Source organism: Achromobacter sp. 46006 (assembly GCF_059761975.1).
The window spans coordinates 219,787-270,921 of the sequence record NZ_JCBANN010000001.1 but is presented as its reverse complement, the minus strand read 5'-3'; the positions used below and the strand labels follow the sequence as shown (position 1 = coordinate 270,921).

At 68.0% G+C, this 51,135-nt stretch carries 43 protein-coding genes, 1 pseudogene and 1 riboswitch (1 of these 45 only partly in view); of the genes and pseudogenes, 19 read left to right on the top strand and 25 right to left on the bottom strand.

Annotated elements, in window-relative coordinates; translation table 11 throughout:
• Nucleotides 1-39: 39 nt before the first annotated feature.
• The 3 genes from greB to AC6LKG_RS01350 all read right to left on the bottom strand — a co-directional run bounded on the left by greB (nt 40) and on the right by AC6LKG_RS01350 (nt 2,565).
• On the bottom strand, nt 40-591 hold the full coding sequence (greB, locus tag AC6LKG_RS01360) for a transcription elongation factor GreB (protein ID WP_498162123.1): 552 nt from the start codon (nt 589-591) through the stop codon (nt 40-42).
• Nucleotides 592-680: 89 nt separating this feature from the next.
• Nucleotides 681-1,526: a 3',5'-nucleoside bisphosphate phosphatase gene (locus AC6LKG_RS01355; RefSeq protein WP_498162121.1), complete on the bottom strand. Its 846-nt coding sequence runs from the start codon at nt 1,524-1,526 to the stop codon at nt 681-683.
• A 103-nt stretch (nt 1,527-1,629) separates the two neighbouring features.
• The gene (locus AC6LKG_RS01350) at nt 1,630-2,565 is read right to left on the bottom strand and encodes an alpha/beta fold hydrolase (RefSeq protein WP_498162119.1); all 936 of its coding nucleotides are present in this window, start codon (nt 2,563-2,565) and stop codon (nt 1,630-1,632) included.
• 298 nt (nt 2,566-2,863) lie between these two features.
• Here AC6LKG_RS01350 and cfa point away from each other — a divergent pair, with 298 nt between their 5' ends.
• A complete protein-coding gene (gene cfa, locus AC6LKG_RS01345) occupies nt 2,864-4,042 on the top strand; it encodes a cyclopropane fatty acyl phospholipid synthase (RefSeq protein WP_498162117.1) in 1,179 nt (392 codons plus the stop codon).
• Between the two features lie 142 nt (nt 4,043-4,184).
• On the opposite strand, the gene AC6LKG_RS01340 is transcribed toward cfa, so the two are convergent.
• Nucleotides 4,185-5,828: a GMC family oxidoreductase gene (locus tag AC6LKG_RS01340; protein WP_498162116.1), complete on the bottom strand. Its 1,644-nt coding sequence runs from the start codon at nt 5,826-5,828 to the stop codon at nt 4,185-4,187.
• A 130-nt stretch (nt 5,829-5,958) separates the two neighbouring features.
• Between AC6LKG_RS01340 and AC6LKG_RS01335 the strand changes: the two genes are divergently transcribed.
• Both AC6LKG_RS01335 and AC6LKG_RS01330 read left to right on the top strand, forming a co-directional pair.
• Nucleotides 5,959-6,846, top strand: coding sequence for a LysR family transcriptional regulator (locus tag AC6LKG_RS01335; protein ID WP_498162114.1), 888 nt, complete (start codon nt 5,959-5,961; stop codon nt 6,844-6,846).
• 107 nt (nt 6,847-6,953) lie between these two features.
• Nucleotides 6,954-7,883: a TonB family protein gene (locus AC6LKG_RS01330; RefSeq protein ID WP_498162113.1), complete on the top strand. Its 930-nt coding sequence runs from the start codon at nt 6,954-6,956 to the stop codon at nt 7,881-7,883.
• A 27-nt stretch (nt 7,884-7,910) separates the two neighbouring features.
• Here the strand turns inward: AC6LKG_RS01330 and AC6LKG_RS01325 are convergent, their stop codons facing one another.
• On the bottom strand, nt 7,911-8,888 hold the full coding sequence (locus AC6LKG_RS01325) for a LysR family transcriptional regulator (RefSeq protein ID WP_498162112.1): 978 nt from the start codon (nt 8,886-8,888) through the stop codon (nt 7,911-7,913).
• A 133-nt stretch (nt 8,889-9,021) separates the two neighbouring features.
• Here AC6LKG_RS01325 and AC6LKG_RS01320 point away from each other — a divergent pair, with 133 nt between their 5' ends.
• Nucleotides 9,022-10,347: an MFS transporter gene (locus AC6LKG_RS01320; RefSeq protein ID WP_498162111.1), complete on the top strand. Its 1,326-nt coding sequence runs from the start codon at nt 9,022-9,024 to the stop codon at nt 10,345-10,347.
• 29 nt (nt 10,348-10,376) lie between these two features.
• Nucleotides 10,377-11,687 (top strand): ArgE/DapE family deacylase, encoded by a 1,311-nt coding sequence (locus AC6LKG_RS01315; RefSeq protein WP_498162142.1) that lies wholly within the window; start codon nt 10,377-10,379, stop codon nt 11,685-11,687.
• Between the two features lie 5 nt (nt 11,688-11,692).
• Here the strand turns inward: AC6LKG_RS01315 and AC6LKG_RS01310 are convergent, their stop codons facing one another.
• The 3 genes from AC6LKG_RS01310 to trpB form a co-directional block, all read right to left on the bottom strand.
• Nucleotides 11,693-14,104: a DNA internalization-related competence protein ComEC/Rec2 gene (locus AC6LKG_RS01310; RefSeq protein ID WP_498162141.1), complete on the bottom strand. Its 2,412-nt coding sequence runs from the start codon at nt 14,102-14,104 to the stop codon at nt 11,693-11,695.
• 196 nt (nt 14,105-14,300) lie between these two features.
• Nucleotides 14,301-15,092 carry a tryptophan synthase subunit alpha gene (gene trpA, locus AC6LKG_RS01305; RefSeq protein WP_498162109.1) on the bottom strand — a complete coding sequence of 264 codons (792 nt, stop codon included), beginning with the start codon at nt 15,090-15,092 and terminating at the stop codon, nt 14,301-14,303.
• Nucleotides 15,089-16,297 carry a tryptophan synthase subunit beta gene (gene trpB, locus AC6LKG_RS01300; protein ID WP_498162108.1) on the bottom strand — a complete coding sequence of 403 codons (1,209 nt, stop codon included), beginning with the start codon at nt 16,295-16,297 and terminating at the stop codon, nt 15,089-15,091. Before trpB ends, trpA begins: the two co-directional genes overlap by 4 nt.
• A 105-nt stretch (nt 16,298-16,402) precedes the next feature.
• Here trpB and AC6LKG_RS01295 point away from each other — a divergent pair, with 105 nt between their 5' ends.
• A complete protein-coding gene (locus AC6LKG_RS01295; protein ID WP_498162106.1) occupies nt 16,403-17,278 on the top strand; it encodes a LysR substrate-binding domain-containing protein in 876 nt (291 codons plus the stop codon).
• Nucleotides 17,279-17,586: 308 nt separating this feature from the next.
• On the top strand, nt 17,587-19,110 hold the full coding sequence (locus AC6LKG_RS01290) for a flagellin N-terminal helical domain-containing protein (protein ID WP_498162105.1): 1,524 nt from the start codon (nt 17,587-17,589) through the stop codon (nt 19,108-19,110).
• Between the two features lie 104 nt (nt 19,111-19,214).
• Here the strand turns inward: AC6LKG_RS01290 and AC6LKG_RS01285 are convergent, their stop codons facing one another.
• The 5 genes from AC6LKG_RS01285 to AC6LKG_RS01265 form a co-directional block, all read right to left on the bottom strand.
• Nucleotides 19,215-20,285: a hypothetical protein gene (locus tag AC6LKG_RS01285; protein WP_498162103.1), complete on the bottom strand. Its 1,071-nt coding sequence runs from the start codon at nt 20,283-20,285 to the stop codon at nt 19,215-19,217.
• Nucleotides 20,286-20,708: 423 nt separating this feature from the next.
• Entirely contained in the window at nt 20,709-21,965 is a 1,257-nt protein-coding gene (locus AC6LKG_RS01280; protein WP_498162101.1) for a hypothetical protein, read from the bottom strand.
• A gap of 138 nt (nt 21,966-22,103) precedes the next feature.
• A complete protein-coding gene (locus AC6LKG_RS01275) occupies nt 22,104-22,496 on the bottom strand; it encodes a hypothetical protein (protein ID WP_498162100.1) in 393 nt (130 codons plus the stop codon).
• A 78-nt stretch (nt 22,497-22,574) separates the two neighbouring features.
• Nucleotides 22,575-23,174 carry a TetR/AcrR family transcriptional regulator gene (locus AC6LKG_RS01270; protein WP_498162098.1) on the bottom strand — a complete coding sequence of 200 codons (600 nt, stop codon included), beginning with the start codon at nt 23,172-23,174 and terminating at the stop codon, nt 22,575-22,577.
• 19 nt (nt 23,175-23,193) lie between these two features.
• Complete coding sequence (locus AC6LKG_RS01265) at nt 23,194-23,790, bottom strand: NAD(P)H-dependent oxidoreductase (protein WP_498162097.1); 597 nt, start codon at nt 23,788-23,790, stop codon at nt 23,194-23,196.
• 216 nt (nt 23,791-24,006) lie between these two features.
• Here AC6LKG_RS01265 and AC6LKG_RS01260 point away from each other — a divergent pair, with 216 nt between their 5' ends.
• The 7 genes from AC6LKG_RS01260 (at nt 24,007) to AC6LKG_RS01230 (ending at nt 30,989) form a co-directional block, all read left to right on the top strand.
• Nucleotides 24,007-24,627: a diguanylate cyclase gene (locus AC6LKG_RS01260; protein ID WP_498162095.1), complete on the top strand. Its 621-nt coding sequence runs from the start codon at nt 24,007-24,009 to the stop codon at nt 24,625-24,627.
• A 158-nt stretch (nt 24,628-24,785) separates the two neighbouring features.
• On the top strand, nt 24,786-25,103 hold the full coding sequence (locus tag AC6LKG_RS01255; RefSeq protein WP_498162094.1) for a co-chaperone GroES: 318 nt from the start codon (nt 24,786-24,788) through the stop codon (nt 25,101-25,103).
• A gap of 31 nt (nt 25,104-25,134) precedes the next feature.
• On the top strand, nt 25,135-26,757 hold the full coding sequence (groL, locus tag AC6LKG_RS01250) for a chaperonin GroEL (protein ID WP_498162093.1): 1,623 nt from the start codon (nt 25,135-25,137) through the stop codon (nt 26,755-26,757).
• 274 nt (nt 26,758-27,031) lie between these two features.
• On the top strand, nt 27,032-27,475 hold the full coding sequence (locus tag AC6LKG_RS01245) for an Hsp20/alpha crystallin family protein (protein ID WP_498162091.1): 444 nt from the start codon (nt 27,032-27,034) through the stop codon (nt 27,473-27,475).
• Between the two features lie 34 nt (nt 27,476-27,509).
• Nucleotides 27,510-27,896 (top strand): Hsp20/alpha crystallin family protein, encoded by a 387-nt coding sequence (locus AC6LKG_RS01240; RefSeq protein ID WP_498162090.1) that lies wholly within the window; start codon nt 27,510-27,512, stop codon nt 27,894-27,896.
• 224 nt (nt 27,897-28,120) lie between these two features.
• Nucleotides 28,121-30,052: a tetratricopeptide repeat protein gene (locus tag AC6LKG_RS01235; RefSeq protein WP_498162089.1), complete on the top strand. Its 1,932-nt coding sequence runs from the start codon at nt 28,121-28,123 to the stop codon at nt 30,050-30,052.
• Between the two features lie 175 nt (nt 30,053-30,227).
• Nucleotides 30,228-30,989, top strand: a complete 762-nt coding sequence (locus AC6LKG_RS01230; protein WP_498162088.1) for an SDR family oxidoreductase — start codon at nt 30,228-30,230, stop codon at nt 30,987-30,989.
• 51 nt (nt 30,990-31,040) lie between these two features.
• Here AC6LKG_RS01230 and AC6LKG_RS01225 read toward each other — a convergent pair whose 3' ends face one another.
• Complete coding sequence (locus AC6LKG_RS01225) at nt 31,041-31,655, bottom strand: ABC transporter ATP-binding protein (protein ID WP_498162139.1); 615 nt, start codon at nt 31,653-31,655, stop codon at nt 31,041-31,043.
• Between the two features lie 72 nt (nt 31,656-31,727).
• A pseudogene (locus tag AC6LKG_RS01220) lies at nt 31,728-31,946 on the bottom strand (TonB-dependent receptor plug domain-containing protein); the annotation flags it as partial.
• Nucleotides 31,947-31,949: 3 nt separating this feature from the next.
• Nucleotides 31,950-32,085, top strand: a riboswitch (TPP riboswitch).
• Nucleotides 32,086-32,147: 62 nt separating this feature from the next.
• Between AC6LKG_RS01220 and thiM the strand changes: the two are divergent.
• Nucleotides 32,148-32,969, top strand: a complete 822-nt coding sequence (thiM, locus tag AC6LKG_RS01215) for a hydroxyethylthiazole kinase (protein ID WP_498162086.1) — start codon at nt 32,148-32,150, stop codon at nt 32,967-32,969.
• Nucleotides 32,970-33,014: 45 nt separating this feature from the next.
• Here the strand turns inward: thiM and AC6LKG_RS01210 are convergent, their stop codons facing one another.
• The 6 genes from AC6LKG_RS01210 to AC6LKG_RS01185 form a co-directional block, all read right to left on the bottom strand.
• Nucleotides 33,015-35,111, bottom strand: a complete 2,097-nt coding sequence (locus AC6LKG_RS01210; protein ID WP_498162085.1) for a TonB-dependent receptor — start codon at nt 35,109-35,111, stop codon at nt 33,015-33,017.
• 286 nt (nt 35,112-35,397) lie between these two features.
• A complete protein-coding gene (locus tag AC6LKG_RS01205) occupies nt 35,398-36,156 on the bottom strand; it encodes an iron ABC transporter ATP-binding protein (RefSeq protein WP_063581419.1) in 759 nt (252 codons plus the stop codon).
• Entirely contained in the window at nt 36,153-37,130 is a 978-nt protein-coding gene (locus AC6LKG_RS01200) for an iron chelate uptake ABC transporter family permease subunit (protein ID WP_498162084.1), read from the bottom strand. Before AC6LKG_RS01200 ends, AC6LKG_RS01205 begins: the two co-directional genes overlap by 4 nt.
• Nucleotides 37,123-38,094: an ABC transporter permease gene (locus AC6LKG_RS01195; RefSeq protein WP_498162137.1), complete on the bottom strand. Its 972-nt coding sequence runs from the start codon at nt 38,092-38,094 to the stop codon at nt 37,123-37,125. The genes AC6LKG_RS01200 and AC6LKG_RS01195 overlap by 8 nt, the downstream gene beginning before the upstream one ends.
• 54 nt (nt 38,095-38,148) lie before the next feature.
• Nucleotides 38,149-39,123: a siderophore ABC transporter substrate-binding protein gene (locus AC6LKG_RS01190; protein WP_498162083.1), complete on the bottom strand. Its 975-nt coding sequence runs from the start codon at nt 39,121-39,123 to the stop codon at nt 38,149-38,151.
• 65 nt (nt 39,124-39,188) lie between these two features.
• Nucleotides 39,189-41,210, bottom strand: a complete 2,022-nt coding sequence (locus AC6LKG_RS01185) for a ligand-gated channel protein (protein ID WP_498162082.1) — start codon at nt 41,208-41,210, stop codon at nt 39,189-39,191.
• Nucleotides 41,211-41,433: 223 nt separating this feature from the next.
• Between AC6LKG_RS01185 and AC6LKG_RS01180 the strand changes: the two genes are divergently transcribed.
• Together AC6LKG_RS01180 and AC6LKG_RS01175 are read left to right on the top strand one after the other, a co-directional pair.
• Entirely contained in the window at nt 41,434-42,129 is a 696-nt protein-coding gene (locus tag AC6LKG_RS01180; RefSeq protein WP_498162136.1) for a response regulator, read from the top strand.
• The gene (locus AC6LKG_RS01175) at nt 42,129-43,523 is read left to right on the top strand and encodes a sensor histidine kinase (protein WP_498162080.1); all 1,395 of its coding nucleotides are present in this window, start codon (nt 42,129-42,131) and stop codon (nt 43,521-43,523) included. The genes AC6LKG_RS01180 and AC6LKG_RS01175 overlap by 1 nt, the downstream gene beginning before the upstream one ends.
• Before the next feature lie 101 nt (nt 43,524-43,624).
• Here AC6LKG_RS01175 and AC6LKG_RS01170 read toward each other — a convergent pair whose 3' ends face one another.
• The 3 genes from AC6LKG_RS01170 to AC6LKG_RS01160 all read right to left on the bottom strand — a co-directional run bounded on the left by AC6LKG_RS01170 (nt 43,625) and on the right by AC6LKG_RS01160 (nt 46,417).
• Nucleotides 43,625-44,440 carry a TatD family hydrolase gene (locus tag AC6LKG_RS01170; protein ID WP_498162079.1) on the bottom strand — a complete coding sequence of 272 codons (816 nt, stop codon included), beginning with the start codon at nt 44,438-44,440 and terminating at the stop codon, nt 43,625-43,627.
• Between the two features lie 62 nt (nt 44,441-44,502).
• Nucleotides 44,503-45,192, bottom strand: coding sequence for an ABC transporter ATP-binding protein (locus AC6LKG_RS01165; protein WP_498162078.1), 690 nt, complete (start codon nt 45,190-45,192; stop codon nt 44,503-44,505).
• Nucleotides 45,185-46,417 carry a lipoprotein-releasing ABC transporter permease subunit gene (locus AC6LKG_RS01160; RefSeq protein ID WP_498162135.1) on the bottom strand — a complete coding sequence of 411 codons (1,233 nt, stop codon included), beginning with the start codon at nt 46,415-46,417 and terminating at the stop codon, nt 45,185-45,187. The genes AC6LKG_RS01165 and AC6LKG_RS01160 overlap by 8 nt, the downstream gene beginning before the upstream one ends.
• Before the next feature lie 191 nt (nt 46,418-46,608).
• On the opposite strand from AC6LKG_RS01160, the gene AC6LKG_RS01155 reads away from it, so the two are divergent.
• Nucleotides 46,609-47,547: a hypothetical protein gene (locus tag AC6LKG_RS01155; protein ID WP_498162077.1), complete on the top strand. Its 939-nt coding sequence runs from the start codon at nt 46,609-46,611 to the stop codon at nt 47,545-47,547.
• Complete coding sequence (gene recJ, locus AC6LKG_RS01150) at nt 47,529-49,229, top strand: single-stranded-DNA-specific exonuclease RecJ (protein WP_498162075.1); 1,701 nt, start codon at nt 47,529-47,531, stop codon at nt 49,227-49,229. Before AC6LKG_RS01155 ends, recJ begins: the two co-directional genes overlap by 19 nt.
• Nucleotides 49,230-49,319: 90 nt before the next feature.
• On the opposite strand, the gene AC6LKG_RS01145 is transcribed toward recJ, so the two are convergent.
• On the bottom strand, nt 49,320-51,135 hold the 3' portion of the coding sequence (locus AC6LKG_RS01145; RefSeq protein ID WP_498162074.1) for an autotransporter outer membrane beta-barrel domain-containing protein. 4,070 nt of this gene lie beyond the right edge of the window; 1,816 of the gene's 5,886 nt are visible here — the last part of the coding sequence; its start codon lies off the right edge, out of view — the gene reads right to left on this strand; its stop codon occupies nt 49,320-49,322.

The window sequence follows — 51,135 nt, the reverse complement described above, 5'->3', positions numbered from 1 at the left end:
CCACAAGCCGGCGCCCGTCGCCTTTTTGGGCTGGCTGATCTACTCCGGGTAGCGCACTTCCAGGATATCCAGCTCCTCGATCCCGCCCGGGGTGCGCAACACCACCGTATCCCCTTCCCTGGCCTTGATCAGCGCCCGCGCCACCGGCGAGATCCAGCTGATCTTGCCGGCCAGCGGCTCGGCTTCGTCCACGCCGACGATGGTGACGGTGTGCTCATCGCCGGCCTTGTCCGAATACAGCACCGTGGCGCCGAAGAAGACCTGGTCGCGGTTGGGTTGGGTGGCGGGGTCGACCACCTCGGCGATGTCCAGCCGCTTGGTCAGGAAACGCATGCGGCGGTCGATTTCGCGCAGGCGCTTCTTGCCGTAGAGATAGTCGCCGTTCTCGGAACGGTCACCATTGGACGCAGCCCACGACACCACTTGCACCACCGACGGCCGCTCCACGTTCATCAGGTGCGTCAGCTCGCCGCGCAGGCGCTCGTAGCCTTCCGGCGTCATGTAGTTCCTGGTGCCTGCCGGCAGGGCCTGGGCCTGCGGCAGGTCGTCGTCGTCCTCGTTGTCGGATTCTTTGACAAATGCTTTGTTCATGGCGGCGGCGCGGTTGGCCCGCGATCAATCATTTCAAAGGATGGCACGGACACGCCATGCCGATGGCCGGGCGGCACCCGCCGCCCGCGCTAGAACCAGTCGTGCCAGACCGGTTTCAGGTCCGGCGGCAGCGGCGGCAACCGGCCCAGGTCCATGCGGCTTTCCTTGGGGCTGTGGAAGTCGGAGCCGCGTGAGGCCAGGAAGCCGTAGCGGCGCGCCACCTCGGCATACTGGCGCGCCTCTTCCACGGTGTGGCTGCCGGTGGTGACCTCGATGCCCACGCCTCCAAGTTGCAGGAATTCGTCGAACAGCGCGGCGAACTGCAGCGGCGTGTACTTGTAGCGCCCGGGATGCGCGATGACGGCGATGCCGCCGGCGCCGCGGATCCAGCCCACCGCCTCGGCCAGCGTGGCCCATTGCATGGGCACGTGGCCGGGCCGGTCGTCGCCCAGGTGCTTGTTGAAAACGGTCTGTACGTCGGGACAGTAGCCGGCCTCCACCAGGTAGCGGGCGAAGTGCGTGCGGCTGATCAGCTCGGGGTTGCCGGCGAACGGCAGCGCGCCCTCGTAAGCGCCCGGCATGCCCATCTCGGCCAGGCGCTCGCCGATGCGGCGGGCGCGCTCGGCGCGGCCCGAGCGCGTCTTGCGCAGGCCTTCGACCAGCGCGGTGTTGGACGGATCGAAACGCAGGCCAACGATGTGCACCGTCAGGCCGGCCCAGGTCACCGAGATCTCGACCCCGGTGGCAAAGCGCATGCCGAGTTCGCCGGCCATGGCCGCGGCCTCGGCCAGGCCGCCGACTTCATCGTGGTCCGTCAGGGCCCAGACATCGACGCCGTTGGCGTGCGCGCGCTGCGCCACGTCGCGCGGCGCCAGGGCGCCATCGGACACGGTGGAATGGCAATGCAAATCGATGTTGAGGACGGGTGTAGTCATGGAGCCTATTGTAGAGAAGCCCCGTTGCCCTGGGTAGCGGCGCCGGCCAGCGGCGTCCCCAATATGGCCGGCGGACGCCCGGCGCCGCCTTCCCGCGCCGCGCTCAGGCCAGCAGGAAATCCGCCACCGCTGCCACCTGGTCGTCCGCCATCAGGGTAGGCGCATGCCCAACGCCACGCACCTCATGGACCTGCGCGCGCGGATTGCGCTGACGCATTTCCTCGACGGTGGCGCGGGTCAACAAGTCCGAATATTCGCCGCGCACGATCAGGATCGGGCAGTCGACCGCGTCATACGAACGCCACAGGATCTGCTCGCCAGCGGCCAGCTCCTCGCTCGTCTGTGCGGCCATCGGCTGCGCCAGCGCCAGATCATAGTGCTTGACCCACTGCCCGCCCTGTTCCGGATAGACAAAGCGCGCCAGTTGATCCCATTGGGCGTCGCTGTGCGGCCCGAAGGTCTCGGAATTGGCGCGCATGGCCGCCACCGCCTCGGCAAACGAGGCGAACACCCCAGGCTCGCCGACATACTGGCCGATGCGCGCCAGCGCGCCGGTTTCCAGGCGCGGCCCGACGTCATTGAGCACCAGCTTCGACAGCCGGATGCCATCCTGCGGGGGCAGCATGCCGGCGTGCGGGCGCAACGGCAGCATGGCGCGCGCCAGCGCGGCGGCGCCGGCCAGCCCCAGGCCGATCAGCCCGCCCATGGAGGTCCCCACCCACGCCAGCGAGGCCGGCCGCAGCCGCGCGATCAGCGTCACCATGTCGGACACATACTGCGGCACGGTATAGAAGGCCGGATTGGCCAGCCAATCGGACCGACCGCGGCCGACCACGTCCGGACAGACCACGCGGTAGCGGCCGGCCAGGCGCCGCGCCAGGGTGTCGAAATCGCGGCCGCTGCGGGTCAGACCGTGGACGCAGACCAGCACCTGGTCGTTGGCCACATCGCCCCATTCCCAGTACGCCATGCGGTGCAGGCCCGCCGGGCTGGCACAGGTGACGAATTCCAAACGGGGTTCCAGGCTCGCATCCAGCATCGTCGTGCTCCATAAGACCGGGGCGCATCGCCAGGGCGGCGGCGCGCATGGGCGGTATCTTATCGGAAGCGCAAGGCAGTCAACGGCCGGGGGGCCTTGCGCAGCAGCATATCTTGGTTAAGATTGGCGGGTCCCCGGTTCGGCGACCGCGGCGCCAAGGCGCTACACCCCGCCGAAATTGCGATTGCCTATCAAGCCGATTCAATCATTAAATTGGATTCCATCCGCCGGTCCGGGCGAGAGTTATGCGCTTCCAGCATTGCCAGATCAGTCAGTCCAGAATTGATATGGAGCCGCTATGCACCAAAGCAGTCCGACTACTCAGCTAAGTCCCTCCCACCCGGAGGCCGCCCCGCCCCCCGAACCGCCGAAGGTCCTGCAGGATCTGCTGGGCCGGGCGGACGTGCAGATCAACGGTTCCCGCCCCTGGGACATCCAGGTCCATGACAAGCACATGTACGAGCGCGTCTTCGCCAGTTGGTCGCTGGGCCTGGGCGAGTCCTATATGGATGGCGAATGGGATTGCGAGCAGTTGGACGAACTGTTCACCCGCCTGCTGCGCGCCGACATGGGATCGGCGGCCCTGGGCCTGGCGCGCGTCAAGCTGATCGCCGAACACCTGCGCCACAAGTTGTTCAATCTGCAGTCCAAGAGCCGCGCCTTCGAGGTCGGCGAACAGCACTACGACGCCGGCAACGACGTGTTCGAAGCCATGCTCGACAGCCGCATGATCTATTCCTGCGCCTTCTGGGAACAGTCCGACACGCTGGAAGCCGCGCAGGAAGCCAAGCTCGACATGATCTGCCGCAAGCTGCAGCTCAAGCCCGGCGAGACGCTGCTGGACATCGGCTGCGGCTGGGGCGGGCTGGCCAAGTTCGCGGCCGAGCGCTACGGCGTCACGGTCACCGGCGTCACCGTCTCCAGGGAACAGCTCGCCCTGGCCCAGGAACGCGTGCGCGGGCTGCCGGTGCAACTGCTGCTGCAGGACTACCGCGACCTGCAGGGCAGCTTCGACAAGGTGGTGTCGGTCGGCATGTTCGAGCACGTCGGCCCCAAGAACTACGACACCTACTTCACCAATGTGCAACGGCTGATGGCGCCCGACGGCATCTTCCTGCTGCACACCATCGGCATCGCCTCGACCAGCCAGAGCACCGACCCCTGGATCGACCGCTACGTCTTCCCCAATGGCAAGCTGCCATCGGCGCGCGAGATCAGCACCGCGGTCGAAGGCCGCTTCATCATCGAGGACTGGCACAACTTCGGCGCCGACTACGACCGCACCCTGATGGCCTGGTGGGACAACTTCCAGCGCGCCTGGCCGCAGTTGCAGGCACGCTATGGCACGCGCTTCTACCGCATGTGGCAGTACTACCTGATGTGCTGCGCCGGCTTCTTCCGCTCGCGCGAAGGCCAACTGTGGCAGGTGATCCTGACGCATCCGCAGCGCCAGGAAATGTACCGCTCGCTGCGCTGAGGCGGACTCGCAGGGCGCCTGCCGGGGGCCGCCCCTGCCGGCGGGCGCCGCCCGGACGCCAGGCGCGGGATTCCGGGCCTGGCCGCGCCCCAGCCAGCCAACGCGCCGCGCCCGGATCGCCACGGACGCGCCCCGCTCGCCGTCACGCCACCAGCTCGGCCGCCTGCGCCTGGACGCCGACGCGCACCGCGTCCTCCAGAATCATCTGCGCCGCCCGCTCCGCGATCATGATGGTCGGCGAATTGGTGTTGCCCGACGTGATCGTCGGCATGATCGAGGCGTCGGCCACGCGCAGGCCTTGCAGCCCATGCACGCGCAGGCGCGCATCCACCACCGCGCCGTCATCGGCGCGGCGGCCCATGGCGCAGGTGCCAACCGGATGGAAGATGGTGGTGCCGATCTTGCCCGCGGCCTCGCGCAGCTCGGCCTCGCTCTGGTAGGCCGGGCCCGGCAGCCACTCCTCGGGCTGGTAACGCTGCAAGGCCGGCGCCGCGCTGATACGCCGCACCAGGCGGATGGCATCGGCCGCCACCTTCAGGTCCTGCTCTTCCTTCAGGTAGTTCGGCGTGATCGCCGGCGGCAGCGAACCGTCCGCGCCTTGCGCATGCACGCTGCCGCGCGACGCCGGCCGCAGGTTGCAGACGCTGGCCGTGAAGGCATCGAAACCGTGCAGCGGCTCGCCGAAAGCCCCCAGCGACAAAGGCTGCACATGGAATTCCAGGTTGGCGCGCGCCTGGCCCGGGTCGGACTTGGCGAAGGCCCCCAACTGCGAGGGCGCCATGCTCATCGGCCCGCTGCGGTTCAGCAGGTATTCCAGCCCGATGCCGGCCTTGCCCCACCAGGTCGAGGCAATCCGGTTCAGCGTCTTCACGCCGCGCACCTTCAGGATGACGCGCAGTTGCAGGTGGTCCTGCAGGTTCTCGCCCACGCCGGGCAAGGCGTGATGCAGCGCAATGCCGCTTTCGCGCAGCCGCGCCGGCTCGCCTATCCCCGACAGTTCCAGCAGTTGCGGCGTATTGACGGCGCCCGCCGCCAGCACCACCTCGCGCGCCGCGCGGACGCTGACCGACTGCCCATCGCGGCGCACCTGCACGCCGACGCAGCGCGTGCCCTCGAACAGCAGGCGTTCGGCGTGCGCGCCCGTCATCACCCGCAGATTGGGCCGCTCGCGCACCGGCCGCAGGAACGCCTTGGCGGTATTCCAGCGCCAGCCACGGCGCTGGTTCACATCGAAATAGCCGACCCCGAAGTTGTCGCCCCGGTTGAAGTCCTGCACCCGGGGAATGCCTTCCTGCCCGGCCGCGTCGGCAAAGGCGTCGAGGATGTCCCAGCGCAGCCGCTGCGCCTCGACCCGCCATTCGCCACCGGCGCCGTGGAATTCGTCGCCACCGCGATAATGGTCTTCGCTGCGCTTGAACACCGGCAGCACCTCGTCCCAGCGCCATGACGGATCGCCGGCGACCTCGGCCCAGTCGTCGTAATCCTGGCGCTGCCCGCGCATATAGATCATGCCGTTGATCGACGAGCAGCCGCCCAGCACCCGGCCGCGCGGATAGATCAGCGACCGCCCGCCCAGCCCGGGCTCGGCCCCGGTGCGGTACATCCAGTCGGTGCGCGGGTTGCCGATGCAATACAGGTAGCCGACCGGAATGTGGATCCAGTGGTAGTTGTCGCGCCCGCCCGCCTCCAGCAGCAGCACGCGCGCCGCCGGGTCGCGGCTCAGGCGGTTGGCCAGCACGCAGCCGGCCGACCCCGCGCCCACGATGATGTAGTCGTATGTCTCCATTGCGCTTCTTCTTTTGAGTCTCAAGGGCTGTGCCACTGTCGCGCAGCCGGCCGCCCCTGTCCAATGAATTGTTGAAAAGCGCTTTATAAGACTCTTTAATAATGGGTATCGCCCTGACGGGACCGGAGCCATGGACCTCAAGCACATCCGCACCTTCGCCGCCGTGGCGCGCGTCGGCAACCTGACGCGCGCGGCCGAACACCTGCACCTGACGCAGCCCGCGCTCAGCCTGCAGCTCAAGAGCTTCCAGGAGGCCCTGGACCTGCCGCTGTTCACCCGCACCGCCCAGGGCCTGGCGCCCAATGCCGACGGCCGCGCCCTGCTGCCCTCGGCCCAGCGCGTGCTGGACGCGCTGGAGGACTTCGAGCGCGCCATCGGCGCGCTGCGCACCACGGTGCAGGGCGAACTGCGCCTGGGCACCATCCTGGATCCGGAATTCCTGCGGCTGGGGGCCACGCTGCAATACCTGGTGCAGCACTATCCCAAGATCCGTCCCACCCTGCGCCACGGCATGTCGGGCTCGGTGGGCCGCCAGGTGCGCGCGGGCGAACTGGACGTCGGCTTCTTCCTCGGCCCGCGCGATACCGCCCGCGGCCAGCCGGCGCTGCACACCCTGCCGCTGGCCGACTTCTCCTACTACGTGGTGGCGCCCAAGGGCTGGGGGCCGCAGTTGGCCGGCCGTGGCTGGCAGGAAATCGCCGCCCTGCCCTGGATCGGGACGCCGCCCGACTCGGTCCACCACCGCCTGCTCGCCGCGAAATTCGCCGAGCTGGATGTCGCGCCCAACACCGTCGCCGAAGTGGACCAGGAAGCCTCGATGCTGGACCTGGTGCGTTCCGGCGTCGGCCTGACATTGGCGCGCGACTCGATCGCGCTGCGCGAATCGCAGGCCCACGGCCTGGCGCTGGCGCCGGGCCTGTCGATCGAGGCGGAGCTGGCCTTCATCACGCTGGCGGCGCGGCGCGAGGAACCGCTCGTTATGGCGGCATTCGACGCGGTGCGGGCCGCGTTTGCGTAAGCTGGGCGCAGGCGCGGCCCGCCGACACGCCACACGCGCCACTCGGGTATGCTCGCCTTCACGTCCTTGCGGCCGCGCTGGCGGCCAGCCCTTTCGGAGACCTGCGTATGCGTTGGCGCGCGCTTGCCTTTGCCTGTAGCCTGGCCCTCACTCTGGCTTGCGCCGCGCCGCCCGTGGGCGCGGCCGCGCCAGCCAACCAGGCCGACTGGAACAAGGCCGTGCAGCGGCGCATGATCAGCAGCCTGCAATTCCCGCCCGAGGCCCGGCGCCTGCATGGCCCGATCAGCCTGTCGCTGCAGATCACCGTGCTGCGCGATGGCACCATTGCCGACGTCACCGTCGGCCACTCCTCCGGCGATGACGCGGTCGATCGCGCCGCCGCCCGGATGGTCAGGCGCGCCGGACCGCTACCCGCCTTTCCCGCCGACATGACCGGCGAAAAGACCGCGCTGAGCCTGCCGCTGCGATTCCAGCAGGAAGAAGACGAACCGGCGGACGGACGCACCGATGACCGGGGCCCGCCCGGCGACATCGTGCCGCGCCGCTACGCCGACGCCGCCACCGGCCTGGCCGTCACCGTGCCGTCGCCCTTACGGGTCGGCCCGGTGCCGGCACGCGGCCGCTTCGATGCCCTGATCGAGATCTCCAGCCCCGACGGCTTCCCGCCGCGGGCGCGGGACGCCAAATACCTGTGCCGCGTCGGCTTCCTGGCCGCGCCCCCCTTGGCCCCGGGCGCCAAGGCGCCCGCCGCGCCAACCTGGCAGGCACAGGTCAAGGCCGCCGAGCGTCGGCAGCGCCAGCGCCGCGCGAGCATCGAGCTGTACGACCACTACCTGCTGGCCGGCAGCCAGGGCATCGACTACGTGGTCGCGCCCGGCGCCGGCCCCGGCCACGCTGATACGCTGGAGTACTACGCCGAGCTGCCGCTGCCGCAAGGCCGCGTCCGCATGGCCTGCGCCACCCAGCGCGACGCCATGCCGGCCGCCATGACGAGATTCCGGCAGGTGCGCGACAGCATCCGGATCGCACCACACTGAGACGCCCGCCCCGGCCGGCCGCGCGCGTCAAGGTGGCGGCAGACTGTCGGACGCCAGCCGCTCGGCCATGGTGAACCCATCGATGTAGTCGCGAAAGTGCGTCAGGAAGGCGGTTTCGGCGGGGCTGCGTGGCGCATCGCGATGCCACAGCAGGTGCAGGTCGACCGAGCACACGCCTTCGCCGGGCGGCAGCCGCCACAGCCGGCCCTCGGCCAGATCGCGCCGCACGCTGTGCTCGGGCAGGCAACCGATGCCGAAACCCGCGACGAGCAGGCGCTTGACTTCGTCATGCTGCGTCGACGTCGCCACCACCCGCCCTGAAAAGCCGCGCTGATCGCGAAAGATCGTCAACGGCGACAGGCTGTCGCCCAGCGCATCGCTGGCAAAGGACACGAAGTTCTCGCCCATCAGATCTTCGATGCGCAGGTCCTGCCGTCCGAACAGCGCATGGTTGCGGCCGCAGAACAGCGCATAGCGCTGCTGCAGGAATACCTTGTTGTCCAGGCGCTTGGGCATCTGCCGGCACAACGCAATGCCCGCCGTGGCCGCCCGCTGCTGCATCAGCGTGACGATCTCGCTGCTGGGCAGCACGTCCATCTGCACCTCGATGCGTGGATAGGCCTGGTGGAACCGCGCCCAGAAGTTGTCATAGACCTGCGAATGAATGCGGCTGGCCACCAGCAGGTGGATACGGCCAGTCGCCTCGACCTCCGTCTGCGACACATCGGTCAGCAACTGCGCCACGTTGCCGTAGATGGCCTCGGCCGCGCGGCACACTTCCTCGCCGGCGTTGGTGACGGTGAAGGCCTGGTTGTGCCGTTCCACCAGGCGCCGGTCCAATTGTTCCTCCAGCCGCTTGAGCGCCTGGCTGACGGCCGACTGCGTCAGGTGCAGCTTGGCGGCCGCGCCGCTGATGCTGCGCTCCTGCACGATCACCAGGAAGGTGCGCAACAGATTCCAGTCCAGGCGGTCGCCGCCGCGTAGGTCGGGGTGGGTGTTCTTCATCGGAGCCCTGCGCTGAGATTGCCAGAACATCAATTTTACTTAAGTGAAAAATTAAAAATCATAAATTGACGTTATATCGAGGCGGGAGCGATAAACACGCCTTCGAACAATGAAAACACCCCAAGAGGAAAACATGACCGCTTCCGCCCCTGCGTCGGCGGCGCGCCAGCCCGTGCGCGCCGCGACCGCCGCCTTCGTCGGCACCACCATCGAGTGGTATGACTTCTACATCTACGCCACCGCCGCCGCGCTGGTGTTCGGCAAGGTGTTCTTCCCCACCGCCGACCCGTTCGTCAGCACCATGGCGTCTTTCGGCACCTTCGCGGCCGGCTTCCTGGCGCGTCCGCTCGGCGGCGTCGTTTTCGGCCACCTGGGCGACCGGGTCGGCCGCAAGAAGGCGCTGATGGCCACCCTGGTCATCATGGGGCTGGCCACGGTCGGCATCGGCCTGCTGCCCAGCTACGCCAGCGCCGGCTTGTGGGCGCCCGCCCTGTTGCTGTTGCTGCGCCTGGCGCAAGGCCTGGCGGTTGGCGGCGAATGGGGCGGCGCGGTGCTGATGGCGGGCGAACACGCCTCGCAACGCCGCCGCACCTTCGCGGCCTCGTTCGCGCAACTGGGCAGCCCGGCCGGCCTGATCCTGTCACTGCTGGCCTTCCGCCTGCTGACCGCGCTGGACGAGGCCGACTTCGTCAACTGGGGCTGGCGCGTGCCATTCCTGATCAGCGCGCTCCTGCTGCTGGTCGGCTACTTCATCCGCATCGGCGTCAACGAATCTCCCGACTTCGCCCAAGTGCTGGAACGCCAGGAACGCGCCGAGATTCCGGCCAAGGAAGTGCTGCGCACGGCCTGGCGCACCGTGCTGCTGTGCATGGGCGTGTGCACGGTGGCGATCGGCGGCATCTACTTCACCAACACCTTCATGCTGTCGTACACCACCCAGACGATGGGCCTGGACCGCAAGCTGATCCTGGACTGCCTGTTCGTGGTCGCCATCATCCAGTTCTTCGTGCAACCGCTGGCGGCCTGGCTGGCCGACATCCTGGGTCCGACCCGCGTGCTCATCACCGCGGCGGTCTGCTCGGTGCTGGCGCCCTACCCCATGTTCATGCTGGTCACGCAAGGCACGGCCTACAGCATCGTTGCCGGCATCGCCATCGTGCTGGTCTTCATGGCCGCGATCTACTCGGCCATGGCCGGCTACATCAGCGCGGCGTTCCCGGTGCACGTGCGCTATTCCGGCATTTCGCTGTCGTATCAACTGTGCGGCGCGGTCGCCGGCGGCATGACGCCGCTGGTCGGCACCTGGCTCACCTATCACTATCCCGGCCAATGGCTGCCGCTGGCGATCTTCTATTCGACGCTCTCGGCCATCACGCTGGTCTCCATCTGGGCGCTGGCGGGCCACAAGCGCCGCCTGGCACTGGACACGTCACGCGCCGCGCACGCGCCGGCCGCTTGATTCCGCATTCGACCACTCAAGGAAACATGATGACGCAAGACACCTCCACCCCGCCGGCGCTTTCCGAGGAGCAGACCCACCGCATCCTGCAGGCGGTCGACGCGCAATTCGATGCGCAGCTCGCCTTCACCCAGGAACTGGTGCGGTTTCCATCGCTGCGCGAACAGGAACACACCGCGCAGGACTTTCTGTTCGAGGCGATGCGCGGGCGCGGCTTCGCCATGGACCGCTGGAAAATCGACGTCCGCGACATCGAATCGCATCCCGGCTTCGGTCCGGTGACCGTGTCGTACGAAAACGCCTTCAACGTCGTGGGCACCTATCGGCCCGAGCGGCAGACCGGCCGCTCGCTCATCCTGAACGGACACATCGACGTGGTGCCGACCGGACCGGTCGACATGTGGAGCCGCTCGCCCTGGGACCCGGCCATCATCGACGGCTGGATGTACGGCCGCGGCGCGGCCGACATGAAGGCCGGGCTGGTCGCCAACCTGTATGCCTACGATGCCGTGCGCGCGGCCGGCTACGCGCCCGGCGCCCCCATCTATTTCCAGTCGGTGGTCGAAGAGGAATGCACCGGCAACGGCGCCCTGGCGGCGCTGCTGCGCGGCTACCGCGCCGATGCCGTGATCATTCCGGAACCCGAAGAGAACATGCTGGTGCGCGCCAACGTGGGCGTGCTGTGGTTCAAGGTCCGCGTGCAGGGCCACCCCACCCACACCCGCGAAATGGCCAACGGCTTCAATGCCATCGATGCCGCCTACGCCGCCATCGAAGCGCTGCGCGGCATCGAGGCCAAGTGGAACGCCGAACATCACTGTCACCGCCATTTCGAGCACCTGGATCATCCGATCAACTTCAATATCGGCAAGATCGAGGGCGGCGACTGGCCGTCGACGGTGCCGCCCTGGTGCGAGTTCGATGTGCGCGCAGCGATCTATCCCGGCACCACCGCAGACGAGGCCCGCGCCCAGATCGACGCCTGCCTGCGCGACGCGGTCGCGGATCCGCGCCTGGGCGGCACGCCGCCGCAAGTCACCTACACCGGCTTCTACGCCGAAGGCTACGTGCTGGAAGAAGGCAGCGCCGCCGAGAACACCTTGCGCGCCTGCCACCAACAGGCTTTCAAGAGCGACCTGCAGAGCTTCACCACGCCCGGCTATCTGGATGCCCGCGTGTTCGTGATCTACGGCGACATGCCAACGCTGGTGTACGGCCCGAAGTCGCTCGATATCCATGGATTCGACGAACGCGTGCACCTGGAATCGCTGCGCTTGATCACCAAGACCATCGCGCTCTTCATCGCGCAATGGTGCGGCGTGAGCGAAACAACGGCCTGAGGGCTTCAGCGCCCGTGCCAATAGCGCCGCTGGCGTTCACGTTGCGCCCACACCCGCAGCCCGTCCGCGCGCGACTCGGCCAGCACCGCGCCGTCGCGATCGCTGCGCCAGAACCGAGCGCCGGCGCGCAGCCAGCGCCGCTGCACCGCCGGCGCCGGATGGCCGAACCGGTTCAGGTAGCCGCATTGCGCGATCGCATGGCCGGCCCGTGAGGCCATCACCAGCTCGCGCCCGGAGGACCCGCCCGATCCATGATGCGGCGCCAGCACGATGTCGGTCGGGGGCAGGCCCAGCGCGGCCAGCTCGCGCTCCTGCGCCACGCCGATGTCACCGGTCAGCAGCAGCGAATGGCCGGCTCCTTCGACCCGCAATACGCAACTGCGGGCATTGCGGTCGCCGCCGGGATCGGCGACGGCAGCCGCCGGATGCAGGAACGTGAAGGTGACGCCGTCGACGCGCCAGCCATCACCGCGTTCGCAGCGCAGCATCCGAGCCGGCGGCACATCGCGCACGCCGGTCGGCCACAAGCGCGCATCGCGTCGCAGCCATGCCGCCAGGTCGAACGAGGCGTAGCTGCGAGCCACCGGCACCGCCGCCAGCACCGAACGGGTGCCGCCCACGTGATCGAGGTCGGCGTGCGACAGCACCAGCACATCGAGCCGCCTGACGCCACGCGCCTGCAACTGCGGCCCGATCACCCGTTCACCGGCGTCGCCACCACCAAAATGACGCGGCCCGGCGTCAAACAATAGCGCTTGGCTGGCAGTTTCCACCAGAATCGCGCTGCCCTGCCCGATATCCATCGCGCTCATGCGCCAATAGCCCGGTTCGGGCCGCCCGGGCCGCCAGCACAGGAGGGGCAACATGCACAGCCAGCCCAGCCGCCGCAGCGGCCAGCCCCGCGCCTGCAAGGCCCACGCCATGCCCGCCAGCGCCCACAGCAGCCATGGCCACGGCGCCGCCGCCACCGTGAAACTGGCCCAGTCCGCGTTGGCCACGCGCGCCACCAGCGCCATGACCGCATCGAACACCGTCGCCCCCGACTGCCCCACGAACGCGGCTGCCGGCAGCATCCCCGGCATCACCGACGACAACGCGCACAGCAGCGCGAGCGGCGTGACCAGGAAGGTCACCGCGGGAATCGCCACGGCGTTGGCCAGCGGCGAACCCAGCGACACCTGATGCACCAGGAACGCCAGCAGCGGCGTCAGCCCCAGCGTCACGGTCAGTTGCAGGCGCGCGGCCTGCGCCAACCTCGCAGCCCAGCGCTGGCGCCAGCCGGCGTGTGCGTCGCGCGGCGCCTGCGCCACGCGCAGCAGGATGGCCACGGCACCGAACGACAGCCAGAACCCCGCCGCCAGCGGCGCCCAGGGATCCAGCAGCACCACCGCCGCCGCAGCGAACGCCAGCACCCGCCCCGCCGATACCCGCAAGCGCGACCCCAGGGCCGCCAGCACCAGCAGCAACATGAAGAAGGTGCGCCGCGACGGCACGCCCCATCCCGCCAGCAGGCAATACGCCAACCCTACCACGGCCGCTGCGGCGCCGCCCGCGATGCGGGCCGGAACGAACTCGGCCAGGCCCGTGCCGCGCCAGCGCACGCGCCGCCACAATGCCGCCAGCAGCCACGCCGCCAGGCCGGCGATTGACGTCACGTGCATGCCGCTGATCGACACCAGATGGGTGATGCCGGCGCGATTGAAAACGACCCAATCTTCGCGCGCCACGCCCGCCTGGTCGCCGATCGCCAGGGCGACCAGCACCGGCGCGTAACGGTGGCCATCCAGCGCGCGCCGCATACCCTCGCGCACCCGGTGGCGTGCCCGTTCGATGGCAATGCCGGCCGAGGCCCACGGCCGGTCGTCCAGCAGGCGGGGCTGCCCGCGCACCGTGCCGGTGGCCCGCAGGCCGCGCGCGAACAGGCGCGCTTCGCCATCCGGGGCGTCCGGGTTGAGCGGCGCGTGCGGCCGGCGCAGCACCAGCGCCATGCGCCATATCTGCCCGGGAATCACCTGTGGCGGCCCGGACGGCGTCGGCGCGCCTTGCTGTCGGCCCCGCCGCCCGCCTGCCACCGCGCCTTGCGGCGCCAGCCACGACACCAGGATGCGCCTGGGAATACCCGGTTGCGCCGGCCCGACTTGCTCAGCGGTGAAGCGCACCCCGCTCGCATCGTCGTCGGGCAGTTCGGCGATGCGCAGCACCAGCCGCGCCACCGCGTCCTGATGGGCATCGGCCAGCGCGTCATCCAGCCGCCGCTGTGCCTGCCATGCGGCATCGACCGCGCCGAGCAGCAGGCCGAGGATCAGCGGCGCCGCGACCCCGGCGATGCGCCCCGGCCAACGACGCGTGGCCAACGGCACCAGCGCGCAAGCCAGGCCCGCCGCCATGTAGAACCCCGCGCCCGGCAAGTCCGCCAACCCCTGCACCGCCCCCGCGCCCGCCACCACGGCCAGGCAGAATATGCGCCCTTTGATGTCCGCCTCCTGCAATACGGACCAGCATAGGGCCGCGGCGCGTGGCGCGGCTCATTCAGTGAACGCGCTTGTCCACCTCGGCCAGCCGCAAGCGCGGCCGGCGTCACACCCCGCCAACAAGACCGGCATCCGAGAGGCGTCAACGCGCCTGCCGCACCCCGCTGGCCAGCAACCGCACTTCGGCCAGCGCCGCGCCAGTTCCGCCCGCCGCCAGGGTCTCGACCAGACGCGTGCCCACGGCCACCAGATCCGCATGGCGGCCCACCGCCCGCGCCTGCTCCGCGGTGCGCACGCCGAAGCCGGCCGCGATGGGCAATGGCGTGCAGGCCCTGACGCGCGCCAGCGCTTGCGCGATCGCGGCATCGGCGGGCAGCGCGGCGCCCGTCGTCCCCGCCAGCATGACGTGGTACACGAAGCCGCTGGCGCCGGCCAGCACCTGCTCCAGGCGTTCGTCCGGCGTGGTCGGCGCGGTCATCCTGATGATGGCGATGCCGTGCCGCCGCGCCAGCCGTTCGATGCCGGCGGCGTGCTCGGGCGACAGATCCACCACGATCAGTCCATCGACGCCGGCCCAGGCCGCGTCGGCCATGAAGCTGGCCGCTTCGTAGCGCATCAATGGGTTCAGATAGCCCATCAGCACGACCGGTGTCCGCTCGTCTTCCTCGCGGAAGGCGGCGACCAGATCGAGCGTACGCCGCAGCGTCTGCCCCGCCTTCAGCGCGCGCGCGTTAGCGCGTTGCAGCACCGGGCCGTCGGCGATCGGGTCGCTGAATGGCATGCCCAGTTCGATCACGTCCGCGCCCGCCGCCGGCAATCCCCGCAGCAGGGCCAGGCAATCGTCGTAGCTGGGATCGCCGGCCGTGAAATAGGCCGCCAGACCCGCCCGGTCAGCGGCGCGCAGGTCGGCCAGGGTTCGTTCAAGCCGGTTCATCGCGCTTCCCCCGTGAATTGCAGCACCGAATCCATGTCCTTGTCGCCGCGTCCGCTCAGACACACCACCAGCGCCTGATCGCGTGCCATGCGCGGCGCGAGCTTGCGGGCATAGGCCAGCGCATGCGCGCTTTCCAGCGCGGGGATAATGCCCTGCCGCCGCGTCAGCCAGACGAATGCGTCGACCGCCTCGGCATCGGTGACGGACTCGTAGACCACGCGCCCGGTGTCGTGCAACAGCGCGTGCTCAGGCCCGACGCCCGGGTAGTCCAGGCCCGCCGAGATCGAGTGCGCGTTGCGGATCTGGCCATCCGCATCCTGCAGGAAATAGCTGCGGCAGCCATGCAGGACGCCAGGCGCGCCCTCGCCGATGCTGGCCGCATGCTCGGCGGTGTCGGTGCCGCGGCCGCCGGCCTCGACACCGAACAGCCGCACACCGGCGTCGTTCAGGAAGGGATGGAAAAAACCGATGGCGTTGGACCCCCCGCCCACGCAGGCCACCATCGCGTCCGGCAACCGCCCCGTTTTCTCGATGATCTGCGTCCGGGTTTCCTCGCCGATCACCTTCTGCAGTTCACGCACCAGCCAGGGATAGGGATGCGGACCGGCGCCGGTCCCCAGCAGGTAATAGGTGTCGTCGGGATGCGCGATCCAGTCACGGATGGCGGCGTTCATCGCGTCCTTCAAGGTGGCGCTGCCGTCCCGCACCGGACGCACCTCGGCGCCCAGCATCTTCATGCGCGCCACGTTGGAGGATTGCCGCGCCACGTCGACGGCGCCCATGTAGACCACGCATTCCAGGCCGTACAAGGCGCACACCGTGGCCGTGGCCACCCCGTGCTGCCCCGCGCCGGTCTCGGCGACGATGCGGCGCCTGCCCATGCGCCGGGCCAGCAGCGCCTGGCCCAGGCAATTGTTGATCTTGTGGGCGCCGGTATGGTTCAGGTCCTCGCGCTTGAGGAACAGGCGGGCGCCGCCCAGCTCGTCGCTGATCGCCCCCGCGTACAGCAGCGGGCTGGGACGACCCACATAGTCGGCCAGCATGGCGCGGTATTCGGCCCAGAAGCCGGCGTCTTCCCGCGCGGCGCGAAAGGTGCGCTCCAGCGCGTCCAGCGCCGGGGCCAGCGTCTCGGGCATGTAGCGGCCGCCGTAGCCGCCGAACTGGCCCGCCGCGTCGGGAAATTCTGGATGTGAGGTAAAAGACATGGCTTCAGCCCTTGGGGAACATGGGCACCATGGTATCCAGGGAAATTCGCGGAATAAATCATAGATTTCTTGCGCACGGCTATCAGATTTTCTAATATCCATAGCATGCGTAACCTGCCCCCGATGAACTCGCTGCGCTTTTTCGACAGCGCCGCCCGGCACCTGAACCTATCGCTGGCCGCGCAGGAATTGGGCGTGTCGCACAGCGCGGTCAGCCAGCAGATCCGGCAGCTTGAGACCTGGCTGGGCTGCAAGCTGTTCGAGCGCCATTCGGAAGGCGTGCGCCTCACCGCCGCCGGACAGGATCTGCAACGCGCGTGCCAACCGGCATTCGACATGCTCGAACAGCGGCTGGCCGAACTGCAGGGCCGCGCGGCATCGCCCCATGTGGTGGTGGGCGCGCCCGCCAGCCTGCTGTCGAACTGGATCATCCCCAGGCTGGAACATTTCGAGCGCGATCACCCCGCCATCCAGGTGCGGTTGCAGACTGCCACCGACATTGCCCTGCTGGAGCGTGGCGTCGTCGACGTGCTGATCGTCGCCGACACGCACCAGTCACCCACCATCGAGGCGCTGCCACTGTTCCAGGAAGCCATCGGGCCTGTCTGCACGCCCGAACTGGCCCACCGCATCCGCGAACCCGCCGATGTGCTGGGCGCGCCGCTGCTGCACACGGCCTCGCGCCCCGCCGCCTGGGATCACTGGGCGCACGCTTGCGGTGCGACGCTGGACCCGCGGCAGCCCGGACGCCGGTTCGATCAATTGGGCCACATGCTCGAAGCCGCGGCAGCGGGCCTGGGCATCGGCATTGCCCCCCGGGAACTCGTACAGGCCGACATGCGCGCGGGCCGGCTGTCCGCGCCGCTCGGATTCCGGGAAACAGGTGGCCGGTTCAGCCTGTACGCCCGCGCCGATGCCGGGCCGGTCGTGGATAACGTCAAGCGCTGGCTGGCCAGCGAAGCACAGTCCGACCCATCCTGAGGCGACCTCGGATCGATCCGGGATTTGTCCTCGCGGCAAGACGCGGGACGGATCATCGGCTTAGCATTTTCAGGATGATCCATTCCGGATCCGATAACCGAACCCGTGTAGTCCCCGCGCGGACCGGGGCGTTGCGCAGGGGCTGCTTGCCAGTGTCGACCCCACACTGGTCACCGCATCGAGCCGCCCCGCTCAACGCCATCCACGCCGGTTCGAATCGACCCTTGCCATCCCGTCCGCAGCAAGCAGCACATCACGCCGATTGCGATCGCGGCAGGGCCCTGCCGCAATATTGCATTGGAGAAAACATGCCCTCGATCAGAAGCCAGTCCCTGTCGCTGCGGGCTCGCACCAACCTGGGCAAATCGGAGGCCGCGCAAGGCGTGGCCATCGAGCGACTGTCTTCCGGCCAGCGCATCAATCACGCAGCGGACGACGCCGCCGGCGAAGCCATCGCCAAGCACTTCACCGCGCAGATCCGCGGCCAGCACCAGGCGGCGCGCAACGCCAACGACGGCATCTCGCTGGCGCAGACCATCGAAGGCGCGCTGGGCGAAATGGACCGCAGCCTGCAACGCATCCGCGAACTGTCGGTGCAGGCGCAGAATTCCACCAACTCGCTCAGCGACCTGGAATCCATCCAGGCCGAGATCGACCGGCAACTGGGCGAAATCGAGCGCATCTCTCACCAAACCCGCTTCAACAACCTGGACGTGCTGGCGCAGGACGCCGCCATCTCGATCCAGGTCGGCGCGCACGACGGCGAGACCATCGACCTCAATACAAAGCTCGTCAATACCAAGACCCTGAATCTGGATCGGATCGACGTGGTGCATGACCCGCGACTGGGTGGCGCCACCGACCAAACCATGCTGGACACCCACGCGCCAACCGGCCCCGCTCCGGTCGTTCCCGGTCCGGCGACGCCCCCGCCCGCCACCATCCCGGCAACGCTGGCCATCAGGGACGGAGGCAGAACCTTCACCATGTTCCAGGCATTCCTCATCCAATATGACTTCAACGGAACCACCAACTACGTGGTCCGAATGATCGGTGCACTGGCGAACCCCTTGGGAGACTCCTACCGGGTCACGCTGCCCGTCCCAGTTGGCGGCGCTCTCGATATCGACATCACCGGCTTGACGCCCTTCAACGTGGCGTCGGTCGGCACGGCTGAACAGGCGCAGATAGCCGGCAGCACCGCCTACCTCATCGGCCAGCAAGTCCCGGTGCCGGTGACGCCGCCTCCCGCCACGGCCCCTGCGCCACCCGCCTCTCCCACGCCCCCCGCCGCGGCCGATGCCGTCAGCAAGGGCACGCCGATCAAGCTGTTCGATTTCCTCCAGCGCCTCGCGCCCGTGCCCATCGCCGACGACGGCCGCCCCCTGTTCGACCAGAACAGCAAGGTTCATTACCTCACCGACGCCAGCGGCAACGCCAATGGCGACTATGTCATCAGCGGCAGCGACGGCAATTTCTACGACATCAGCATTTCGGCCGCCGGGCAGGTCGAATTCAAGCCGAAGGACGCGCCGCCCACGGTCAACATGAAGGTCATGCCCATGAAGCGGGTGAGCAACGCGCTGGACCAGGTGGACGGCCTGCGCGGCGAACTGGGCGCGATGCAGAACCGCCTGGGTTCGGTCATCACCAACCTGAACCACACCGCCAGCATTCTCAGCCACGCCCGCAGCCGCATCGAGGACGCGGACTACGCCATCGAAACCTCCAACCTGACCCGGCAACAAATCCTGCAGCAGGCCAGCAAGGTGGCGCTGACGCAGGCCAACCAGCTGGCGCAGAACGTGTTGGCGTTGCTGCAGGAGGATTGAGGCGTCGTAGGGGCAGGCCCGAACGCGCGGCGAAGAAAAAAAGGGGCTTCGAACAATCGGGCTTCGGCCGCGACAGTGGCGATCCGAGCTCGCCGGGCCTCTCGCTACTGCGATGCTCTTGGTAACTCGTACTGCCTGCCGCAGATTTGCGACTTATGCGTTTCTATATATGCTTGCGCTTGTTGCCGTAGCCAGTCATGAGCTTGGAGCAGCGCGAAGTCCGCTTCCTGAGCCTTGGACTCGCCGAAATAGGCGTGTATTTTCTGTCCCAGACGTTCGGCATCTGTCAAGGTAGTCATGTCCATAGCGGGATTGCTAAATCTATTCATCCGCATCGACCATGCCTTACTGGCCTCCTGCGCGCGGTACAGATTGGCGAAGAGGGGATCCTCGCGATACGCTTCAATTTGCTTGCGCACAGGTTCAGGCCAACTTTCCCAATACGCCATTTGTATACGCTCGCCTTCGATATCCAGCCTGAATGCGAGCGTCTCCCATTGGCCCCATTTCTCGGCAGGCACGGGCCAAAGAAACTCCACTGACGCGAATGCCTCCGACAGGTGTGGATCAACGTTGCTTAATGCGGTCAGAATGGGTTCAAGTTGTCCGGTTTGGATCAGGGTCTGCTTGAACTGCGCCAGCAACGCTATATTGTGAGCGCCCGTAGATGCGTCGATCAAATTCTCCGTGACCGTGGCCAAAGCCCGGCCCAGGTCGGTCAAGGTTCTGACCGTTGCCCCGTCCGCATCGGTAAGCAGACGCATTGAATGCTCGTACTGTGCATCACTTAACTGGTCGATTGCCCAAAGCATCCCCTGCTGCGTCGGCATGATCAACGCCAAGGAGGACGATTCCTGCAAATGGCGATGGAATGCGCCGCCAACCGTCTCTATGTAACGACGATAGGCCGGCAGGAACAGGCGTGAATTGTCCAGCCGCGACGGGCATCGCTGGACCAAAACCCAGCGGCGCAAGGTGTCTTCCATTGACAGTATGAGCCACGGTTCGCGCCACGCCCGCGCGAATATGCTTGATTTTTGCAACGCATCGAGCATCTTCTGCTGGTGCGGCGTAGGGGAAAACGCGGCGGCGTGCACAGCCAGCGGCAGCGCCAATATCCAACACATGATCCACGCAGTCCAGGTGGAACTACTACGGAATCGGTCGTGGCACATTACATACTCCAAGCTATTCTCGTTGGCGGATTCTGTTTACTGGGTGCCCTGTCCAGTCTCATCGCGCTGCGTCAACAACGCCTCCTCTGGCGCCTCACCCCGTTGCCGTACCGGCACATCGGTGCCGCTTTGCAAATAGCTGACTCAGTCAGTGCTGGTCGAGGGTTGCCCTTTCACCGAGTGCAGCTTATAGCCGGGCGTGCTCATATCCTGAGGCCTGGTAGCCACATCCAGAACAGCAACGACTCATCCTGTGTGCCGAACATTGGACCGTCAACGGCAACAGGCCATTTATCAGTTTGAGTTCCAAAGGTCGCCAATCGATGGACGACTCCATCACCGGGTGACACGGGGCATCGCAGTCAGACGCTGAACAGCATGTGCGTGCAAGCCGCGCCACCGCGGCGGCGGGGCCCCACCCGCTCAGTCGGTCACCAGATACGCCTGCCCGCCCGGCTTGAGGTACCGCTGCAGCGCCTGGAACGGCACGCTGCCGTGGGTGCCGAGGCAGGCGCCCGAGGCATGTCCCACGCCGGACACCGACAGGCTCAACGCGCCCGGCGAAGCGGCGCCCAGTGCCAGGTATTGCGGCCAGAGGTCGGCGCAATCTTCCAGGTTGGGACGCTGCTCGGCGAGGCGCTCTGCTGGACCGGCCTTGATCACCTGATCCACCAACCTCGACAGCGCGGCGCTGGGTTCACGGCCGAAAGTTCGTTTGCCCTGCGCGTAGGCGTCGAATACGCGGTTCCAGTCCAGGTATTCGCCACGCAACAGGTCGAAGGTATACGGTTCGAAATGATTGAACGGGTGGGCCCCGCCGCAATCCAGGCTGCCTGCTTCGGTCACGGTCAGCAACGCGCGCGACAGCCAGGTGACGTTGATGTTTTCCTCGTCGAAGCCGCCCAGGGTGCCCGCGCCGGGATTCGTGCTGGTATAGGCCGACGCCATGCATTCCAGCGCGCCCAGGCTCTTGCGCCAGTGGCGCTGTTCCAGCAGGGCGTTGACGCGCCGCATGACCTGCGGATCGGGATGACGGCTGAGACGCGGATAGGCGAACCGGGTGCGCGGATCCACCCACATGCGATAGGCCACCGCGCCCGCGCCGACATCCTTGCCCACCGGCTTGGCGTGGCCGGCCAGCTTCAGCGTTTCATAGGGCGCGCGGGTGGCGTCGATGCCGGCCTTGAGGTCGATGTCGCCCGGACCGGACTGCGCGGCGCGCGCCTGGGCGCGGTCGCGTTCGAGTTGATCGGTGTCGTAGGCGGCCACCCGTTGCAGGTCGAAGCGGCGTTGCTTGCCGGTCCGCGTGTCGGTCCACTGACCGCGATAGCCCTTGGCATCGCGTGCGCCTTGCCAACTGGCGGCGCGGTCGGCGGCATCGATCGTGGCCGTGTCGGAGGCGGGCGGCCGTGCCGGATTCGGCTTAGGCTCGTACAGGACTTCGCCCGTGCCGCGCAGGGGAATGTCGACGCCGCTCCCCGGATAGAAGTAGCGACCGCTCACGACCCCGTTGGCGCCAGCCGCGTCATCCAGTTCCAGCACCACTTCGCCGGCGCCTTGCAGCGTACCTTTGTAGACGGTGCGCTGGGCGGCATCGGCCTGCGCACCCGGCAGCGACAGGAGGGCCATCGCCAGGGCCCCCAGGGAAGGAATATGAGGGCGAAAGATGGACGATGGCATGGGGTGGGCGCAGCCGGAAATTGGGATGGGCCAACTATACCCGAGCCATCTCTGTGCCCTCCGGTTGCGGCCGACGGACGCAACACGCGAGCGCGCGCCACCGAGCCGGCGATTGAAGCGAGGCGGCCGGGCCGGTGCTTACGTGCTCTTCAGCGCCGCCAGCACCCCGGCCAGATCCAGCGCGCCGGCGCTGGCGGAACGTTTCATCGATTCCAGCCCGCGGACCACCCAGCCCGCCACCACTGCATTCGCGTCCGCCTCGTTCACCGCCATCGCCTCGTGACGCGGAACCTGGATGACAACCGCAAAGACCGCTTTCTTGCCCGAGTACTTCGCCACGGCGCTGAACCCCGACTCGGCATAGTCGCTGATGCTGCCTCCCACGTAGAGTTCGATATCCAGCGTGGTGGCGCCAGGCACCACCACCGGCGCCAACGCCGCCTTCAGTCTGGGCCGGTACGCGACGACGGCGGGCAGGAACCGCAGGCCGACCTCCGGCCCGCCCATTCTTGCGCCGAGTGCGACATCCATGCAAACTCCTTTCCCGGGCAGGCCGGTCGTGTGCGGACGGGGCATCGGCCGGGCACGGTGCGCCGGCCGCGCCGGACGTCACTTGTTTCGCTTGACCATATCCAGGATGATCCGGAAGAGTTCGTCGCGCGCCTGCGCCTCGGGGATTTCACCGGCGACGGCCGCATTCGAGAGCGCGTCAGCCGCGCCCAGCATGGCCCACAGGCTGGCCGTGGCGATGCCTTGCGGCCCGGCGAAGGGCGCGAAGAGGCGCCGGCATTTTTCGATGAAGGCATATTGGTACTGCCTTTTCAAGGCGGCCAGCTCCGGCGAGCCGTCCAGCGCCGCGAGCACCCCGGCAATCTCGCGCCCTTGCGCCGATACGCACGCGACGTATCTCGCGGCGATGACGCCGGCCTTGTCCTTCAGGGTCGGCTTGCTGGCGGCGATGGCGTCGTCGATGATCGCCGTCTGACGCGCATCGAAGTCCTGGTACAAGGCGGCCAGCAGGCCATTGCGCGTGCCGAAGTGGTCGTAGACCACCGGCTTGGAAATCCCGGCCTCTTCGGCCAGGCGCCCGAGGGTCAAGGCGTCGGAGCCTTCCTCGCTGACCAGTTTCCAGGAGACTTCCAACAACTGGCGCGAGCGCTCGTCTTTCGACAGGCGGCGGCGTGGCGGCGGGGCGGGAGCGGCGGACATCTGTATTCTCGGGTATCGATCAGGACGGCACGGCAAAGATCCGCTGGCCGATAGTGTGCGCCGCGTCGAGATGGGACGCCGGAGAGCCGGTATCCGAGGGAAGCAGCAATTCCGATGTCGCGACGCGCGCGCCGCAGTAGCCAAAGATGCCGTGGTCGATCTGCGTTTTCATGGCGCCGAAATAGCCATGCTTGTCGTAGGTTCGCATATCGGCGCCGCCGATGGCAACCAGGTGCACCGACAGGCGCTGCAATTTCTTGACCAGCTTGCCGTCCGCGCTGGCGTCATAGGCCCAGCCGTTGGTGAACACGCGGTCGATCCAGCCCTTCAACAAGCCGGGAAATGACCACCAGTAAACCGGATAGACCAGCGCCAACGCATCCGCGCGGTCGAGCCGCGCATGCTCGGCGAGGACGTCCGGCGACGGCGCCGTCTGCTTCAGGTGCAGGGCCACGTCGGCCTGGGTGAATCTCGGATCGAACCCCTGCGCGGCCAGATCCGCGATCTCGAAAGTGTGTTCCGTACCGGAGGCGGCAATGCCCTGCGCGAGCCGGGCGGCGACGGCGTGGGTCAGGGATGCCGGATCGGGATGTGCGACAACAATAAGGGCGTGCATGCGGGGCCTTCCGTATCAGAATTTCTATATACCAATCGTAGCCTACTTTTAGTAGGTTATGAAAACTCCTTTGGCCGCGATCGAGCTGGCGGCCGCGGACATGTCCGCCGACCATGCCCGCCGCGATCTTGAGCATGGGCGCCCGAAGCGATAAATTTGCTGCAGCGAAATCGTTACCGCGGCCTGCCCCGCAGGCCCGACGTTGGAGTCACACGCATGGATATCATCGAGACGATCGCTGCGCACACACGCGCGCTGCAACGCCCGCTGTACGCCGTGACGGCCAGCGCCATCCGCAAGGCCGACACTCCCCTCATCCTCACCCTGCACTGGCACGGCTTTCATCGTGATGGCGAGCCCGGCCGCCGGCTGCGCTCAGTCGCCGGTTCGGCGGTGCAGCTCAACCTGCGCTGGCACGAGTTTGCCGTGCTCGACCGCGCGTTCATCGACGCCGGATGGGCGCTCGGCGCCTGGGACGTCGAGCGCGTGGCGCGCCCGCCCTGGTGGCGCCTGAACGCGCCGGTCGCGGAAGCCGTGGCCGGCCACCGCGCCTTCGCCGATTTTTCCGACCTGCCGCCTGAGGACGACCCGGTCGTGGTGGAAGCCCCGGACCAAAGGGACCTGATCGCACTGGCGGCGCGCAAGGGCTACGTGCGCTGGCTGTTCAGGCCCCGCAAGGGCGGCCTCTGGCGCCAGCTCGATGTCGACGACAGCACGCTGGATGCCGACGGCGGACGCGCCCTGCCCTGCCCGGTTCCGCTGCAACCGGACGGCCGCGAACTGCGCCGCAAGGTGCTCTACCGGCTCGGGCGTGGGAATGGATTTTTGATTCTTTAAGTTTCATTTTGATGCATTTTTGACTCTTGAAGCGCCTTTGGCGCGCCCATAGATTTTTTGCGCATCCCGATCGCGGATGCCCGGCGCGTGACGGCGCAATGCTGTGGCGACGTGCCGGCGTTCACTTTTTGATGATCAAGACTTCAGGAGATAGAGTCATGAAGATCCGTCCCCTCTATGACCGGATTGTCGTCAAGCGAATCGAACAACAGCGCCAGACGGCGTCCGGGATCGTCATTCCCGATTCGGCCGCCGAAAAGCCCGAGCAAGGCGAAGTCCTGGCCGTCGGGCAAGGCAAGCGCAACGCCGACGGCTCCCTGCGCGAGCCCGAACTCAAGGTGGGCGACCATGTCCTTTTCGGCAAGTACACCGGCCAGACCGTGAAGATCGACGGCGAAGAACTGCTGGTCATGCGCGAAGACGACGTCTTCGCCGTGCTCGCGCCGCGGGACAAGCAACTGAAGAAGGCCGCCTGAGGCCCGGCCATCGCGAACTGAGGAGCAAGACATGAGTGCCAAAGACGTCAAATTCCACGATAACGCCCGCACCCGCGTGGTCAAGGGCGTCAATATCCTGGCCGACGCCGTCAAGGTGACGCTCGGCCCCAAGGGCCGCAACGTGCTACTCGAACGCAGCTTCGGCGCGCCCGTCATCACCAAGGACGGCGTCTCGGTCGCCAAGGAAATCGAACTGAAGGACAAGTTCGAGAACATGGGCGCGCAGATCGTCAAGCAGGTGGCCTCGAAGACAGCCGACGTGGCCGGCGACGGCACCACCACCGCCACCGTGCTGGCGCAGGCCATCGTGCAGGAAGGCATGAAGTACGTCGCCTCCGGCATGAATCCGATGGACCTGAAGCGCGGCATCGACCAGGCCGTATCGGGCGTGGTCGAGGCGCTGCGCAAGCTGTCCAAGCCGATCTCCACCAGCAAGGAAACGGCGCAGGTGGCGGCGCTGTCGGCCAACGCGGATGAAGCCATCGGCAAGATCATCGCCGACGCGATGGACAAGGTCGGGCGCGAAGGCGTGATCACCGTCGAGGACGGCAAGTCGCTGGACAACGAGCTCGATATCGTCGAGGGCATGCAGTTCGACCGCGGCTACCTGAGCCCCTACTTCATCACCGATCCCGAGAAGCAGGTGGCGCAGCTCGACGACCCGCTGGTGCTGCTGTACGACAAGAAGATCTCCAACGTGCGTGAGTTGCTGCCGGTGCTGGAAAGCGCCGCCAAGGCCGGCAAGCCGCTGCTGATCGTGGCCGAGGATGTCGAAGGCGAGGCGCTCGCCACGCTGGTGGTCAACGCCATGCGCGGCGTGCTCAAGGTCACCGCGGTCAAGGCGCCGGGCTTCGGCGACCGCCGCAAGGCCATGCTGGAGGACATCGCCATCCTCACGGGCGCCACCGTCATCTCCGAAGAGACCGGCAAGCAGCTCGACAAGGCCACGCTGCAGGACCTGGGCAGCGCCAAGCGCATCGAGGTGCGCAAGGAAGACACCATCATCATCGACGGCGCCGGCAAGCAGGAAGCCATCGACGCCCGCGTCAAGACGCTGCGCAAGCAGATCGAGGACGCCACCAGCGACTACGACCGCGAGAAGCTGCAGGAACGCGTGGCCAAGCTGGCGGGCGGCGTGGCCGTCATCAGGGTGGGCGCCGCCACCGAAGTCGAGATGAAGGAAAAGAAGGACCGCGTCGACGATGCCCTGCATGCGACCCGCGCGGCGGTCGAGGAAGGCATCGTGCCCGGCGGCGGCGTGGCGCTGCTGCGCGCCCGCGCGTCCATCCAGGACCTCAAGGGCGCCAATGCCGACCAGGACGCCGGTATCCGCATCGTGCGGCGCGCGCTGGAGGCGCCGCTGCGCGCCATCGTGGCCAATGCCGGAGAAGAGCCGTCGGTGGTGGTGGCCAAGGTGGCGGACGCCAAGGGCAACTACGGCTACAACGCCGCTACCGGCGAGTACGGCGACCTGGTGGAGATCGGCGTGGTCGACCCGACCAAGGTCACCCGCACCGCGCTGCAGAACGCGGCGTCGATCGCCGGCCTGATCCTGACCACGGACGCCACCGTGGCCCAGGCCGCCGAAGAGGCCAAGCCGCAGGCGGCGCCGGCCGAAGCCATGGACTTCTGATCCGGCTCGGACCGGGGCAGCGTGAAGGCATCGCGCCACAGGCGCGGTGCCTTTTTTTGCGTCGCGGCGCGCGAACGGGCCGCCACCGCCGAGTCCCCGCGGACCGCACTTCAACGCCGTCTATGCATTCGCGCCAGACGATTTCACAAATCAAAAACGCGGGGTCTTGAATCCACGCGGACAGCACTTATATCCCTTTTGAAGCGATCGAGCGGCTGGCGATTGCGCAGCATGAAGCGGCCCCGATCCTGTCCAACCATCTTGGGAGGTAATCATGGCGAACTACCCATTCACCGATACCGGTGTCGAGTCCTTCTTCGACGCGGTCCAGGAACAGATGGACCGTATCCTGCGCGGCGCTAACCTGCCCGCCAACCTGCGCGCCCTGCCCAGGGGGCACTTTCCGCCGGTCAACATCGGCGTGTCCGATGACGCCGCGGTGGTGGTGGCCTTCATCCCCGGCATCGACCCGGACACCCTGAAAGTGTCCATCGAAAAAGGACTGCTGACGATCAGCGGCACGCGCCAGTCGCGCGACTTTCCCGAAAATGCGCGCTACTACGCGCGCGAACGGGCCGAGGGCTCCTTCTCGCGCGCCATCGAACTGCCGGCCGATGTCGATGCCGACAACGTCGAAGCGCGCTACGTCGATGGCTGCCTGCTAGTGTCCATCAAGAAAAAGGAATCCTCCAAGCCGCGCCTCATCCCGGTGCAGTGATGCCCATCCGCCGCTTTATCCAGGAGAAACGATCATGAATACGCGAAACGAACTCGTCGTCGAACAGGAAGGCCGCAAGCCGGAGCGCCGGCCCGCCACGCTGCCCGCCGTGGACATTTTCGAGGATGCGGCCGGTGTCACCGTCATTGCCGACCTGCCCGGCGTCACCAAGGAACGCCTGAACATCAAGGTGGAATCCGACGTGCTGGTGCTTGAAGGCGAAGCCGCCGTGCCCGTGCCGCAGGAACTGCGCCTGATCCACAGTGAACTGCGCGAACCGCTCTTTCGCCGCTCGTTCCGGCTGGGGCCGGAGTTCGACAGGGACGCGATCAGCGCCAACCTCAAGCAAGGCGTGCTGACGCTGCGGGTGCCGCGTGTGCGCGAAGCCCAGCCGCGCCAGATCCCGGTGACAGTGATGTAATCCGGCGCCGCGCCGCGTAGCCACCGCGGCGCGGCGTCTTTTGGGCAGACCGGATACCTGGCCGTGCGCGCCGCCCGGCAGGTTCAACGATGGCCGTCACAGGCCAGCGATGGCGTCCAAGCGGACACCGCGGCAATGCCAACGGCCGATCAGTGGCCAATTCCGGCACATCGCGGGGATAATATCGGCTTTGCCGCCTGCAATGACTTACGGAAGCCACCCGCTTGGGCCACCAGACCTCGTCTCTTGCCGACCAATACGCGCGCCTTGACGCAGATATCGCGCAGGCCTACGCACACTGGAGCGCGGGCCAGGCCCCGCAAGCCGAACATCTCTGCCTACGGGTATTGGCGGCGCAGCCGGAACAACCGCATGCGCGCCACCTGCTTGGCCTGATCGCACACGCATACGGCCACGCGGACCTGGCCCTGGCGCATCTGCGCGTGGCTTGCCGGGCTCCAGCCGCCCCCGCCGCGTATTGCAGCAACCTGGCGGAAATATGCCGCCAGCAAGGCTTGCTGGACGAAGCCGAAGTAGCGGCGCGGCGCGCGCTGGCAATCGATCCCGCCTTGGCCGAGGCCTGGAACAATCTGGGCATCGTTCTACAGGAAAAGGGCCAACTGACAGACAGCCTCGAATGCCTGCTGCGGGTTGCCGCACTGCTGCCGGACAGCCCTCAGGCGCACAACAACCTTGGCAATACCTGCAAGCGCCTGGGGGACACGCAACAGGCCCTGGCGCATTATCGCCGCGCGCTGGCGCTCGATCCGGACTACGCGCAGGCCCTGAGCAACTACTCGGTCGCATTGAGCGATGCGGGCCTGCACCAGGAGGCACTGGCCGCGATCCAGCGCGCCATCGAAATCGATCCGCTGACACCGAATGCGCATCTGAATCTCGCCAACCTGACGCGCGCCCATGGCCAGGCCGCCGCCGAAGACGAGGCGACCGCGCCCGCCTTCGCCCCCGACCACGAACACATCCAGACCCAGGCCGAGGCCCTGTTGCGCGACGGCCACCATGCGCAGGCCGAAGCGCTGCTGCGCCAGGCGCTGCAACATGACCGACCGCCGGTGACGCTATGGCGGCTGCTTGCGCGGGCCTTGCGGCGCCAGGGAAAACTGCACGAGACGCGCGCAGCCCTGGAGCACATCGTACGCGCCGATCCGGTCGATGCGGGGGCACGCTTCGACCTGGCCGAGGTGCTGCTGGCGCAAGGGGATTTCGCCAGCGGCTGGCGCGAATACCGCTTCCGCTACCACTTGGCGCATACGGCAATGCTGGCGCGCCATGTGCAGCGGCCACGCTGGGACGGCCGGCCCATTGCCGGCCAGACCCTGTTGATCCATGACGAACAGGGATATGGCGACACCTTCCAGTTCCTGCAATTGCTGACGCTGGCGCGCGCGCGCAGCGGCGCTCACATCATCCTGGAAGTCAAAGAGGCGTGCCATGCCCTGGCGCGGCGGGGCGGCGGCTTCGACCAGATCATCATCGCCGGGACCGTGCCCCCGGCGTTCGATTACCACTGCGAGCTGATGAGTCTGCCGCAGGCGTTGGGCCTGCGGCTTGCCGACTTGCCCGCGAACACGGCCTATCTACGCCCCGACCCGGTGCGCGTGGCGCACTGGCGGGCGCGGCTGGCGCGGCTGCCGCGCCCGCTGGTCGGGTTGGTCTGGGCTGGGCGTCCCACCCATCCCAACGACGCGCTGCGCTCGCTGGCCCTGGCCGATCTGGCGCCACTGGCGCAGCCCGGCATCACCTTCCTCGGCCTGCAGCAAGGCGACGCGGCGGCCCAGGCCGCCACGCCCGTGCCAGGCATGGCCATGGTGTCGTTGAGCCAGGAAATCCGCGACTTCGACGACACCGCGGCCATCGTGACGCTATTGGACGTGCTGGTGTCGGTGGATTCCTCGCCGTTGCACCTGGCCGGCGCGCTGGGCTGTCCGGCCTGGGCGCTGTTGCCGTTCGTGCCGGACTGGCGCTGGCTGCAGGACCGCGCCGACACTCCCTGGTATCCGTCGCTGCGCTTGTTCCGTCAACCGGCGGCGCGGGCTTGGCGCCCCGTGCTGGACGACGTTGCCGCCGCGCTTGGCGCCCTGCGCGCCGGCATGGCCCAAGGCGGCGACGCGCCGCCGGACATGCCGGCGGCGTGAAGAAGCCGCCGGCTTGCGGCAGAGCGATGCCGCTGGCGTACTGCAAGGCATCGATCAAGCGCTCCCGAAAAGGCCCCGGCTGGAAGCCCGGGGCGCCGGGCGGTATAGTCACCGGCGCGGCTCGCGCCGCCGGCCTCGCCCTCCCCGATGTCGAATTCCTTCCTGGAGACTTCCCATGACCAGCGCTTCCAACGCTCCCGTCATTCTGATTACCGGCGGTGGCCGCGGGGTCGGCGCCGCGACCGCTCGGCTGGCCGCCGCGCAGGGTTACGACGTGGCGGTCAGCTACGCCTCGAACGACGCCGCGGCCCGCGCCGTGGTGGCCGATGTCCAGGCTCAGGGGCGTCGCGCCCTTGCGGTGCGCGCCGACAGCGCCGACCCTGAACAGGTCGTCAGCCTGTTCGACGCTGTCGACCGCGAATTCGGCCGTCTCGACGTGCTGGTCAACAACGCCGCCATCATCGCGCGGCAATCGCGCCTGGAAGATCTGGACTTCGCGCGCATACAGCGCATCTTCGCTGTCAACTCCATCGGCCCGATGCTGTGCGCGCAACAAGCGGCGCGGCGCATGTCACAGCGCCACGGCGGCCAGGGCGGCGCCATCGTCAATGTCTCGTCCGGCGCGGCGCGGCTCGGCAGCCCCAACGAATACGTGGACTACGCCGCCTCGAAGGGCGCGCTCGAAAGCTTCACCATCGGCTTTTCGAAGGAAGTGGCGCGCGAGGGCATCCGGGTCAACTGCGTGCGCCCGGGCCACATCTATACCGAAATGCATGCCGATGGCGGCGAGCCGGGACGGGTCGACCGCATCAAGGACACCGTGCCCATGGGCCGGGGTGGACAGCCCGAGGAAGTGGCGCGGGCCATTCTGTGGCTGGCGGGCGCCGAAGCCTCGTACGTCACGGGAACCTTCGTCGATGTCACGGGCGGCAAGTAAACAGGCCGGCTCGCGTCGGCCACCGCGCGCAACGGCCGGCTGTCGCGCCCGCTAGCGCAACGCCGCGACTTCGACCACGGTCGCTCCGCAGGCCCGCACCAGCTCGGGATCGTGGCTGGCGAACAGCACCACTCGATCTCGGCCCCAGGCCTTGAACAGTTCGGCCAGCTCGCGCCGCGCCGGCGTATCGAGCCCGTTGCTGGGGCCATCGGCGACAACCACGGCCGGGTCGCCCAGGGCCGCCGCGGTCAGGTAAACCTTGCGGCGCGTGCCCGTGGACATTTGCTCGAAGCGCTTGTCCAGGTGCGGCTCCAGGCCCAGCCGGGCGGCCAGATCGAGTATGGCGCCGTCGACCGCGACCTGCTTTTGCGCGGCGATCCGCGTCAGCAATTCACGGCCGGTCAGCGCCGGCAAATCCAGACAGTTGTCGGGCACATGGGCCAGCCGCGCCTTGGCCTGCGGTGGTGCCTGCGCCAGTGAATGGCCGTCGATCCAGACCTCGCCGCCATCCGGCGCGAGGGCGCCCGCGATGATGCCGAGCAGGCTGGATTTGCCCGTGCTTTCCTCTTCGCACAACGCCACGCAACCTGGGCCGAAGGTGTGCGTCAGCCCCTGAAAGACCAGATGGTCGCCGTAGCGCTTGGTGAGGTTATCGATGCGTAGCATGGCGCCAGTGTACGCAGGAACGCCGCGCGCGGCCAGCGGGCGCTTGCGCACCCGATTCACCGCGCCGCCCGGCGAGCCGGCGCCTTGCGGCAGACCGGCAGCGCCGCGCAGCACCTCGACGCGGTCATGCATGGCGCTGCCGCCCGAGCGAATGCTGGCGCGGCCGTAGAAGCCGCGTTCCAGCGGCACACCGTCGTACCGGATGACGCAGCCCTCGAAGCCGCGGCCCGCCATGATTCCAGAAACGCCGGCCTGTCCGGCTTGACAAGCCCCCCTTGCGCCTCCGAACATAGCCCCATCCACCCGGGGAGCTTCGGCAAGAAGCTGAGATTCCGATGGCGGCCGCGCCTGTTGCACGGCACGCGGCGCGCGAGACCCGTCGAACCTGATCCAGACAATGCTGGCGTAGGGAAGGTGCGCATCCCGCCGGCTCCTGCCGCCGCTCCATGACGCCTTGCCCCGCCAGTTGTCCCCTTGCAAGGACCTATCGGCATGGCTGCTTCCGCCCCTTCCCTTTCCGCCCTGGCGCTGGCCTCGCGCGACCTGTACGCCGCCGTGCGGCGCGACGCGCCGCTGGTGCAGTGCCTGACCAATTTCGTGTCGATGAACACCGCCGCCAACACGCTGCTGGCCATCGGCGCCTCGCCGGCGATGGTGCACGCCGTGGAAGAAGCGCCGGAATTCGCCGCCCTCAGCGGCGCGGTGGTGATCAATATCGGCACGCTCTCGGCCCCCTGGCTGGACAGCATGCTGCGGACAGCCGCCGCCGCCAACCAGGCGGGTACGCCCTGGGTGCTGGACCCGGTGGCGCACCACGCCACCGCGTTCCGCCGCGACGCGGTGCGGCGCCTGCTGGAGCTGCGGCCTGCCGTGATCCGCGGCAACGCGTCGGAGATCATCGCCCTTGCCGGCGGCAAGAGCGCCGGCAAGGGCGTGGATGCGCGCGATCCGGTGCAGCAGGCCGAGCAGGCGGCGTGCGAGCTGGCCCGCACCCATGCCACGGTAGTGGCGGTGACCGGCGAAATGGACTACCTGACAGACGGCGAGCGCGAGGTGCGCGTGACCGGCGGATCGCCGCTGATGCCGCAAGTGACCGCCACCGGCTGCGCGCTGACGGCGGCGGTCGGCGCGTTCGCGGCGGTGGCGCGCGATGACGCCTACACGGCGGCCGTGGCGGCGCTGTCCTGCTTCGGTATCGCCGGCCGCCGCGCCGGCGCGCAGGCGCAAGGCCCCGGCTCCTTCGCGTGGCGCTTCCTGGACGCGTTGGCGGCGCTGGAAACGGACAGCCTGACGGCCGAATCGCCGCTGCGCTGACCCGCCCTGCGCACGCCGCCGGACCGGGGCGCGCACGAACTGCCCCTACATGCGGTACTGCAGGCTCAGCATCGCATTGCGCGGCGCCCCCGGCATGTTCAGGTTGGGGCTGCTGCCATGCGCCGACACGATGTAGCCGGCATCGAACAGGTTGTAGACGTTCAACTGCACCGAGTACGGCCCCTGGCGCCACCAGGCGGCGGCGTCGGCGGTGACGTAGCCCGGCAGCTTGACCGTATTGCCCGGGTTGGCGAAACGCGCGCCCACCAGGTTCAGGCCGGCGCCAACGCCAAAACCATCGCCCAGGTCCTTGGTGATCCAGACATTGCCGGCATGGCGCGGCGTCAGCGTGGCGCGCTTGCCTTGCACATCCTGCCCGGCATCGCGGGCCACCGACCGGGTCACGCGCGCATCCAGGTAGGCATAGCCCAGCATCGCGCGCCAGCCGTTGGACAGGTCGCCCGACAGGGTCCACTCGGCGCCATCGGTGCGCTGCGTGCCCACCGGCACCAGGGTGTTGGTGACCGGGTTGGTGACCTTGATATCGGTGCGCTCCAGGCGGAATACCGACACTGTGGTCGAGAGCTTGCCGTCGAGGAAATCGTACTTGGCGCCGACTTCGTAGTTGGTGGTCTTTTCCGGCGCCAGGTCAACGTTGTTGGCCGCCACCGAGAACGCTTCCCCCGAAGGTTGGTAGGAGCGGCTCCACGACACGTAGTACGACTGCACGCTGTCGGGCTGGAAAACCAGGCCCAGGCGCGGGCTGAAGTTGGAATCGGTGCGCGACAGGCTCTGTCCGCTGCGGCGGTCCTCGGTCCGTTGCTCGAAACGATCGTGGCGCACCCCGCCCAGCACTTTCCAGTGCTCGCCCAGCGACACCATGTCCTGCACGTACAGGCCGAGCGTATTGAAGCGGCCCAGGTTGTTGGAGCCGGGCGCGCCCACGGCCTGCCGCCGCAGCGTCGGCAATTGCGGATCGAACAGATTGACCACCGCCACGTTGGGGTTGGAATAGCTCACCAGGTCCTTGTTCTGCTGGCCCACCTCGACACCGTAGAGGATGTCGTGGCGCACCGAGCCCCACTGCGCGCGCTGCATCAGCTCGGTCTGGTTGGTCCAGCCGTGCTCGTTGCGCAGCACATTGCCATGCGTCAGCGAAACGGTCTGCGCCGCTTCGTTGACCGAGCCCGGCAGGGTGTTGTTGCGGTTGAGCGTGTAGTGGTAGTAGCGGGTGGCGTTGCGCAGCGACCAATTGTCATTGAAACGGTGCGTCAGCGTACCGGCATAGGACTGCACCCGGGTCTGGGTGTAGTCGGTATCGCGCGCGTTCTCGGCGCCGTAGTAGGTCGACGGGTCCACGTCGACCGGACGGCCACGGTAGGCAGGAATGCCGAAATCGGTCAGGCGGCGGTCTTCCAGGAATTCGGTCTGCAACAGGAAGGTGGTATTGTCGCCCAGCTTGAACTGGGCCGACGGCGCGATCGCCTTGCGGTCGATGAACTGCTTGTCGCGGTAGCTGTCGCCCTTTTCCACGGCGCCGGTCAGGCGCCAGGCCATGCTACCGCTTTCATTGGCGCGGCCGACGTCCAGATCGAGCCGGCGGTCGTTCCACGAGCCGTAGCTCAGGCCGATCTGCGAGATATCCTCGCCCGGCTTCTTGGTGACGCGGTTGATCAGGCCGCCCGACGAGCCGCGGCCATACAGCACCGCCGCCGGGCCCTTGATGACATCGATGCGCTCGACGTTGGACAGGTCGCGGAAATACAGCGCATCGTCGCGAAACCCGTCCACGAACTGGTCGGCGATGGCGGTGAAGCCGCGTATCGACACCTGGTCGCGCTGGCCGTCGCCGGTCGAGAAGCTGACGCCCGGCACGTTCTTGAGCGCGTCCTGCACCGACATGGCGTGCTGGTCGCGCAACACCTGCGCCGGCACCACATTCACCGTCTGGGGAATGTCGCGCAGCGGCGCGTCGATCTTGGTGGCGCTGGTGGACGCGGGCGGGTTGTAGCTTTGCGCGGTGTCATCGGCGCCGACGACGCTGATCGCGGGCAAGGTGGCGGCGGGCGCGACGGCCTGGGCGTGTACGGCCAAGGGGGTCACGGCGAACAGGGCGGCGGTGAGGGGGCGGAGGACGTGCATGGCCTGCGGGTCTTTTCGAAGTCGTTTGAAATGGAAGAAACCGCCATTTTCTTGACAACGAGAATCACTCGCAATGCTTTTATCATTACGTTGTCTTGGGGCCACGATAAATAAGACATGCGTCCAATTCAGATGTTATTCAGCATGTCTGTGCGAAGCGCGCGCGGCGGGCCGGATGTCCCAGCCCGGTCGTATTCCGTCGCCGGAAACTTTCCGCCGCGCGCCGGCGCCGGCGTCGTCCCGCGAGCCAGCGGGGCACGCGCCTGCGCGCGCCTCACCACGACCGTCAGCGGTAATACACGCAGATGCGCTTGCCGCCGATCTCGTGCACGTCGATCGGCAATTCATACAGGGCGCCCAGCACCTCGGGGCGGATCAGTTCAGCGGGCGTGCCGCAATGCGCCACCCTGCCCGCCTTCATCGCCACGATGCGGTCGGCGTAGCTGGACGCGAAGTTGATGTCGTGCAGCACCAGCACCACGGTCTTGCCCAGTTCGTCGGCCGCGCGCCGCAGCGTGCCCATCATGGCCACGGCGTGCTTCATGTCGAGGCTGTTCAGCGGCTCGTCCAGCAGCACATAGCGCGTGTCCTGGCACAGCACCATCGCCACGAACGCGCGCTGGCGCTGGCCGCCGGACATCTCGTCCAGGTAGCGACCGGCCAGCGGCTCCAGGTCCAGATAGGCGATGGCCCTGTCGATATGGACCTTGTCGTCCAGTGTCAGGCGGCCGCCGGAATGCGGATAGCGCCCGAACGCCACCAGGTCGCGCACCGTCAGGCGCAGCGGCAGGTGGTTGTCCTGCCGCAGGATGGCCAGGCGCCGCGCCAATTCGCGGCTGTCGCCGCGCGTCACGTCCAGGCCGTCCACCTGGATGCGGCCGGCGGACATCGGCAGCAGGCGGCTGATCATCGACAGCAGCGTCGACTTGCCGGCGCCGTTGGGGCCGATGATGGCGGTCACGCCGCCGGCCGGCAAGGCCAGCGACACCTGGTCCACGACCACGCTGTCGCCGTATTGCTTGCTGACTTGCTGGATATCGATCATTGGCGTCCCCTGCGCAAGATCAGGGCCAGGAACATCACTCCGCCCACGAATTCGATGACCACGCTGACCGTGGTGCTCAATTGCAGCACCCGTTCCAGCAGGGTCTGCCCACCCACCAGGAAAATCACGCTGAGCAGCACGGCAGCCGGCACGGTATGGCGGTGCCGGTCCGACCCCATCGCCTGGTACGCCAGGTTGCTGGCCAGCAGGCCGAAGAAGGTCACCGGCCCCACCAGCGCGGTGGACACCGACACCAGCACGGCGATGGCGGCCAGCGTCAGCAGCAAGGTGCGGCGGTAGTCCACGCCGAGGTTCAACGCGATCTCGCGGCCCAGCGCCAGCACGTCATAGCGGCGCCGCATGCGCCAGACCAGCAGCGTCGCCGCAGCCACCGTCGCCAGCGCGATCGGCAGCAGTTCGGTGCGCACCGAATTGAAGTTGGCGAACATCCGGTCCTGCAGCACCAGGAACTCGTTCGGGTCGATCAGGCGCACCACGAAGCTGGACAGGCTGCGAAACAGCAGTCCGAAGATGATGCCCACCAGCATCATCAGGTGCAGGCTGCGCACGGCGTCGGTGAACAGCCAGCGGAACAGCAGGCAGGCGAAGACCGTCATCGCGCCCACTTCCAGCACGAAGGCCGCCACCGGATGGTTGACCGCGCCCGCCGCCTGGCCGAAACCGAACACCACCAGCGACTGGATCAGCAGGTAGAGCGCGTCAAAGCCCATGATGGCCGGCGTCAGGATGCGGTTGTGCGTCACGGTCTGGAACAGCACCGACGACACCGCCACCGCGTAGGCCACCAGCAGCATCGCCGCCAGCTTGCCGCCCCGGAATGGCAGCACGAAAGCCCATTGGCCATTGGCGCCCAGCGTCATGAAACCGACGACGCACAGCAAGGCGGCCGCGGCCAGCAGCGCCAGGCGCCAGGCCTGCGGCGAAGGCAACAGGCGCGACACGGATTCAGCCACGGCGCGCTCCCCGGCGGCGCAACAGGCACAGGAACAGCACGCTGCCCACCACGCCCACCACCGTGCCCAGCGGCACCTCGTAGGGATGGATCACCAGCCGGCCGATGATGTCGCAGGCCAGCACGAACACGCCGCCCAGCAGCGCCACCCACGGAATCGCGCGGCGCATGTTGTCGCCCAGCATCAGGCTGACCGCGTTCGGCACGATCAGGCCCAGAAACGGAATACCGCCGGCCGTGACCACCACCACGGCGGAAATCGCCGACACGATCAGCAGCCCCACCAGCGTCAGGCGCGCGTGGTTCAGGCCGAGATTGGCGGCGAACTCGCGGCCCATGCCGGCCACGGTGTAGCGGTCCGCCGCCAGATAGGCCGCGGCCGCCAGGCCGAAACCGATCCACAGCAGTTCGTAGCGCCCGCGCAGCACCCCGGAAAAATCGCCGGTGGTCCAGGCGTGCAGCGACTGCAGCAGGTCATAGCGGTAGGCAACGAAGGTGGTGACGGCGTGGATCACGCCGCCCAGGATCAGGCCGATCAGCGGCACGATGAACGGCGTGCGCAGCGGCACCCGGCGCAGCAGCGCCAGGAACAGCAGCGTGCCCGCCAGCGCGAAGCCGGTAGCGGTCAGCATCTTGCCGATCACCGGCGTGTCCGGCGCCAGCAGCGTCACCACCAGGATGCCGAGGGTGGCCGACTCGACCGTGCCGGCCGTGGTCGGCTCGACGTAGCGGTTGCGCACCAGCATCTGCATGATCAGCCCGGCCACCGCCAGCGCCATGCCGGCCAGCAGCAGGGCCAGCGTGCGCGGCACGCGGCTGACCAGCAGCAGGCGCCAGGCGCGCTCGGCGTCCGGCCCGCCGGCCAGCGCGGCGAACGAAAACGACCCCGCGCCCAGGCTGACGCTGGCCACGCACAACGACAGCAACAGCAGCAACAGGGCCGCCAGCCCGGCCCAGCCGGTCATCATCCCGCCCTGCTTCACCCGGCCGACTCCGACGCCATCCGATGGACCATGCGCTTACTTGGCGTCCGGCTTGGCGCCCGACAGCGCGCGGGCGATATCGTCCACGTTCTGCTGCATGGCCGTCAGGCCCGCACTGCCCAGCAGGTACCAGTTGTAGCCGTTCAGATAGACCACGCGCTGCTGCTTCCAGGCCTTGGTGGGGCGGATCAGATCGTTGTCCAGCATCCGCTGGGCCGAGGTGCCTTCGCGGCCGATGGCCGCGTCGCGGTCGATCACGAACAGCCAGTCGGGATCGGTCTGGGCAATGAACTCGAACGAGATCGCCTGGCCGTGGTTCGACACGTTCAGGTCCTGGGCGGCGGGCGCGAAGCCGAACGCGTCATGAATGACGCCGAAGCGCGAGCCGGGACCATAGGCGCTCATCTTGCCGCCAGTGGTCAGCACGATCAGCGCGGTGCCGGCCTTGCCCGCCTGGCCATGCAGCGCCGTGATCGAGGCGCGCAGCGCGTCCAGCTTTTCCCTGGCCTGGGTCTGTTTGCCATAGATGGCGGCCAGCGTTTCGGTGTTGCGCGTGACGCTGCCGACCAGATCCTTGGCGTCAACCGTCAGGTCGACCGTGGGCGCCAGTTTGGCCAATTCGTCGTACTTGGGCGCCGAACGGCCGGCCACGAAGATCACCTGCGGCTGGGCCGCGTGGATCACCTCGTAGTTGGGCTCGAACATGCTGCCGACCTTGAGGTAGCGCTTGTCGGCGTACTGGGCGAGCTGCGGCGGCAGCTTGGCGGCGCTGGGCACGCCGGCCACGTCCACGCCCAGCGCGTGCAGGGTGTCGAGCACGGCAAGGTCCAGCACCACGGCCTTGGCCGGGTTGGACGGCACGGCGGTCTCGCCGCGCGCGTGCTTGACCGGCACGCTCCGGGCCGCGTCCTGGGCCAGGCTCGGGGCGCTGGCGGCGCCCAGGGCCACGGCCGTGGTGGCACACGCCAGCCAGCGGCCGGCGCGCCCTGCCAAGGTTTGCTTCATCGTCATGCTTGTCTCTCCAGGTTGCGGGAATGCCGCCAGGCGGCGGCGCGTCCCGGTTGTTGCGCGCGGGCTCAGAACTTCACGCCCACGCCCAGCCAATAACGGCGGCCGTCTTCGACGTAGCCGTAGTCGTCGTAGCCGACCTGCTTGTCGAACAGGTTGTAGATGCCGGCGTACACCGACACCTTCTTGTTCACGGCATACGAGCCGCCCAGGTCGACGAAGGTGTACGACGGCGCCACCAGCGAGGTCGAGGACGGGCCGGTGATCGGCTGGCTTTCCTTGCCGCGGTAGTTGACGCGGGCCCACGCTTCGAGCGCGTCGGAGGCCTGCCAGTTGACCGTGGTGGTGAACAGGTGCTTGGGCAGCTGGTTCAGTGGCTGGCCCTGGTACTGGCCGGACTTCTGTTCCGACTTGGTGAAGGTGTAGCTGCTGGTCAGCGACCAGTCGCGGCCCAGCGGCAGCTTCAGGTTGGCCTCGACGCCGCGCGACACCGCCTTGTCCACGTTCATGTAGGTGGTGGGATTGGAGCCGAACTGGTTGGGGCCGTCGGTGCATTGCGACAGCGGGCACGCAACGCGGGTGATCTTGTCCTTGAAGTTGTTGTTGAACAGGGTCAGGCCGGCGTTCACGCCCTCGCCGTCGTCATACAGCAGGCCGATTTCCTGGGTCACCGACTTCTCGGGCGTCAGGTCGGGGTTGCCGTACATGTTGCCGCCGCGGCTGACCTGCCCCCAGCCGGCCACGGTCTGGCGCAGGTCGGGCGCGCGGAAACCGGTGGACACGCCGCCCTTCAGGGTCCAGCGCTCGGCCATGTGCCACACGCCGTACAGGCGCGGGCTGAAATGGCTGCCGAAGTTCTCGTCCTGATCCATGCGCAGGCCGCCGGTCAACGCGAAGCTTTCGACCAGGCGCCATTCGTCCTCGGCGAACAGCGCCCACTGGTAGCGCTCCACCTTGCTGGGCCCGCCGGCCAACTGGTTGCCGGTCCGGTCGGTCAGGCGCTGCGTCAGGTAGGTGCCGCCCAGCGTCAGCATGTGCGAACCCAGCGGCAGCGTCCAACTGGTCTGCAGATCGAGGTTCTTGATCTTCATCTGGCGCGAGCGGTTGTCGAACTCTTCCTGCTGCACGTAGCTGTCGGACACGCCCCAGCCCCAGCGGCCGGTGTGCGACAAGGCCCACTTGTTGCTGCGGTAGTCGGTTTCCGAAGAGGCCGGGCAACCCGTGCGCGGGCAGGCCACGCCCGGGGCCAGCGGGGCCACGGTCTTGCCCAGGGTGTTCTCGTACTTCTGGCGGCTGGACGTGGCTTCCAGCACGATGTCGTGGTCGCGGTTGGGCGTGAGCGCCAGCTTGGCGGTGATATTGGTGGCGTTGCGCTTGCGGTAGCCGTCGACGATCTTGTCTTCGTCGCGCTGGGTCGCCTGGCCGTAGATCTGCAGGCCAAGCAAGTCATTTTTGATCGGACCCGCCAGGTAGAAGTTGCCCTGGTAGATGTCGCCGGACTTGCTGCTTTCCTGGATGGTGGTGTCCATGCGGATTTCACCGACCCACTCATTGGGCACCTTGCGGGTGATGATGTTGATCACCCCACCCATGGCGTCGGAACCATACAGCGACGACATCGGCCCGCGCACCACCTCGATGCGCTCGATGGCCGAAATCGGCGGTGTCCAGCCGCCTTCGACGCCACTGGAATCCGAGTTGGTGCGGGTCTCGCGCGAATTCTGGCGCTTGCCGTCGATCAGGATCAGCGTGTACTTGGGCCCCATGCCGCGCAGACTGATGTCCTGGCGGTCGCCGCCGCCGGTGACGATCACGCCCGGCACCTCGACCAGGGCGTCGGTGACGTCGCGGTAGAACTTCTTTTCGAGATCCTGGCGCGTGATCACGCTGATCGAGGCCGGGGCGTCCTGGATCTGCTGTTCGTAGCCGCTGGCGGTGACCACCACGGTATCCAGCGTCCTGGCGTCGGCCGGCGCGGCCGACTGCGCCCAGGCCGCCGGACCCATGCCGAAGCCGGCGGCGCACAGGGCGGCGGCCAGGCGTGTGCGCGGGCCGAAGGCGCGGCGCGCGGCCAGATCGTTGCTGCTCATGATTTCAGACTCTCCCGTCCCGGAAGGGCCACGCCCGCGCGCAGCCTCGTTCCGCTTCAATTTTTAATGAAAACTATTCTCATATTAGAATTGAGGCCCTCCGGGGACTGCAACACGCTTTCCGCAACTTTTACTTTCTTCGCATTTCTTGACACTCCGGCCGCTGGCGAGCCGCTATGCTGCCGGGGCCACCGCATTCAAGCGCATGTCGATTCCACCTTCCATGACCCCGCGCCGCATCCTGCTGATCGATGATGACGTCGATCTGGCGCTGATGCTGCGCGAGTATCTCGAGCCCGGCCACCTTGCGCTGACGCTGGCGCACGACAGCGCCCAGGGTCTGCCGCTGGCAATGCAGGGTTGCTTCGATCTGGTCCTGCTCGACCTGATGCTGCCCGACGGCAACGGCCTGGACCTGCTGCGCCATCTGCGCCGCCATTCGCGCCGTCCCGTCATCATGTTCACCGCCCATGGCGGCGAAACCGACCGGGTGCTGGGGCTCGAACTGGGTGCTGACGACTACCTTGCCAAGCCTTTCAGCCCGCGTGAACTCAAGGCCCGCATCGGCGCGGTGCTGCGCCGCTTCGAGGAAAAGCCTGAACCCGCCCCACAGGAACTGAGCGTGGGCGCGCTGTCGCTGGACGCCGCCAGCGGCCGGGCGCGGCTGGGCGCGCAAGCGGTTCTGCTGACTGGCGCCGAGCAACGCATCCTCGAAATCCTGATGCGGGCCCCGGGCCAGGTAGTGGCGCGCGAGCAGATCAGCCTGTACGCGCTGGGCCGCGCCGCCGACCGCTACGACCGCAGCATCGACACCCACATCAGCAGCCTGCGCAAGAAGCTGCGGCTCGACCATGCCGCCGACGCCCCCGCCATCCGCAACCTGCGCGGACGGGGTTACGTCCTGGCCGGCGCGGCCTGATGCGCTGGCTGCCTGTCCGCTCGCTCTTCTGGCGCGCCTTCCTGACTTTCTGGGGCGCGATGGCCGTCATCCTGGTCTGCGGCATGATGCTGACCGCGACCGTGGCCTGGTACCGCGTCGATTCGCTCGACGGCCTGAACCCCGGCAACCTGACGCGCGACGCCGCCCAGATCGCGCGCAACGAAGGCGCAGACGGCCTGCGCCGCTGGCTCGAAGCCATGGACGCGCGCTATTCCGCGCTCAAGATCTACATCGTCGACGCGCGCGACCGCGACATCCTGGGCCGCCAGTTGCCAACCCGGCTGGGCGACTGGCTGGCCGCGTTCCGCGCCGCGCCCGACCCCGGCCTGGTCGCCGCCATCGACGTCCCTGCCGATCCGGCCGCGCTGCGCGTGTCCTGGTGGGACCCACAATTGCTCGCGCTGCCGGACCGCAGTGAACTGCTGATGCTGTTCCTGCCGTTCGACTCCTCGCACTGGGAGGTGCTGGGCCTGACGCCGGTCGCGCTGGGCCTGCTGCTGTTTGCGCTGGCGGTGACGGCGCCGTTCTGCTGGGCCCTGACACGCCATGTGGCCGCGCCGCTGGACCAATTGCGCGGCGCCGCGCGCGCCCTGGCCGCGGGCCGACTCGATACCCGCACTCCCGACACATTGTCCCTGCGCAAGGATGAGCTCGGCCTGCTGGCGCGCGATTTCGACGCCATGGCCGGCCGCCTGCAGGCACTGGTCGACACCCGCGAGCAACTGCTGCGCAACATTGCCCACGAACTGCGCTCGCCGCTGGCGCGGCTGCGCCTGGGCGTGGAACTGGCGCGCCGCAAGGACGAGCGCCTGGATGTGCAACTGGACCGCATCGAACGCGAATGCGAGCGGCTGGACGCGCTGGTCGGCAGCACCCTGAGGCTGGCGCGCATGGGCGCGCTGCCCCATCCCACCGAAACGCTGGATCTGACTGAAGTGGTCGACGACGTGGTGCAGGATGCGCGCTTCGAGGCCGGCGAACGCCATATCGCAATCCACTGGAACCGCCCGGCACCGCTGAGCATCGCCGCCGACCGCGACGGCCTGGCCAGCGCCATCGAAAACGTCTTGCGCAACGCCCTGCGTTTCGCGCCGTCGGGCGGCACGATCCAGGTACGCCTGCTGGCCGACGCCGGCGAAGCCTGCCTGGAAATCGAGGACAACGGCCCCGGCGTGCCGGAAAAGGAACTGGCCTACCTGTTCGAACCGTTCTACCAGAGCACCCCGGTCGCCGGCACGCCCCACGGCGGCGCCGGCCTGGGCCTGAGCATCGCGCGCGCCGCCGTGGCGGCCCACAAGGGCCGCATTTCGGCCCGCAACGTCGCGCCGCGCGGGCTGAGCGTGCGCATCGAACTGCCGCGCATGGCCGCCTGACCCACGCGGCCGCTTCGCCAGTGGTCGGGAATCAGTTGTCAGGAATCGGCCGTCGGTGATCGGTCGCCGCTGATCGGTCGCCGCAGATCGGTCGCCAGGGATCAGGCGTCGGCCAGGATGGCGGCCGACAGCCGCGGCAACACCCGCAGCGCATTGGCCGTGGTTGCCTGCGCCACCTGCGCCGGCGTGATACCGCGCAGTCCGGCCAGCACCTGGGCCATGCGGGCCAGCTCGCCCGGCCGGTTGCGCCGCTGCGGCGGATGCAGCCAGGCCGGCGGAATGTCCGGCGCGTCGGTTTCCAGCACAAGGTGGCGCAGATCGATGTCGGTGGCATGGCGGCGGATCTGCAACGCTCGCTCATAGGTCATGGCCCCGCCCAGTCCCAGCGCGAAACCCTGCTCGACAAAGGCCTGGGCCTGCTGCGCGCTGCCGTTGAAGGCGTGCGCGATGCCGCCGATGCGGTCGTGGCGCCGCAGGTACTTCAGCAGGATGTCCTGCGACTTGCGCACGTGCAGCAGCACCGGCAGCTTGAATTCCACCGCCATGGCCAGTTGGGCGGCGTAGAAACGTTCCTGGCGCGCGCGCGGCTCGCCCGAAGCGATTTCAGGCACGAAGAAATCAAGCCCGATCTCGCCGATGGCCACGAAGCGCGGGTCGCCCAGCGATTGCCGGATGGCCTCGCGCAAGGCATCCAGGTCGGCATCATCGGCGCGCTGCACATAAAGGGGATGAATGCCCAGCGCGTAGGCGCCGCCAGCCACCTGCCCCGCCAATTCGCGTACCACGGCGAAGTTGGCGCGCTCGACGGCGGGAATGACGATGGCCTGCACGCCGGCCTCGAGCGCATGCCCGGCCACCTCGCGGCGGTCGGCGTCGAACTCGGCGGCATCCAGGTGGCAATGGGTGTCGATCAGCATGGGCGCGGTCTCCTTGCCCGGGTATCTTGCCTGATTATCGCGCCCGCCGGCAGCGGCCGGCTTCAGCCCGAGACCAGCCGGCCGTTTTCCATCAGCAACTGGCGGTCGGCGCGCGCCGCCAGCTCCGGATCGTGGGTGACGATGGCGAATGCGGTGCCCGATTCGCGGTTGACCCGGGTCAGCAGCTCGAACATATTATGAGCGGTATGGCGGTCCAGGTTGCCGGTGGGTTCGTCCGCCAGCACGCACACCGGCCGCGTCACCAGCGCGCGCGCCAGCGCCACGCGCTGGCGTTCACCGCCCGACAACTGGCCCGGAAAATGTTCTTCGCGCGCCGCCAGGCCCACCAGGCCCAGCACCTCGCGCGCCGCCGCGCGCGCCTGGTCGCGGCTTTCGCGGCGCACGATCAGCGGCATGGCGACGTTGTCCAGCGCCGAGAATTCCGGCAGCAGGTGGTGGAACTGGTAAACGAAGCCCAGGCTGCGGTTGCGCACCTGACTCTTCCTGGCCTCGGACAGGCCCACGGCCAACTGGCCGTCGACCGAGACCGAACCGCTGCTGGGCACGTCCAGCAGGCCCAGGATGTGCAGCAGCGTGCTCTTGCCGGAGCCGGACGCGCCGACGATGGCGACCATCTCGCCGCGCGCCACCGTCAGGCTGACGTTGCTCAGCACCTCGATGCGGGCCGGGCCCTCGTCGTAGATCTTGACCAGCTTGTCGGCCTGCAGCGCGGGCGTCAGGGTATCAGTCATGGCGCAGCACCTGTGCGGGTTGCAGGCGCGAAGCGCGCCAACTGGGATACAAGGTCGCCAGCAGCGACAGCACCAGGGAGGTCACGCCGATGGTCACGATGTCGCCCACCTGCGGGTCGGACGGCAAGGCGCTGATGAAATAGATCTCGCGCGGCAGGAAGTGCACGCCCAGCAGGCGCTCGATGAACGGCACGATGACATCGACGTTGTAGGCAATGAGGATGCCGCCGGCCACGCCCAGCAGCGTGCCGATGACCCCGATCAGCGCGCCCTGCACCAGGAAGATGCGCGCCACTTCGCCCGGCCCGGCGCCCAGCGTGCGCAGGATGGCGATGTCCGATTGCTTGTCCTTGACCGCCATCACCAGCGACGACAGCAGGTTGAAGGCCGCCACGGCGACGATCAGCGCCAGGATCAGGAACATCATGCGCTTTTCGGTCTGCACGGCGGCGAACCAGGTGCGGTTGTTGCGCGACCAGTCGCTCGCCATGACGTACGGCGGCAGCACGTTGCGCAGCTCGGCGGCCACCTCGGGCGCCTTCTGCATGTCGGCGATGCGCAGACGCACCCCGGCGGTGCCGCTGTCGCGGAACACCTTGGCGGCATCTTCGTTGTCGACGAAGGCCAGCGAGGAATCGTATTCGTAGTGGCCCGACGAAAACACGCCGACCACGGTGAACTGGCGCATGCGCGGCGCAAAGCCGGCCGGGCTGATCGAGCCCTGCGGCGCCAGCATCAGCAGCGTATCGCCCACCTTCACGCCCATGCCGTCGGCCAGCTCGTTGCCCAGCACCACGCCGAAGCCGCCCGGCTTCAGGTCGGTCAGTTTGCCGGACACCATCTGCCGTGGCAGGTCCGAGACGTTGCCTTCGGTGGCCGGGTCGATGCCGCGCACCTGCACCCCGCGCAGGGCCTGGCCGCGCACCAGCATGCCCTGCGCCGCCACGAACGGGGCGCCGGCCTTGACCTCGGGATTGCGCTTGGCGGCATCGGCGAACTGCTGCCACTGCGCCAGCACCCGCTCGGGCGCGGCGCCCGGAACGTAGAGTTCGATGTGCGGCAGCACCGACAACATGCGGTCGCGGACCTCTTTCTGGAAGCCATTCATGACCGACAGCACCACGATCAGGGCGGCTACGCCCAACGCGATGCCGGCCATGGAACTGGCGGCGATGAAAGAGATGAAGCGATCGCGGCGTCCGCGTCGCTGGCGGATCCGGGCCAGCCCGGCATAGCGGGCGCCGATCCAGAGTTCGTAGGGTATTTTCAGCACGAGCGCATTATGGCATTAACCGGCCGCAAAACCGTCCCCGGAATGCGGGAATGGAAGACAAGCCGTGACAAGCTATGTGGCAATCCGAACCGGGCTTAGTTCCCGCATTGGGCTGCCTTCCGCCAGCGACTACAATCCCGGCCATGCTGATCGTCATCCCGGGCGCCCTGCCCGCCCTTCCCGTCGCCGCGGAACTGGCCAAGCTGCTGCCCGAGCGCGCCCCCACCCTGCACCAATGGCTGCAGACCGGCAGCGCCCGGGTCCAGGCCCACGATGTCCGCACCCAGGGCTGCACCGCGTTCGAAGCCTGGCAATTGCGCCGCGCCGGCTATGCCCCGGAACCCGGCCTGCTGCCGGGTGCCGGACTCGGCCCGCTGCTGGCCGCCGGACAGGCCGGCGACGGCCCGGTGTGGCTGGCCGAACTGGTCCACCTGGCACTGGGCACCGACCAAGCCACCCTGCTCGACCCGGCCCAGATGGACCTGCGCGATGCCGAGACCGCCGCGCTGCTGGAGAGCGCCCGGCCGCTGTTCGAAGACACCGGCTTCGCGGTAGAACCATTGACGGCCGCCCGCTGGCGCCTGCGCCTGCCGGACGGCCTGCGGCCCCAGACCGCCAGCCCGCTGGCGGTGGCCGGCCAGCGCCTGAACGACTGGTGGCGCCAGGACGCCGAAACGCGACCATGGCGCCGGTTGCTCAACGACATCCAGATGTCGTGGCACGAACACCCGGTCAACGAGGCCCGCGCCGCGCGCGGCCTGCCGCCCGTCAATGCCCTGTGGCTGTATGGCGGCGGCACCCCATGGACCATGGCGGCGTCCGGCTCGGAACAAGTCATCACCGATCTGGAAGGGCCGCACCGCGCTGGCGACTGGGCCGCCTGGCTCGACGCCCTGGCCGCGCTCGACCGGCGCCTGCAAGCGCTGGCCGGCCCCAAGGGCCTGCCGGACCAGCACGCCGAACTGCTGCTGCTGGGCGACGATCGCAGCGCCACCCTCACCCTGAAACCGCGCGGGGGCCTGCTCGGCTGGCTGCCCGCGCCCAAGAAAAACTGGAGCGCCTGGTGGTCTCACCCCGCTTAACCGTCCGCCGCGCCGACCTCGCCGCCTGCCACGCCCTGGAAGCCTCGGGCATCCACCCGCTGCTGGCGCGCCTGTGGGCCGCGCGCGGCGTCACCCATCCCGACCAGACCAGGCTGGCCTGGCCCTCGATGCTGCCGCCGGCCGGCCTGACGCACTCGGCGCACGCCGCCGGCGTGCTGGCCGACGCCATCGAGGCCGGCAAGAAGCTGCTGATCGTGGCCGACTACGATTGCGACGGCGCCACCGCCTGCGCCGTGGGCCTGCGCGCCCTGTCGGCCATGGGCGCCGACGTCGACTTCCTGGTGCCGAACCGCTTCGAGACCGGCTACGGCCTGTCGCCCGCCGTGGTCGAGCTGGCCTGCCGCCACCGCGCCGGCAAGCCCGACATCATCATCACCGTGGACAATGGCATCGCCAGCGTCGACGGGGTGGCCGCGGCCAATGCCGCCGGCATCGGCGTGGTGATCACCGACCACCACCTGCCCGGCGACACGCTGCCGGACGCCCTGGCCATCGTCAACCCGAACCAACCGGGCTGCGGCTTCCCGTCCAAGAACCTGGCCGGCGTCGGCGTCATCTTCTACATGATGCTGGCGCTGCGCGCCGAGCTGCGCCGCCGCGGCGTCTACGCCCCCGATGGCGGGCCGCGCCTGGATGCGCTGTCCGACCTGGTGGCGCTGGGCACCGTGGCCGACGTGGTCAAGCTCGATGCCAACAACCGCCTGCTGGTGACGCAGGGCCTGCAGCGCATGCGCAGCGGCCGCCTGCAACCCGGCCTGCGCGCCCTGTTCGCCGTGGCCGGCCGCGAGCCGCGCGCCGCCAACGGCTTCGACCTGGGCTTCGCGCTCGGTCCGCGCATCAACGCCGCCGGCCGCCTGGCCGACATGAGCCTGGGCATCGCCTGCCTCACCACCGACGACGAGGCCCAGGCGCTGGAGATGGCGCGCGAGCTGGACAACATCAACCGCGAGCGCCGCACCATCGAGGCCGAGATGCGCGAACAGGCCATGGCCGCCATGGAGGCGTCCGACGCCGCGCCCGGCGCCACGGTCTGCGTGTTCGACCCCGGCTGGCACCAGGGCGTGGTCGGCCTGGTGGCCTCGCGCCTGAAGGAAAAATTCTGGCGCCCCACCCTGGCCTTCGCGCCTGCCGGCGACGACGAGATCCGTGGCTCGGGCCGCTCGATTCCCGACGTGCACCTGCGCGACGTGCTGGACCTGGTTTCCAAGCGCCACCCCAACCTGATCCGCAAGTTCGGCGGCCACGCCATGGCGGCCGGCCTGACGCTGGGCCGTCAGGATTTCCCGGCCTTCGCCCCCGCCTTCGATGCCGCCGTGCGCGAACTGACCGGGCGCGACAGCTTCGAGCCGGTCATCGAGACCGACGGCTCGCTGGAATCCGGCTACGCCAATGCCGAGGTTGCCGGCCTGTTGCAGCAACAGGTGTGGGGCGCGGGTTTCGCCGCGCCGCTGTTCCTGGACGAGTTCGTGGTGCGCAACCAGCGCCTGGTCGGCGAAAAGCACCTGAAGCTGTCGCTGGAGCGCGGCCAGCAGCGCTTCGACGCCATCTGGTTCGGCCACGACCAGTCCTTGCCCGAACGCATCCAGGCGGCCTACCGCCTGGAGCAGAACGTGTGGAACGGGATGGTGTCGGTGCAGTTGGTGATCGAACACGCCGGGTGATGTTGCGCCACCCCGCGCCCGCGGCGCGGGCCGGCCGCGCGCCCTGCAGCCGCATGGGTGCGCCCAGGCCGGGCGCACCCTCCCCCGGGCTCAGAACCGATACTTCAGGCTCAGGCCGCCCTGGGTGTCGCGGTAGCCATGGTCGCCCTGTTGATGGGTGACGTTGGCTGACAGCGCAAGGTTGTCGCTCAGGTTGCCCGAAACGCCAATCCTGGCTTCGCCGACGTTCTCCGCGCCCAGAATCCAGTTGCGATTGGCGCCCATCGCGACCCCGTACTTGTTGGTGTTGTGCAACCAGTTCAATTCGAGGGCGGTTTCGACCTGGCCGGCAAGGCTGGCGCCGGCGGCGGCCGATTTGCTGACCATGGCCAGGCGAGCCCCGAGGCGGGTCTGGATGTTGCCATCGCCTTCGCCCTTGACCACGGTCGGGCCCGCGTCCTGCTGCACGAAAGTCCTGGCCTTGACGCCGCCGTACATGATCTGCGCTTGCGGCCGCACGCTCAAATGGTGTTCGCGGCCGCCGTCATTGCCGAAGGACGCCATGTCGATGGCATAACCGGCCTCGATCGACGCGGTCACACCCTCGGCCTTGTACTTCTCCTTGAGGCCGCTGCCTTGGGCGCTGTTGTCGAAGTCGTTGTAAAGCAGCCAACCATCGACGTAGGCGCCGCGATGGCTTTGGCCGTCCTGGTACCAGGTGCCATACACGCCGGCGCTATAGCCGTCGACCTGCCCACGGGCGTTGCCGGTGGCGGCGTTGCGGGTCTTGCTGCGCTGTTGGCCATGGCCGGCCATGATGCCGACACGCCATGCATCCCGGCCGTTGATACTGCCGGCGATGATCGAGCCACCCAATTGCAGCAGGCTGCGGTCGGCACTGAAGCGGTTTTCACCGTCGAACATCATGCCGTGCGTGGTTCCCCCAGCAACCCGGGCCCACACCCGGCCGCGCGCGCCGGTGACCGGGTCCACGGATTCGCCGCTTTCGCGGTCGCTCAAGCTGGTATTGAACAGCGTGTTCGCCGCAAGCAGGTTGCTGGCGTAGGCGCCGAACAAGGGGCTGACGTTGTGATTGCGGATGTCGTCGGAGCCCGGTGACGCTTGCTTGGCGCTGGTCAGATACCAGATGCCGTTGGCTTTATTCTCGCTGTTTTCCTTGCTGTTGAGCGCATAGACATACCCCCCGGCGGTGACGTCGTTGGCAAGCACGAAGGTATCGGTGCCGCTCGCGCCCCCGGCGACGGTGATAAGGGTGATGCCGTCCACGGTTTGACCACCCGCACCGCCTTCATTTTCGACGGTCACCAAGGTCTTGCCGGTGGCCACGCCTTGAATGATGAGCTGGTCGGCGGGACTGCTGTCGTCGCCCAGCACCACGCCCAGCGTCACCGCGCTGCCATCCTTGCCTTCCCAATCGCCGTCGATGGTGAGGGTCTGGATGGCGCAAGTGTCGCAGTTCTTCAGATTGAGCATGCCGCTGTTGAGGAACTTGCCCATCACGCCGTCGATGCCGAGCTTGAGGACGACCGGGGTGGCTACCGGCGTGCCGTTGGCCTGCACATCGTTGAATACCAGAATTCCCTGGTTATCGATCCCGGCGAAATTCTGGTTCGTCGCCCCCAGATTGAGCCTGGCGCCCGGCCGGATGGTCACATTGCTGGTATTGGCAATTGCGTTGACGACCGCGGTCTTGAGCGTGCCTGCCTCGACGGTGGTGGCGCCGGAATAGGTGCTGGCGGCCGCCAGTTCCAGCGTGCCCGCACCCTTTTTGATCAGGGTTTTGCCGTCCCACTTGAAATCGTTGGCGGCCGCATCCACCCCCGCCACATCGGACAGCGTCGTCGCCAGCTTGAACGTGCCGTTTTCGGCGATGGTGAAGTTGCCGCTGGATTTATTCTTGTCGTTC

What these genes read in the sequence shown, in the direction of transcription:
- greB (WP_498162123.1), bottom strand. Translation starts at nt 591, where the DNA reads ATGAACAAAGCATTTGTCAAAGAATCCGACAACGAGGACGACGACGAC.
- AC6LKG_RS01355 (WP_498162121.1), bottom strand. Translation starts at nt 1,526, where the DNA reads ATGACTACACCCGTCCTCAACATCGATTTGCATTGCCATTCCACCGTG.
- AC6LKG_RS01350 (WP_498162119.1), bottom strand. Translation starts at nt 2,565, where the DNA reads ATGCTGGATGCGAGCCTGGAACCCCGTTTGGAATTCGTCACCTGTGCC.
- cfa (WP_498162117.1), top strand. Translation starts at nt 2,864, where the DNA reads ATGCACCAAAGCAGTCCGACTACTCAGCTAAGTCCCTCCCACCCGGAG.
- AC6LKG_RS01340 (WP_498162116.1), bottom strand. Translation starts at nt 5,828, where the DNA reads ATGGAGACATACGACTACATCATCGTGGGCGCGGGGTCGGCCGGCTGC.
- AC6LKG_RS01335 (WP_498162114.1), top strand. Translation starts at nt 5,959, where the DNA reads ATGGACCTCAAGCACATCCGCACCTTCGCCGCCGTGGCGCGCGTCGGC.
- AC6LKG_RS01330 (WP_498162113.1), top strand. Translation starts at nt 6,954, where the DNA reads ATGCGTTGGCGCGCGCTTGCCTTTGCCTGTAGCCTGGCCCTCACTCTG.
- AC6LKG_RS01325 (WP_498162112.1), bottom strand. Translation starts at nt 8,888, where the DNA reads ATGAAGAACACCCACCCCGACCTACGCGGCGGCGACCGCCTGGACTGG.
- AC6LKG_RS01320 (WP_498162111.1), top strand. Translation starts at nt 9,022, where the DNA reads ATGACCGCTTCCGCCCCTGCGTCGGCGGCGCGCCAGCCCGTGCGCGCC.
- AC6LKG_RS01315 (WP_498162142.1), top strand. Translation starts at nt 10,377, where the DNA reads ATGACGCAAGACACCTCCACCCCGCCGGCGCTTTCCGAGGAGCAGACC.
- trpA (WP_498162109.1), bottom strand. Translation starts at nt 15,092, where the DNA reads ATGAACCGGCTTGAACGAACCCTGGCCGACCTGCGCGCCGCTGACCGG.
- trpB (WP_498162108.1), bottom strand. Translation starts at nt 16,297, where the DNA reads ATGTCTTTTACCTCACATCCAGAATTTCCCGACGCGGCGGGCCAGTTC.
- AC6LKG_RS01295 (WP_498162106.1), top strand. Translation starts at nt 16,403, where the DNA reads ATGCGTAACCTGCCCCCGATGAACTCGCTGCGCTTTTTCGACAGCGCC.
- AC6LKG_RS01290 (WP_498162105.1), top strand. Translation starts at nt 17,587, where the DNA reads ATGCCCTCGATCAGAAGCCAGTCCCTGTCGCTGCGGGCTCGCACCAAC.
- AC6LKG_RS01285 (WP_498162103.1), bottom strand. Translation starts at nt 20,285, where the DNA reads ATGTGCCACGACCGATTCCGTAGTAGTTCCACCTGGACTGCGTGGATC.
- AC6LKG_RS01280 (WP_498162101.1), bottom strand. Translation starts at nt 21,965, where the DNA reads ATGCCATCGTCCATCTTTCGCCCTCATATTCCTTCCCTGGGGGCCCTG.
- AC6LKG_RS01275 (WP_498162100.1), bottom strand. Translation starts at nt 22,496, where the DNA reads ATGGATGTCGCACTCGGCGCAAGAATGGGCGGGCCGGAGGTCGGCCTG.
- AC6LKG_RS01270 (WP_498162098.1), bottom strand. Translation starts at nt 23,174, where the DNA reads ATGTCCGCCGCTCCCGCCCCGCCGCCACGCCGCCGCCTGTCGAAAGAC.
- AC6LKG_RS01265 (WP_498162097.1), bottom strand. Translation starts at nt 23,790, where the DNA reads ATGCACGCCCTTATTGTTGTCGCACATCCCGATCCGGCATCCCTGACC.
- AC6LKG_RS01260 (WP_498162095.1), top strand. Translation starts at nt 24,007, where the DNA reads ATGGATATCATCGAGACGATCGCTGCGCACACACGCGCGCTGCAACGC.
- AC6LKG_RS01255 (WP_498162094.1), top strand. Translation starts at nt 24,786, where the DNA reads ATGAAGATCCGTCCCCTCTATGACCGGATTGTCGTCAAGCGAATCGAA.
- groL (WP_498162093.1), top strand. Translation starts at nt 25,135, where the DNA reads ATGAGTGCCAAAGACGTCAAATTCCACGATAACGCCCGCACCCGCGTG.
- AC6LKG_RS01245 (WP_498162091.1), top strand. Translation starts at nt 27,032, where the DNA reads ATGGCGAACTACCCATTCACCGATACCGGTGTCGAGTCCTTCTTCGAC.
- AC6LKG_RS01240 (WP_498162090.1), top strand. Translation starts at nt 27,510, where the DNA reads ATGAATACGCGAAACGAACTCGTCGTCGAACAGGAAGGCCGCAAGCCG.
- AC6LKG_RS01230 (WP_498162088.1), top strand. Translation starts at nt 30,228, where the DNA reads ATGACCAGCGCTTCCAACGCTCCCGTCATTCTGATTACCGGCGGTGGC.
- AC6LKG_RS01225 (WP_498162139.1), bottom strand. Translation starts at nt 31,655, where the DNA reads ATGCTACGCATCGATAACCTCACCAAGCGCTACGGCGACCATCTGGTC.
- thiM (WP_498162086.1), top strand. Translation starts at nt 32,148, where the DNA reads ATGGCTGCTTCCGCCCCTTCCCTTTCCGCCCTGGCGCTGGCCTCGCGC.
- AC6LKG_RS01210 (WP_498162085.1), bottom strand. Translation starts at nt 35,111, where the DNA reads ATGCACGTCCTCCGCCCCCTCACCGCCGCCCTGTTCGCCGTGACCCCC.
- AC6LKG_RS01205 (WP_063581419.1), bottom strand. Translation starts at nt 36,156, where the DNA reads ATGATCGATATCCAGCAAGTCAGCAAGCAATACGGCGACAGCGTGGTC.
- AC6LKG_RS01195 (WP_498162137.1), bottom strand. Translation starts at nt 38,094, where the DNA reads ATGACCGGCTGGGCCGGGCTGGCGGCCCTGTTGCTGCTGTTGCTGTCG.
- AC6LKG_RS01190 (WP_498162083.1), bottom strand. Translation starts at nt 39,123, where the DNA reads ATGACGATGAAGCAAACCTTGGCAGGGCGCGCCGGCCGCTGGCTGGCG.
- AC6LKG_RS01185 (WP_498162082.1), bottom strand. Translation starts at nt 41,210, where the DNA reads ATGAGCAGCAACGATCTGGCCGCGCGCCGCGCCTTCGGCCCGCGCACA.
- AC6LKG_RS01180 (WP_498162136.1), top strand. Translation starts at nt 41,434, where the DNA reads ATGACCCCGCGCCGCATCCTGCTGATCGATGATGACGTCGATCTGGCG.
- AC6LKG_RS01175 (WP_498162080.1), top strand. Translation starts at nt 42,129, where the DNA reads ATGCGCTGGCTGCCTGTCCGCTCGCTCTTCTGGCGCGCCTTCCTGACT.
- AC6LKG_RS01170 (WP_498162079.1), bottom strand. Translation starts at nt 44,440, where the DNA reads ATGCTGATCGACACCCATTGCCACCTGGATGCCGCCGAGTTCGACGCC.
- AC6LKG_RS01165 (WP_498162078.1), bottom strand. Translation starts at nt 45,192, where the DNA reads ATGACTGATACCCTGACGCCCGCGCTGCAGGCCGACAAGCTGGTCAAG.
- AC6LKG_RS01155 (WP_498162077.1), top strand. Translation starts at nt 46,609, where the DNA reads ATGCTGATCGTCATCCCGGGCGCCCTGCCCGCCCTTCCCGTCGCCGCG.